Annotated in this window: 56 protein-coding genes and 2 pseudogenes (2 of these 58 only partly in view); 32 read left to right on the forward strand and 26 right to left on the reverse strand. The window is 61.1% G+C overall.

Annotated features, from left to right (window positions below; all coding sequences use genetic code 11):
• The 8 genes and pseudogenes from HZ994_16060 to HZ994_16095 form a co-directional block, all read right to left on the reverse strand.
• A protein-coding gene (locus HZ994_16060) for a DUF1592 domain-containing protein (GenBank protein ID QTN33762.1) crosses the window boundary here: on the reverse strand, positions 1-1,346 show its 5' portion. Its footprint begins 1,057 nt before the window's first position; only the first 1,346 of its 2,403 coding nucleotides appear in the window; its start codon is at positions 1,344-1,346; its stop codon lies off the left edge, out of view.
• 7 nt (positions 1,347-1,353) lie between these two features.
• Positions 1,354-2,043: an isoprenyl transferase gene (locus HZ994_16065; GenBank protein QTN33763.1), complete on the reverse strand. Its 690-nt coding sequence runs from the start codon at positions 2,041-2,043 to the stop codon at positions 1,354-1,356.
• A gap of 26 nt (positions 2,044-2,069) precedes the next feature.
• Positions 2,070-2,495, reverse strand: a complete 426-nt coding sequence (locus HZ994_16070; protein ID QTN33764.1) for a PIN domain-containing protein — start codon at positions 2,493-2,495, stop codon at positions 2,070-2,072.
• A 7-nt stretch (positions 2,496-2,502) separates the two neighbouring features.
• The gene (locus HZ994_16075; protein ID QTN33765.1) at positions 2,503-2,733 is read right to left on the reverse strand and encodes a type II toxin-antitoxin system VapB family antitoxin; all 231 of its coding nucleotides are present in this window, start codon (positions 2,731-2,733) and stop codon (positions 2,503-2,505) included.
• Positions 2,734-2,800: 67 nt separating this feature from the next.
• Positions 2,801-4,072 carry an adenylosuccinate synthase gene (locus HZ994_16080; GenBank protein ID QTN33766.1) on the reverse strand — a complete coding sequence of 424 codons (1,272 nt, stop codon included), beginning with the start codon at positions 4,070-4,072 and terminating at the stop codon, positions 2,801-2,803.
• Between the two features lie 60 nt (positions 4,073-4,132).
• Positions 4,133-4,512 (reverse strand): annotated as a pseudogene (locus HZ994_16085) (GxxExxY protein).
• A gap of 5 nt (positions 4,513-4,517) precedes the next feature.
• Positions 4,518-5,681 carry a glutamine-hydrolyzing carbamoyl-phosphate synthase small subunit gene (carA, locus tag HZ994_16090; protein QTN33767.1) on the reverse strand — a complete coding sequence of 388 codons (1,164 nt, stop codon included), beginning with the start codon at positions 5,679-5,681 and terminating at the stop codon, positions 4,518-4,520.
• A gap of 98 nt (positions 5,682-5,779) precedes the next feature.
• Positions 5,780-6,373 (reverse strand): AAA family ATPase, encoded by a 594-nt coding sequence (locus HZ994_16095; protein QTN33768.1) that lies wholly within the window; start codon positions 6,371-6,373, stop codon positions 5,780-5,782.
• A gap of 418 nt (positions 6,374-6,791) precedes the next feature.
• On the opposite strand from HZ994_16095, the gene HZ994_16100 reads away from it, so the two are divergent.
• Together HZ994_16100 and HZ994_16105 are read left to right on the forward strand one after the other, a co-directional pair.
• A complete protein-coding gene (locus tag HZ994_16100) occupies positions 6,792-7,448 on the forward strand; it encodes a translation initiation factor IF-3 (GenBank protein ID QTN33769.1) in 657 nt (218 codons plus the stop codon).
• Positions 7,448-8,164 (forward strand): HAD hydrolase-like protein, encoded by a 717-nt coding sequence (locus HZ994_16105; protein QTN33770.1) that lies wholly within the window; start codon positions 7,448-7,450, stop codon positions 8,162-8,164. Before HZ994_16100 ends, HZ994_16105 begins: the two co-directional genes overlap by 1 nt.
• On the opposite strand, the gene hprK is transcribed toward HZ994_16105, so the two are convergent.
• Entirely contained in the window at positions 8,161-9,123 is a 963-nt protein-coding gene (hprK, locus tag HZ994_16110; GenBank protein QTN33771.1) for an HPr(Ser) kinase/phosphatase, read from the reverse strand. The genes HZ994_16105 and hprK overlap by 4 nt on opposite strands.
• A 99-nt stretch (positions 9,124-9,222) precedes the next feature.
• Between hprK and HZ994_16115 the strand changes: the two genes are divergently transcribed.
• Positions 9,223-9,618 carry a DUF1232 domain-containing protein gene (locus HZ994_16115; GenBank protein ID QTN33772.1) on the forward strand — a complete coding sequence of 132 codons (396 nt, stop codon included), beginning with the start codon at positions 9,223-9,225 and terminating at the stop codon, positions 9,616-9,618.
• A gap of 49 nt (positions 9,619-9,667) precedes the next feature.
• On the forward strand, positions 9,668-10,330 hold the full coding sequence (locus HZ994_16120; protein QTN33773.1) for a hypothetical protein: 663 nt from the start codon (positions 9,668-9,670) through the stop codon (positions 10,328-10,330).
• An 11-nt stretch (positions 10,331-10,341) separates the two neighbouring features.
• On the opposite strand, the gene HZ994_16125 is transcribed toward HZ994_16120, so the two are convergent.
• Positions 10,342-11,226, reverse strand: coding sequence for a tyrosine recombinase (locus HZ994_16125; GenBank protein ID QTN33774.1), 885 nt, complete (start codon positions 11,224-11,226; stop codon positions 10,342-10,344).
• Positions 11,227-11,447: 221 nt separating this feature from the next.
• On the opposite strand from HZ994_16125, the gene HZ994_16130 reads away from it, so the two are divergent.
• From HZ994_16130 to HZ994_16200, 15 genes and pseudogenes are all read left to right on the forward strand, one after another.
• A complete protein-coding gene (locus HZ994_16130) occupies positions 11,448-12,098 on the forward strand; it encodes an ATP-binding cassette domain-containing protein (protein ID QTN33775.1) in 651 nt (216 codons plus the stop codon).
• A 27-nt stretch (positions 12,099-12,125) separates the two neighbouring features.
• Entirely contained in the window at positions 12,126-12,893 is a 768-nt protein-coding gene (locus tag HZ994_16135) for a hypothetical protein (GenBank protein ID QTN33776.1), read from the forward strand.
• A gap of 21 nt (positions 12,894-12,914) precedes the next feature.
• Positions 12,915-13,829 carry a hypothetical protein gene (locus HZ994_16140; GenBank protein ID QTN33777.1) on the forward strand — a complete coding sequence of 305 codons (915 nt, stop codon included), beginning with the start codon at positions 12,915-12,917 and terminating at the stop codon, positions 13,827-13,829.
• A 13-nt stretch (positions 13,830-13,842) separates the two neighbouring features.
• Positions 13,843-15,114, forward strand: a complete 1,272-nt coding sequence (gene tadA / locus HZ994_16145) for a Flp pilus assembly complex ATPase component TadA (protein ID QTN33778.1) — start codon at positions 13,843-13,845, stop codon at positions 15,112-15,114.
• 81 nt (positions 15,115-15,195) lie between these two features.
• On the forward strand, positions 15,196-15,654 hold the full coding sequence (locus HZ994_16150; protein ID QTN33779.1) for a hypothetical protein: 459 nt from the start codon (positions 15,196-15,198) through the stop codon (positions 15,652-15,654).
• A gap of 135 nt (positions 15,655-15,789) precedes the next feature.
• Entirely contained in the window at positions 15,790-17,559 is a 1,770-nt protein-coding gene (locus HZ994_16155; GenBank protein ID QTN33780.1) for a hypothetical protein, read from the forward strand.
• A 5-nt stretch (positions 17,560-17,564) separates the two neighbouring features.
• Positions 17,565-18,098 carry a hypothetical protein gene (locus HZ994_16160; protein ID QTN33781.1) on the forward strand — a complete coding sequence of 178 codons (534 nt, stop codon included), beginning with the start codon at positions 17,565-17,567 and terminating at the stop codon, positions 18,096-18,098.
• Between the two features lie 20 nt (positions 18,099-18,118).
• Entirely contained in the window at positions 18,119-18,826 is a 708-nt protein-coding gene (locus HZ994_16165) for a hypothetical protein (GenBank protein ID QTN33782.1), read from the forward strand.
• Positions 18,827-18,849: 23 nt separating this feature from the next.
• A complete protein-coding gene (locus tag HZ994_16170) occupies positions 18,850-20,640 on the forward strand; it encodes a hypothetical protein (protein ID QTN33783.1) in 1,791 nt (596 codons plus the stop codon).
• A 27-nt stretch (positions 20,641-20,667) separates the two neighbouring features.
• Positions 20,668-21,246 carry a hypothetical protein gene (locus tag HZ994_16175; protein QTN33784.1) on the forward strand — a complete coding sequence of 193 codons (579 nt, stop codon included), beginning with the start codon at positions 20,668-20,670 and terminating at the stop codon, positions 21,244-21,246.
• 18 nt (positions 21,247-21,264) lie between these two features.
• Positions 21,265-22,962, forward strand: a complete 1,698-nt coding sequence (gene tadA / locus HZ994_16180) for a Flp pilus assembly complex ATPase component TadA (GenBank protein QTN33785.1) — start codon at positions 21,265-21,267, stop codon at positions 22,960-22,962.
• On the forward strand, positions 22,955-24,139 hold the full coding sequence (locus HZ994_16185) for a type II secretion system F family protein (GenBank protein QTN33786.1): 1,185 nt from the start codon (positions 22,955-22,957) through the stop codon (positions 24,137-24,139). The genes tadA (HZ994_16180) and HZ994_16185 overlap by 8 nt, the downstream gene beginning before the upstream one ends.
• 24 nt (positions 24,140-24,163) lie before the next feature.
• Complete coding sequence (locus HZ994_16190; GenBank protein ID QTN33787.1) at positions 24,164-24,577, forward strand: hypothetical protein; 414 nt, start codon at positions 24,164-24,166, stop codon at positions 24,575-24,577.
• A gap of 273 nt (positions 24,578-24,850) precedes the next feature.
• A pseudogene (locus HZ994_16195) lies at positions 24,851-26,102 on the forward strand (hypothetical protein).
• Positions 26,103-26,295: 193 nt separating this feature from the next.
• The gene (locus HZ994_16200) at positions 26,296-26,778 is read left to right on the forward strand and encodes a low molecular weight protein arginine phosphatase (GenBank protein ID QTN33788.1); all 483 of its coding nucleotides are present in this window, start codon (positions 26,296-26,298) and stop codon (positions 26,776-26,778) included.
• A 4-nt stretch (positions 26,779-26,782) separates the two neighbouring features.
• Here the strand turns inward: HZ994_16200 and sufT are convergent, their stop codons facing one another.
• The gene (gene sufT, locus HZ994_16205; protein ID QTN33789.1) at positions 26,783-27,328 is read right to left on the reverse strand and encodes a putative Fe-S cluster assembly protein SufT; all 546 of its coding nucleotides are present in this window, start codon (positions 27,326-27,328) and stop codon (positions 26,783-26,785) included.
• 83 nt (positions 27,329-27,411) lie between these two features.
• Between sufT and HZ994_16210 the strand changes: the two genes are divergently transcribed.
• Positions 27,412-27,813, forward strand: a complete 402-nt coding sequence (locus HZ994_16210; protein QTN33790.1) for a DUF393 domain-containing protein — start codon at positions 27,412-27,414, stop codon at positions 27,811-27,813.
• Positions 27,814-27,897: 84 nt separating this feature from the next.
• Entirely contained in the window at positions 27,898-28,971 is a 1,074-nt protein-coding gene (locus HZ994_16215; GenBank protein ID QTN33791.1) for an Ldh family oxidoreductase, read from the forward strand.
• Positions 28,972-29,046: 75 nt separating this feature from the next.
• Here the strand turns inward: HZ994_16215 and HZ994_16220 are convergent, their stop codons facing one another.
• The 9 genes from HZ994_16220 to HZ994_16260 all read right to left on the reverse strand — a co-directional run bounded on the left by HZ994_16220 (position 29,047) and on the right by HZ994_16260 (position 38,002).
• Positions 29,047-29,616 carry an elongation factor P gene (locus HZ994_16220; protein QTN33792.1) on the reverse strand — a complete coding sequence of 190 codons (570 nt, stop codon included), beginning with the start codon at positions 29,614-29,616 and terminating at the stop codon, positions 29,047-29,049.
• 107 nt (positions 29,617-29,723) lie between these two features.
• Entirely contained in the window at positions 29,724-30,155 is a 432-nt protein-coding gene (locus tag HZ994_16225; protein QTN33793.1) for a hypothetical protein, read from the reverse strand.
• A gap of 17 nt (positions 30,156-30,172) precedes the next feature.
• Entirely contained in the window at positions 30,173-31,372 is a 1,200-nt protein-coding gene (locus HZ994_16230; protein ID QTN33794.1) for a bifunctional 3,4-dihydroxy-2-butanone-4-phosphate synthase/GTP cyclohydrolase II, read from the reverse strand.
• Positions 31,373-31,447: 75 nt separating this feature from the next.
• Positions 31,448-32,014, reverse strand: a complete 567-nt coding sequence (locus HZ994_16235) for a YqgE/AlgH family protein (protein QTN33795.1) — start codon at positions 32,012-32,014, stop codon at positions 31,448-31,450.
• A gap of 45 nt (positions 32,015-32,059) precedes the next feature.
• A complete protein-coding gene (locus HZ994_16240; GenBank protein ID QTN33796.1) occupies positions 32,060-32,593 on the reverse strand; it encodes a hypothetical protein in 534 nt (177 codons plus the stop codon).
• Positions 32,594-32,669: 76 nt separating this feature from the next.
• Entirely contained in the window at positions 32,670-33,626 is a 957-nt protein-coding gene (locus tag HZ994_16245) for a hypothetical protein (protein ID QTN34426.1), read from the reverse strand.
• 98 nt (positions 33,627-33,724) lie between these two features.
• Complete coding sequence (locus HZ994_16250; protein ID QTN33797.1) at positions 33,725-36,121, reverse strand: VacB/RNase II family 3'-5' exoribonuclease; 2,397 nt, start codon at positions 36,119-36,121, stop codon at positions 33,725-33,727.
• A 126-nt stretch (positions 36,122-36,247) separates the two neighbouring features.
• Positions 36,248-37,045, reverse strand: a complete 798-nt coding sequence (locus tag HZ994_16255; GenBank protein ID QTN33798.1) for a chlorite dismutase family protein — start codon at positions 37,043-37,045, stop codon at positions 36,248-36,250.
• 33 nt (positions 37,046-37,078) lie between these two features.
• Entirely contained in the window at positions 37,079-38,002 is a 924-nt protein-coding gene (locus tag HZ994_16260; GenBank protein ID QTN33799.1) for a hypothetical protein, read from the reverse strand.
• Positions 38,003-38,142: 140 nt separating this feature from the next.
• Between HZ994_16260 and glmM the strand changes: the two genes are divergently transcribed.
• The 3 genes from glmM to glmS are packed head-to-tail and all read left to right on the forward strand — an operon-like array spanning position 38,143 to position 42,018.
• Entirely contained in the window at positions 38,143-39,474 is a 1,332-nt protein-coding gene (gene glmM / locus HZ994_16265) for a phosphoglucosamine mutase (protein QTN33800.1), read from the forward strand.
• Entirely contained in the window at positions 39,471-40,169 is a 699-nt protein-coding gene (locus HZ994_16270; protein QTN33801.1) for a hypothetical protein, read from the forward strand. The genes glmM and HZ994_16270 overlap by 4 nt, the downstream gene beginning before the upstream one ends.
• A 7-nt stretch (positions 40,170-40,176) precedes the next feature.
• Entirely contained in the window at positions 40,177-42,018 is a 1,842-nt protein-coding gene (gene glmS / locus HZ994_16275) for a glutamine--fructose-6-phosphate transaminase (isomerizing) (GenBank protein ID QTN33802.1), read from the forward strand.
• Positions 42,019-42,024: 6 nt separating this feature from the next.
• Here glmS and HZ994_16280 read toward each other — a convergent pair whose 3' ends face one another.
• Positions 42,025-43,104, reverse strand: coding sequence for a M42 family metallopeptidase (locus HZ994_16280; protein QTN33803.1), 1,080 nt, complete (start codon positions 43,102-43,104; stop codon positions 42,025-42,027).
• 90 nt (positions 43,105-43,194) lie between these two features.
• Between HZ994_16280 and HZ994_16285 the strand changes: the two genes are divergently transcribed.
• From HZ994_16285 to HZ994_16315, 7 genes are all read left to right on the forward strand, one after another.
• A complete protein-coding gene (locus HZ994_16285) occupies positions 43,195-44,637 on the forward strand; it encodes a hypothetical protein (protein QTN33804.1) in 1,443 nt (480 codons plus the stop codon).
• Positions 44,638-44,686: 49 nt separating this feature from the next.
• Positions 44,687-45,412: a L,D-transpeptidase family protein gene (locus HZ994_16290; GenBank protein ID QTN33805.1), complete on the forward strand. Its 726-nt coding sequence runs from the start codon at positions 44,687-44,689 to the stop codon at positions 45,410-45,412.
• Positions 45,409-46,617: a tryptophan synthase subunit beta gene (gene trpB, locus HZ994_16295; GenBank protein QTN33806.1), complete on the forward strand. Its 1,209-nt coding sequence runs from the start codon at positions 45,409-45,411 to the stop codon at positions 46,615-46,617. Before HZ994_16290 ends, trpB begins: the two co-directional genes overlap by 4 nt.
• A 209-nt stretch (positions 46,618-46,826) precedes the next feature.
• Positions 46,827-47,267: a hypothetical protein gene (locus HZ994_16300; GenBank protein ID QTN33807.1), complete on the forward strand. Its 441-nt coding sequence runs from the start codon at positions 46,827-46,829 to the stop codon at positions 47,265-47,267.
• Between the two features lie 246 nt (positions 47,268-47,513).
• On the forward strand, positions 47,514-48,194 hold the full coding sequence (msrA, locus tag HZ994_16305) for a peptide-methionine (S)-S-oxide reductase MsrA (protein ID QTN33808.1): 681 nt from the start codon (positions 47,514-47,516) through the stop codon (positions 48,192-48,194).
• 37 nt (positions 48,195-48,231) lie between these two features.
• Positions 48,232-48,906, forward strand: a complete 675-nt coding sequence (locus tag HZ994_16310) for a ubiquinone/menaquinone biosynthesis methyltransferase (GenBank protein QTN33809.1) — start codon at positions 48,232-48,234, stop codon at positions 48,904-48,906.
• Positions 48,907-48,917: 11 nt separating this feature from the next.
• Positions 48,918-50,372 carry a sulfatase-like hydrolase/transferase gene (locus HZ994_16315; protein ID QTN33810.1) on the forward strand — a complete coding sequence of 485 codons (1,455 nt, stop codon included), beginning with the start codon at positions 48,918-48,920 and terminating at the stop codon, positions 50,370-50,372.
• Positions 50,373-50,383: 11 nt separating this feature from the next.
• Here the strand turns inward: HZ994_16315 and HZ994_16320 are convergent, their stop codons facing one another.
• Complete coding sequence (locus HZ994_16320) at positions 50,384-50,830, reverse strand: hypothetical protein (protein ID QTN33811.1); 447 nt, start codon at positions 50,828-50,830, stop codon at positions 50,384-50,386.
• Positions 50,831-50,928: 98 nt separating this feature from the next.
• On the opposite strand from HZ994_16320, the gene polX reads away from it, so the two are divergent.
• Positions 50,929-52,662, forward strand: a complete 1,734-nt coding sequence (polX, locus tag HZ994_16325) for a DNA polymerase/3'-5' exonuclease PolX (GenBank protein QTN33812.1) — start codon at positions 50,929-50,931, stop codon at positions 52,660-52,662.
• Between the two features lie 6 nt (positions 52,663-52,668).
• Here the strand turns inward: polX and HZ994_16330 are convergent, their stop codons facing one another.
• The 4 genes from HZ994_16330 to HZ994_16345 form a co-directional block, all read right to left on the reverse strand.
• Positions 52,669-54,324: a cbb3-type cytochrome c oxidase subunit II gene (locus HZ994_16330; GenBank protein ID QTN33813.1), complete on the reverse strand. Its 1,656-nt coding sequence runs from the start codon at positions 54,322-54,324 to the stop codon at positions 52,669-52,671.
• Between the two features lie 137 nt (positions 54,325-54,461).
• Positions 54,462-54,860, reverse strand: coding sequence for a hypothetical protein (locus HZ994_16335; GenBank protein ID QTN33814.1), 399 nt, complete (start codon positions 54,858-54,860; stop codon positions 54,462-54,464).
• Positions 54,857-56,122 carry a hypothetical protein gene (locus HZ994_16340; GenBank protein QTN33815.1) on the reverse strand — a complete coding sequence of 422 codons (1,266 nt, stop codon included), beginning with the start codon at positions 56,120-56,122 and terminating at the stop codon, positions 54,857-54,859. Before HZ994_16340 ends, HZ994_16335 begins: the two co-directional genes overlap by 4 nt.
• A 331-nt stretch (positions 56,123-56,453) precedes the next feature.
• Positions 56,454-56,622, reverse strand: partial view of an ABC transporter ATP-binding protein gene (locus tag HZ994_16345; protein ID QTN33816.1) — the end only. Its footprint extends 506 nt past the window's final position; only the last 169 of its 675 coding nucleotides appear in the window; its start codon lies beyond the right edge, outside the window; it ends in the stop codon at positions 56,454-56,456.

The raw sequence follows: 56,622 nt of genomic DNA on the forward strand, positions 1-56,622 counted from the left end.
GAGCAGAGCATCGCATGGTAGCCCTGGCGCATGGCCTGTGCGAAGCCGTCGCCGGATTTCAGCGCGCCGGAAACCAGCTCCACGTAAGGTGCGAGTGTGGCCCCATCCACCGGCCTGCGGAAGGCGCGTCGCGCGAAATCCCCCAGCAGGCGCTTCGCCGCCCCCGCGTCACCCGGGCCGTTCCGTATCCCGTTTTCATCCAGACCGGGGAAGAGTTTTGCCATCACCTCCGCGCGGCTGCCGTTGGGGTGCACTCGCTTCACCGTGATCGCCGTGAAACTCAGTCCGTCGTATCCCTCTTTTTCGAGATTCCTTCCTTTGAAAATCACCGTCCCGCCGTCCCCTCCCACGACATTCGACCGGGCGGACTTTTTCCCGCCCTCGGATGGCTTGAGAATCAGGCAGTGACCCTTCCTGATCCAGGCGCGGAAAGTCTGGTCGGAGGGGTTTTCCGCACCCTCCACAAGGCCGATGGGAAATTGCAAGGGCTCGTTCGACTGGCCGGCTCCGGAGTTCAACGTAGCCCAGACGGCTCCGTCATCGCCCCGGTTGATGCCGCTGGCGGAGTGGATGGTGACATCATACCAACCGTCCTCGGGGACATCCGTTTCGGGCAGGCGGCCGTAGAACTGGACGCCCATGTTCCATGAAACCACATGCTTTCCGAACTTCTCGGGCCCGCGGTAGTTGCCTTTCTCATAACGGTGGGTCAGTTCGCCGATCCCGTGGCGCTCAAGATAGGAGGGATCGCTGCCGAGGATGCGGGAGAAGGCCTCTTCAAGGGCGATGTCGGAGGCGTTGAGATAGTTTTCCAGATGGAAATGGCTGAGCTGCTGATGGGCTGCGGTGTTGGTGAAGCCTTCGTCAGAGTCCGCCGTCAGGGAATCCTGGAGCCTCACTCCGACACCGAGCAGATCGTGAACGCTGTTCTCATACTCCTCCCGGGTCAGGCGGCGCGCCTGCACGCGACCCTCCCGCACGATGATGGACCGGTCGGTCTCGTGCAACGGCCCTGCGACAGAGGAAAGGAAGGCCTCGAGATCCGCTCCGGGGGGGCGCTTGTTTTCCTTTGGCGGCATCTCGCCTTCGTGGACTTTCCGGAAGACCCTTTCCCATGTGGCGAAGTTCGCGGGGTCGGCGGGATCGAATTTCAGGCCGAGAAGGTTCAGTTCCGCCTCCGCCCCGATGTCGTCGTGGCATTCGTAGCAGTGGGTTTCGAGAAACGGCTCGAGCAGGGCACGGGTATCCTGCTGCGCAGGCGACAGATGGGCGGCAAGCCATGTGAGGAGAAAATAACGCATCGGAACTTCCGGGAAATTACGGCGTATCCCCCGGGATGCTATCACGCGGCGGCTACAGCGCGCCGAACCTGCGGTGCCTGTTCCTGAATTCCTCGACAGCTGCGAAGAGGTCGCCCTGGCGGAAGTCCGGCCACATTTTCTTCACAATGACGATTTCCGAATAGGAGATCTGCCAGAGGAGGAAATTGGAGATCCGCATCTCCCCGGAGGTGCGGATGAGCAGTTCGGGATCCGGGATGCCGGCGGTGTAGAGGTGTTGGGAAAACAGCTCGGGGGTGATCTCCTCCGGGGAAAGCTTGCCGGCAAGGGCGGCCTCGGCGATGGAGCGGGCGGCGGCGGTGATTTCCTCGCGCGCTCCGTAGGAGAGGGCGAGCACGAGGGTCATGGAATCGTTGTCCTTCGTATGCTCCTGGATGCGGTCGAGGCGATCGCGTGTGGATTGCGGCAGGCGGGCTATCTGGCCGATGGCGCGCAGGCGCACGTTCTGCTTGTCGAGTTCCTCCGCCTTTTCATCAAGGAATCGGTCGAGCAAGGTCATCAGCGCCTCGATCTCCGCCTCGGGGCGGTTCCAGTTCTCGGAGGAGAACGCATAGAGCGTGAGGTATCTGACGCCGAGTTCCTTGCAGGCATCCATCACCTCGCGGACGGATTCCGCACCGGCGCGATGCCCCTCTGCGCGGGGCAGCCCCCGCTCCTTTGCCCAACGGCCGTTGCCGTCCATGATGATCGCGATGTGCTGCATTGAAATTTTGGATTAAGCGGTCGGGGCTACAAACTCTGCTCCTCCCGATAGGAGCCACCGTAGCCCGGAGTGTAGAGGTGAAGGGGGACGAAATGTGCGATTTGTTCGAAGTGTTTGTCCAAGGTGAAAATGCGGAGACGGTCATGGATGGCGATGGAAGCGATGAGAATGTCCATCCACGGCAGATTGAGGCCTTCGCCACGGAGTTTCCAGGAAAGCGCAACGGAGCGATCCCAATCCTCCTCGGTGCATCTGCGGTAGGGAAGGCTTTGGAAATGCCCGGCGAGCTTTTGCCTTTCCGTTTTCCGGGCGCCGCCGAGCACTTCAAGTCGAACCGGTGAACACCAAAGTGCTTTTTGCTCCCCGAGCAGACCTTCCAGCGCAGATTTGACTTCGATCCTGCCTTTTTGGCGGAACCCTTCGATCCAAGCGGAGGAGTCAACAAGAACCACGGTGAGGTCAGTTGTATAGGTCAGGAACGGGATTGGCTACGTCCTGCCCGTTTTCATCCAGAACCGTATCAGGGTAGTCGAAGGCGTTTTCGCGAATCATGCGTCCGAATTCCTTCGATTTCTGCCGATTGACGTAGTCTTTGACTGCCCTGGCGATCGCAGCGCTCTTGGATTTGTCCCCTGTGATTTTCAGAAGATCCGTCAGGATCACTTCATCGATGTCGGCTGTGATTCTCATGCGACCGATATAATCCTCAATTTGCATCAAATTCAACATGGAAATGATGAAATCTGAGGATTTGTTGTCAAATTGCAGTAAGCGTCTGCCTCCGGTCCGGTCCCACACCCACGAAGGCGATTGGCGCGTCGCAGAGCTCGGAAAGGCGGGTGAGGTAGGCTTTCGCGTTTTCCGGGAGCTGGTCGTAGCTGGTGCAGGCGGTGGTGTCCGCTTTCCAGCCGGGGAGGGTCTCGTAGATCGGTTGCGCGCGATCCCAGAATGAGCGGTCGGCGGGCGGGAGTTCGTGGCGGTCGCCATCAATGTCGTAGGCGACGCAGATTTTCAGTTCCTCATATTCGTCGAGGCCATCGACGTTGGTTACGGCAAGGCCGGTGACCCCGTTGACCATGCAGGCGAAGCGGAGCAGCACCGTGTCCAGCCAGCCGCAACCGCGCGGGCGGCCGGTGGTCGCGCCGAACTCACGGCCGAGGTCGTGGAGGTATTTGGAAAGCCCTTCGTCTCCGGTGGGGAAGGGGCCGGAGCCGACCCGGGTGGTGTATGCCTTGCAGACGCCGATGACGGATTGGATCGCGGTCGGCGGGAGGCCGGTGCCGGTGGTGGAGCCGCCGGCTGTGGTGTTCGAGGAGGTGACGAAGGGGTAGGTGCCGAAATCGATGTCCAGAAGGGTTCCCTGGGCGCCTTCGAAAAGGAGGTTTTTCTTCGCTTTCCACGCCTTGTGGAGGACGGGGATCGTGTTGGTGACGTGCGGGCGCAGGCGTTCGAAGGCCTCATAGGTTTCCTCGATCACGGATTCCGCCGTGAAAGTGGGGAGATCGTATTTCACGAGGATCTCGTTCACCTCCGCGACGCGGCGGGTGATCTGCGCCTCGGCAAAAGGCCTGTCCAACAGATCCGCCATGCGCAGTCCGCAGCGGTTGATCTTGTCCGCATACGCCGGGCCGATGCCGCGCTTCGTGGTGCCTATCGCCTGGTCACCGAGCGAAATCTCGCGGGCGGCATCCAGTTCCTTGTGGAAAGGCAGCACCACATGGGCGCGGTCGGAGATGAGCAGCTTGCCGGCTCCGATGGTGATGCCCTGTCCCTCGATGCGTTCGATCTCGACGCAGAGGCCGATGGGATCGACGACAACGCCGTTCCCGATGACGTTGACCTTGTCATCCCAGAGGATGCCGGAGGGGAGGAGGTGGAGGACGTATTTCGTGCCCTTGGCGATGACCGTGTGGCCAGCGTTGTTGCCGCCCTGGCCGCGGATGACGACGTCGGCGCTTTCGGTTAGGTAATCGACGATCTTGCCTTTTCCTTCGTCGCCCCATTGGAGGCCGGTGATGACTGTGTTCATGATTTTTTTAACCGCGAATGAACGCGAATTTTCGCTAATTTTTAAGAGGAATGAAGATCGTTACCTTGTGAGGACGATGCGTTCCCATTCCAGTGTTGTTTTTTTGAAGTTGATGATGAGACCGAGCTGGAGACCGGTGATGCGGAGGTAGTTGAGCATTTGGCCTCGCTCGTGATCGGTGATTTTGCCGATGGTCTTCGTGTCGATGATGATGCACCGAACGCGATCAGATCGGGAATGAACTCGCCGACCAGCGTTTCTCTCCAGAGGACGGGAAAACGCTTTTGCTGGTCGAAGGGGATTCCGCAATGCGTGAATTCGACGGCGAGGGCGTTTTCATAAGGTTTCTCATTCAAACAATGACCAATTCCATTCAGGATAGCCATGGAGCACCCGATGATCTGATAGACCTCATCATGAAAAATCAGATTCGCGGACATTCGCGTCAATTCGCGGTTGAAGTCTTTTTCCCCGTCTCGATTAGGGCTGCGAATTCCTCGAAGAAGTAGGCGGCGTCGTTGGGTCCCGGGGCTGCTTCTGGGTGGTATTGGACGGAGAAGACCGGGAGGGTCTTGTGGCGCATGCCTTCGACGGTGTTGTCGTTGAGGTTGATGTGGGTGACCTCGATGTCGTCGGGGAGCGATGCGGGATCGACGGCGAAACCGTGGTTCTGGGAGGTGATGGAGATTTTCCCGGTGCGCAGATCCTTGACCGGTTGGTTGCCGCCGCGGTGGCCGAACTTGAGCTTGAAGGTCGTGCCGCCGTAGGCGTGGGCGAGGAGCTGGTTGCCGAGGCAGATGCCGAAGGTGGGGAGCTTGGTGATGAGCTCGCGGATCTCCGCATGGATGTATCCGAGGGCGGCCGGATCGCCGGGGCCGTTGGTGAGGAACAGGCCGTCGGGATCCTTCGCGAGGATCTCGGCGGCGGAGGTGGTGGCGGGAACGACCTCAACCTCAAAGCCCGCCTGGCGGAGCATGCGGAGCTGGTTGTATTTCAGGCCGAGATCGATGGCGACGACCTTGTATTTCGCCTCGGGGAGTTCCTGGTAGGTTTCGGTTTCGCCGATGGAGGCGTTGGCAAGACCCCATTTCCGGGATTCCTCGGTCCAGATGTAGGCTTCCTTGGTGGTGACCTCTTTCACGAAATCCGATCCCTCCATGGGGGCGGAGTTTTTCGCGGCGGCGATGGCTTCCTCTTCGGAAAGCTCGGTGGAAACGCAGGCACGCATGGCTCCGAGCGAGCGGAGGTGGATGGTGAGCGCGCGGGTATCGATGCCCTCGATGCCGAGAATGTCGTGGCGCTCAAGATAGGCGGAAAGGCTTTCGGTGGAGCGGTAGTTCGATGGGATCTCGCAGAGCTCGCCGATGACGAAGGCGCGGATGTGCGGGCCGGCGGATTCGTTGTCCTCCGGATTGACCCCGTAGTTTCCGATCATCGGGTAGGTCATCGCGACGATCTGGCCGCGGTAGGAGGGATCGGTGATCACCTCCTGGTAGCCTGTCATGGAGGTGTTGAAGCAGATTTCCCCGGTGGTGGTTCCGGTGGCTCCGTAGGAAACGCCGGAAAAGCAGCGTCCGTCTTCGAGGGCAAGGATGGCGGTGGTGGGCACGGAGCGGGAGGGTATGTACGCCCGGCGGCGGATGGAACACTAAATTTTCATGTTCTCCCCGGAAATCGGCGTTCGGCCCATCCGGCAACGGCGCTGCCTCACGTTGAAAGCTTCCGTATCGTTTCCGAAAGGGCATTCAGCCCCCGTTCGATCTTGCGGAAGAACGAGGCATCGTGCTCCACCACGGTGAAATGAGGGTGCTGCGCCCAGATCGACCTGAGACGTGTGTTCAGATCGACGGCCTGTGCCATGGTCTCGCTGCGTACCGGGTTCCCGCCCTCGATGCCCATCCCTCCGACAGCGGCACTCTCAAAGAAAATCACCGCATCGTAGCGGCCCAGCTCCGCCTCAACGCTGGTGGCCAGCGATTCGAAAAAGCCTTCCGGTTCGCCCGGCCAATAGACCGCACCATCCACCGTGCCGCGGTCGCACAGCAGCACGCGATCCGGATAGAGCGCCGCCTGCACATCCTCTAGGTTCCTCTGCACATGATATATCGCTCGCTGCGCCGCCATCCGGGCATGCGATTCGCTCTCACGGGGGAAACCGCCGGAAAAGATCATCGTCGCGGCCTCCGGCACGATCACCACCTGCTCGCCGATCTCCCTCCGGAAAAAATCCACCGCCGTGGTCTTGCCCCCGCCCGGCCCGCCGGTGACGACGATGCGCCGCCTGTTTCCGTTTTCGTTCATCGCATGATGATCGGACGGCTTTGTCACGGATGGCAAGCCCGCTGATGATGTCATCAGCGGCAAGGCCACAAGAGCCCGATTTGTCTTCTGCTGAAAATTTCATCCTTGCGCATGCGCACGGTTACCGATTAGATAACCCCGTAAAGCAGCACGCGCCGCCCTGGGTGGCCGCAGCGAAAGCCTATGATTTCCCCGGAGCGCATTCCCGCCATTCTCAACATCGGTCTCCCTGGCCGGTGCGGGTCTCCTGTCATTTTCCCATGACGTGCCGTTCCAGTCAGTGCTGCAAACCTTTTGCGCAACGCTCATCCGTGACGGGCATCCCGTCTCGCGGAGGCACTGCGCCCATTGAATACATCCGGAGGACAAGACCATAGCCAAGCCACAGAAAAACACCAACAGGGGCCGTTTCCGCGACATGACGCGGATCAACGACCGCATCCGCGCACCGAAAGTCCGCGTCGTGAACTCAAACGGGGAGCAGCTCGGCGTGATGTCATCGCGCGAAGCCCTTGAAAAGGCCAAGTCCGTCGGCCTGGATCTCGTGGAAATCGCCGGACAGGCGGACCCTCCGGTCTGCAAGATCATCGACTACGGAAAATACAAATACACCCAGGCGAAGCTCAAGAAGGGCAAGTCGAAGTCCTCGACGAGGATGAAGGAGGTGAAATTCCGCGTCGGCACCGGCGAGCACGACTACAACATCAAGCTCGGCCGTGCGGAGACGTTCCTTGAGGGCAATCACAAGGTGCGCTTCGTGCTCCAGTTCCGCGGACGCGAGAACGCCCACAAGGATCTCGGCTTCGTGGTGCTGAACCGCATTATCGCGGACCTGAAAACAATGGCCGCCGTCGATCAGCAGCCGCGCCTCAACGGGCGTGCGGTGGCGATGATCCTCTCCCCTTTGCCCGCCCATCAGCGCAAGCGCCATTTCCATCTCTTCCACGGGGAGCTCATGGAAGAGGACGATCATGAGGACGACGAGGATTTTGACGACGATGTGGACGAATCCTCCGAAATCCCCACCGATGACGCAGAGGACATTGAAGTGAAATCCTCCGCGGCAGGGGACTGATGCCTGGCGATATCGGGCAGCTCACCGGCATCCTGCGCAGCGTGGGTGAACCGTGGCTGCTGCTCTTCGATATCGACGGCACCCTGGTGGACACAGGCGGTAAAGGTCTCGAGGCCTTGCGGAGAACCGCCGTGGAAATCTTCGGCGGCGACGGGCCGCCGCTGGATCTCGCGGGCTCGACGGATCTCGGTATCCTCGGGAGCCTGTGCGTGTACTTCGGGGTCGATCACAGCGAGGAGCTGGCCCATGCGTTTTTCGAAGCCTACCACCGCCACCTCGAGGCCAGCCTTGAGACAGAGCCCACCGACGGGCGGGTGCTCGACGGGGTGATCGCCCTTCTGGAGCATCTGGCCACAGTCGGGCACGCCCAGCTCGCCCTGCTTACCGGGAATACGGCGCTGGGCGCACAGATCAAGCTCCGTCATTACGGGCTGGATCATCATTTCCCATTCGGTGCCTATGGCTCCGACAGGGCGGACAGGAACCAGCTCGGCACCATTGCGCTGGAGCGCGCGCTCGCATTCACCGGCAGGGCATACCTCGCGGAGCGCACCCTTGTCATCGGAGACACCCCCAAGGACATCGCTTGCGCCCATGCCATCGGTGCGCGTTGCCTCGCCGTTGCCACCGGGCGCTTCTCCGCCGACGAACTCGCGGCGGCGGGCGCCGACTGGGTGCTCGGCTCCCTGCTTGAGCTCGGGATGAAAATCCCCTAGATCCTGCCTTTCCCAGCCGACATGTGGTGGAGCAGCTTCTGGTTGAACTCATCCGCCATGTTGTAACCGAGGCGCCGCAGCTGCTGATCCAGCGCCGCTATGGCAACCATACGCGCGGTGTCCCGCCCCGGGCCGACGGGGACTTCCACATGGACGACCTGCTGGCCGAGGATCTCGTAGGTCTTGGACTCCAGTCCGAGGCGATCCACCTCGTTGAGATCGGTGGCGGGCTTGAGGGTGACGACGAGATCCAGCCGCTTGTCCGGGCGGATGGAAGCCAGTCCGTAGAGGTTCGCCACGTTGATGATGCCGATGCCGCGGATTTCCATATATCCCCGCGAGAGATCCGGCGCGGTGGCGATGAGTTCCCCGCCGACGTGCTTGATGCGCACCATGTCATCGGCGACCAGCGAGCCCCCCCGCTCCAGCAGGCCGATGGCGGTCTCCGATTTCCCCGATCCGCTTTTCCCGACGATGAGCACCCCGATCCCGCGCATATCCACCATGCAGCCATGGATGGTGAGGGTCGGCGCGAACTCGTGCTCGAGGCTGATCGTCGCCGCATTGAGGAATTTCATCGTGATCTGGGAGGTGCCGAAAACGGGGATCGAATGCTCCTTTGCGACGGCCATCAGCTCCGGTCCCAGGCTTGCGCCACGCGAGACAATGATGCAGGGAATGTCCCGCTCGCACATGCGGCGGAAGCGGTCGATGCGCATCTGCTCGGGGAGTTTCCTCAGGTACGCCATCTCCAGGTTGCCGAGGACTTGCACGCGCTTCTTGGCGAAGTAGGAGAAGAAGCCCGCGAGCGCCAGCCCCGGCCTGTTCACCGCCGGCTCACTGATCATGCGGTCGAAGCCAACCCGCTCGCCAAGCAAGCTCAGCTTCAGCGGCTCGGAATACATCTCGAAAAATTTCTCCACCGTGATCGAAGCCACGGTCTTCACTCGCTGTGCCATGGGTCATCACTAGCAAGCACGGCGGGAAACGGCACGATAAATCGGCGCGGCGGTGTTGGTTGATTTTGTCCAAGCAAGCTGGTAGGGTGTCCCACGCAAATGCAAATCCCCAGGTTCAAGATACCATCGCCAGCGCGCCATCTGCCGGAAGCCTTCACGCTTTCCGGCTTCCGCGCTGTCGGCGGAAAGCTGGCGAGGCAGGGTGCGCGCAAGATCCTCGTCTCCGCGCTGACGCTGTACCACTGCATGAGGGATGCCGAGACCCCCGCTTGGGCCAAGAGCGTGATCCTCGGCGCGCTCGGCTACCTCGTTTTCCCGATGGACGTCATCCCGGATGCGATACTCGGCGCAGGCTTCACCGATGACTGGAGCGTGATCCTCGGCGCGATCGCCACCGTTGCCGCCCATATCAAGGGCGGGCACATGCTGGCCGCAGAGGAGCAGGCCGCCCGCCTGCTCGGTCCGGGATCGCCGGTTGAAACCGGGTCTGCCTGAATGAAACAGTCTTCGTTCCCGTATCAAGAGAACCATCATCCCAAACAGCATGAAACGCACTTCACTTGCCGCCGTCCTTCTCCTCGCCTTCACGTTTCTGTCCCAGGCCGGTGTTTCCATCGATGAGGCGGCGCTCGGAAAAAGCCTGGGCGGCTGGAACAAGCAGGGCGGCAAGGTGGCCGAGTATCCGCTTTCCGGAGCGGACTACCGCACATACCGCCCCGAGGTGTCGCCGACTCCCGATGGCGGGATCTTCATTTCCATCCGCATCGATCACGTGCGCGGCTGGCTCTCCTCAAACGACCATGCCATGCTTGAGATCACCGTGGATCGCGCGGGCAAGGTTGCTTCCGCCCAATCCAGCATCGCGATCCAGGGGCGTTCCGTCAGCAGCGACCTGATCCGCGGCGGGAACGCCGCAGGCCAGCAGGTCGCGGGAGTGGACCGTGCCGTCCAGATCGGCACGGATCTCATCGCCGATGTGTCCGCGAAGATGCTCCGCGAAAAAATCGTGGAGGCCGGGCGCGTTTCTTTCCCTGCGGCGCTGCGCCACAATTACAACCTGCTCTACCAGGCCATAGTGGTGAAAGAAGGGGAGTCCACAAGCCCCCCGCCCAACCCGCTCGATACGCCTGAGGCGGCTCCCGCCATACAGCCAGCCATCCCCAAGGCCAAGCCCCTCGATATCAAACCCTATGGCACCGGTGGATGAGGGGGCGGGCTTCAGCCCCTCGGGTGAAATTTCCGGTGCGCGTCCTTCAGCCCTTTGCTGCTGACGTGGGTATAGATCTGCGTGGTGGAAATGTCCGCATGGCCGAGGAGTTCCTGGATCACCCGCAGGTCGGCGCCACCTTCCAGCAGGTGGGTCGCGAAGGAGTGCCTCAGCATGTGGGGATGGACGTTCACGGAGACCCCTGCCATCGCGGCCCGTGCTTTCACGATCTGCCTCACGCGCTCCGGTGTCAGCGCTGCGCCGCGGATCCCGATGAAAATGTGGGATGAGGTCTTCGCTTTCACCAGGCTCGGCCTGCCGCTGGCAAGATAGCTGGAAATGGCTGCCTGCGCCCTTCCACCTATCCTCACCAGGCGCGTTTTCCGGCCTTTCCCGGTGACACGCAGGAAGCCATCCTCCGCATCCATCCACTCCAGCTTGGCGGCGCAAAGCTCGGCCAGCCGCAGGCCGGAGGAATAGAAAAGCTCCAAAATCGCCAGATCGCGCAGCCCCAACGGGTCTGTGGCGGGGATGCTTTCCAGCAGCGTTTCCACTTCTCCGGCCGATAGGGTGGGGGGCAGCTTCCGTTCCGCCTTCGATGCTGAGAGCGGCTCCGCAGGATCCATCGCCGACTGGCCCGTAGCCGCGAGCCAGCGGTGGAAAATTTTCAAGTGCACGGTCGTCAGCCTTATCGATGAGGCGCAAAGGCCGTCGTCCCTGCGCTCGTCCAGGAATCCGGAGAGTTCCTCCGTGCCGACCTCTTCAAGCGCAAGGCGTTTCCGCGCCAGCCACCCCGTGAGGCTTGCGAGGGTTTGTGAAACCGATAGCTGGTAAGCCTCGGACAATCCTTTCTCTGTCGCCAGAAAGCGCAGGAACCGATCAACCCGCGTTTCCAAAAGCCTCCCTTCCCAGACATTTTCCCAACGCCAAATCTCGGTAAATCCTCATTTTTTTAGATTAACGACCATCAAGTCTTAAAATTGTTCAAAAAAAGATTGCCAGGCCATCCGAAATGTATAGTATCGCAGACATCGAAGGTATTCGGATATTTAATCTTTCTTGACTAAATCTCCTTTTTCCCTAGAAACGCAACGAATCCGACAAGCTATTGACTTCCATGAAAGCCACCAAACCAAGCATAAAACTCGGCTCCGGCCTTGCGATTGGCTACACGGCTCCCTTGGCGACCTTCGGCGAAACCGTCGAGCTAAACGGGGGGACGCATTTTTTGCTAGCCCGCAATGGTAGGGGGAAATCGACGCTGCTCCGCACGATCGCGGGCAGCCTGAAGAAACTCTCCGGCGATTTTTCCGCCGAGGGGTTCATGCAATACCTCCCCGAGGACATGCGATTCGACCAGGAAATCACGCCCAAAACCATTTTCAAAACCCTGCTTAGCAGAGACAGGCACGAGGCGGCACTCTCCCTTGCGGAATGCATCGAACTCGATGTGAACAAGATCTATGGGAGGCTCTCCACGGGCAACCGCCGCAAGACCGCCCTCATCATGGCGGAGTTTTCGGTGAAGCCGGATTGCGGAAACATCCTCCTGCTCGACGAGCCCTTCAGCGGTCTCGATGCCTTCGCCCGCGAGACTTTCGAGGAAATGTGGAACAAGACCTCGGACAACGTGCTCCGCCTAGTTTCCTGCCACCCGGATTACGATTCGATGACGATGCCCAGCGTCCTCCTCATCGAGGGGAACAGGGTCAGCCATCACGCCGCAGACGGTCAGAAATGGTCATCGCTCAAGGCACTCCTCAACTGATTTCGGGAAAAAAATCTTTTTGGAAAAATGAGACTCTTCAAACTGACATTTGCAACCATCTTCCGCAGGAAGGCATGGGCGTTCTGTCTCTTTGCCGTCCTTGTCCTGCCCTTCGCCCTGCCGGTCATCTCAAGCGCAAGCGAAAAACCGGTGCTCGTCCAGCCGGCGCGCATCCAGGCGGCATGGGGGACGCTCTACATCTGCACCATGTTCTGGGGCTTCTTCGCCGCGGCGCGGCTGGGTGAATCCAACACCCGCTCCGGCACCGGCGAGTATTTCCGCACCTCCGGACTCTCAGCCACCCGCCAGCTCTTCGAGATCTGGCTCGCTCTGTTCTGCTTCATCGTGCCGCTCGCCTTGGTCGCCACATTCATCTGCCTCTTCGCGGCCATGCCCAGCGAGGCTTCGGAAAAGGCGATGTGGTGGACGCTCAATTTCCAGTACCTCACCCTCTTCCTGCTGGTCTTCGGCCCGCTGCTGGCGCTCGGCTGCGCTCTGGCGTCGCGCTTCGGCGGGATCACCGGATTCGGCGTCACCTTCCTCATCACCATCTACGGCCTGTATGGCGTCGGCTACCTCGACAACATGCTCAAGCTGGAGGAGAACCCCGCACTCCAGGCGCTTTGGCTCTACTCCCCGCAATACCGCTTCGCCGATCTCACGCAGCGGCTCTACTTCAAGACGGGCGCACTTTCCGGGGAGGTTTTCACAAACATGATCCTCTACTTCTCCGCGATCCTCGCAGTCAACACGGGCATCTCCCGCCTCTGTTTCCGCACCAGCGCGACCGCCTGAATTTTTCCATCCGCCATAGCCATGAAATCCCTTCCGAACATCATCTCCATCGCCCTCATCGGGGCCGGTGCCGCTGGGTTTGCGATCGTTTCACGGCCGCTCCTTGCAGACAAGGAGTCCGACGTCCCGCTCAACGCCCTGGGCATCAACCGCAGCCCCTACGGCGAGGTGTTCGCCATGGCCATGCAGGGTTCCATCGGCACCTATTTCCATGCCGCCCAAGGCACCGGCCATACCTGCGGAGCCTCCGGTGACTGCGGGCACGACCATGCGCCGGAGCTTGCGGAAACCTCACCTGGCAACAGCGGGAAGGTCATGCGCCTGGTCGAATCGTTGGCTGCAGGCCACGCCGAAAGGACGAATCCCCGCCCTGCGAGCCCCGCCCACAAATTCCAGATCCGCAGGGGCATCGAGGACAAGCTCCGCTTCGCCTACAACCTCGATCCCTCCCACTACGGGAACTACAACGCCTACCACTTCTTCCTCACGGAGCCGCAGCTGGGCACCCGCCCTGAGCTCACCCCCATGGCCGCAAAGCTTGCGGACCAAACCATCGCATACTGCCTGAACCAGCGCAGCGATCCGCGCATGGCCCTCACCGCCGCCGCCGCCGCCGGCAACGTCATCGAGCTCATGCTCAACGACCGTTTCATCAACCCGGACAAGCCGAACTACACCACCACACAGATGCGTTCCGTCCTTGGCGTCATGGATCGTTCCATCGGCCTCTACTCCCACCTTGCCGACGAGTGGGCGGAAAAAGGGCTCTGGGAAAACCTGTCCGCCCTGCGCGTCGCCGAGACCGAGGAACGCCTCTCCTTCGTGCTCAGGATTCGTGATGGCCACGAAAAATCCATCCTCCGCCTCGAAGGCCTGCCCGGCGATTCCCGCACCGCCAGCCAATCCGTGAACCGGGAGGGATCCTCGCTCCGCTAACCGGCCCCGCACCATGTCTGTCATAGCACCTCCACCACCCTTGCCAAACGTCGCACCGGCTTCCGCCGGGAAGCGCTTCGCGCCCGGAATGAGCGGCCGCGAGCTGCTTGGCACCATCTTCACCGTCTGCCGCGAACTCCGCGTCTCGGACATCCAGATGCGCTCACAGCGCCCGGTTTACATCCACACCAACAAAGGGATGGAGAAACTCGATTTCCTCGGGCCGCTCAGCGCGGCCAACATGGATGAGATCCTCAAGGAACTCATCCGCAACCGCGAGTCCGCCTCCCATGGCTTCGGCACCGGCGATTCCCTTGAGATGCGCGTGGATGACAAGATCGAGCAGGCCATCGCCGAGTTCTCGCAGAAAATGGTCTCCGATTTCTCCTGCGACGGCATCCCGATGGGCGACAACGGCGAGAAATCCGGCCGCCTCCGCATCCAGGCGCACCTTTCCTCCTCCGGACTCGGCGTCACCTGCCGTATCCTCAACGATTTCATACCCGCCCTCGATTCCCTTGGGATCGATCCGGATACCGCCGCAACTCTCCGCCACGGCGTCCTGAAGCGCGCCGGGCTGTGCCTCGTAACCGGCCCAACCGGCTCCGGGAAATCGACCACCCTTGCCTCTCTCATCGACTGGCTCCGCCAGAACCACCCCAAGCATATCGTCACCGTCGAGGATCCCATCGAATACCAGTATCCGGACGACATGGAAGATCCCGTGTATCCCGGCCACCGCATCCCCTCGCCGTCCATCGTGACGCAGCAGGAAGTCGGCCGCGACGTCCTCAACTACAAGCAGGGGCTCAAGGATGTCCTGCGGAAAGCCCCGCACGTCATCCTCCTGGGCGAAATCCGCGACCGCGAGGCGATGGAGACCTGCATGGAGGCCGCCCAGACAGGTCACCTCGTCCTCTCCACCCTCCACACCACCGGAGCGGTGAAAACCATAGGCCGTATCCTCGAACTCTATCCCCGCGAGAGCCACGAGTCCGTCCTCTCCCGCCTTTCGGAAATCCTCATCTTCATCCACTCGCAGGGTCTGCTCAACGGCATCGAGCGCCGCGTGCTCACCTACGAGTTCCTCCAGAACAACGACGACTCGGTCTCCTCCGCCATCAGCAACTACGACGGCGGCGCCCGCTCCCTTGAGGATGTCATCCGCCGCGCCGGCAACATCCAGTGGGACGCCAACCTCGAGCGCCTGCTCCGCAACGGCATCATCACCCGCGACACTTTCGAATCCGCGAAAATGAACCGCTCCGAGGACGAATCCTTCTGAGCCTTCACCGAAAAAATTTCCTGGAGAAGCCACAAGGCCGCTCCTTGAAAACAAAACAAAAACAACAAAACAAAACACACCATGAAACTGACAAACACCCAGAACATGAAAGCATCCAAGTCCGGCATGACGCTCCTCGAGCTCACCGTCGTCATCCTTGTCCTGCTTTCCCTCATCTCGATCCTCTTCATCGGCGCACGCGCCTGGAAGAGGGGATCGGACCGTGCCGCATCGATCCTGACGATCCGCAACAGCCAGCAGGCCGTTCGCTCGTTCTCGAACATGAACGGCTACAACCCAGGCCAATCCCCGACCGGCGGCGTTGCAGCCCTCGTCTTCGGTCCAGGCCTGTTCATCGAGAACAACCCGACCACACCTGCCCCGGGCCAGTCCGCACACCCTGCCGGAGGCAACAACGCATACGATTATGGTGCTGGCGGCGCTGACCAGATCCCTAACATCGGTGTCCTGTACATCGTGGCTACCGGTGACGACGCACTGGACATGAATCCAAAGGCCGGCACCTTCGGCGACTGGTAAACACACCAGACGGTGCGTGAACCGCACCGTTTGAAAAAATCTTCGGACTGCCCCGCTTGGGGGCAGTCCGATCCTCATTTCCCAAACCCCGGATGCCCCCGAATCCGCCATGAAAAGTCCCGCACCCTTTTTCCCTTGGCCACACTCGAACATCCGGCATCCCTCAATGCCTACCAGCAGTTCAGGCAAGCTAACGCAATCCTGAAGGAGACCAGCCGCGCAGTCCTGCCAGCATGGTACCAGGAGGCGCTGGAACTGGATTTCCAGATCCACATCCGCATCGACGGCACTTCCGTCCGCACGTTTTTTTTCAACCGCCCTGCCAATGAATGGGGCGAGGCTCCTCCGCTCTCCGAGGCGGCGCTCAAGGATCCCGAGCAGGCGCTCGCCTTCGGCAACCAGATCCTCAGGAACACAAGGGCGCTCAAGGGGAATTCCCTCGGTGTAGTCCTGCACATCGCCGATGAGTTCGCCACCGCGGAGCTAAAGCCCGAGTTGGACAATCCGGCGGCCCTTTCCGATCTCCGGGAGACCGCCTTCCAGACCCCAGGAGAAATTCTCGACGATTCCTCGGTGCCCCCGGAACAAGCCTCATGGAGGGTCATGCCCTACCCCGCCAGCGGCAGCGAGGTGATCGGCACCACCATCACCCTTTCCAGAAGCCTTGCCGATTTCCTTTCCGTCCTGCGCGTCCTCGGCGAGGAGCAAAATTTCCCCATCATCACCCATGCCCTCAGCGCCCCGCTCGTGGCCATCTCCGGCATGCCGACGTTGATCCAGCCATCCGGCGAGAAGCCTTTCGTTTGCCTGCTGCAATACCCCTGGTTCACGGTGCTGGCGTTTTTCAGCGAACACTCCGAGCTGCGACTGATCCGTACCCTCCAGCACAGGGGGATGCGGCGCCCGTCCAATTTCCGCAACGCCCTGGCTACCACCAGCGCATCCTTGGAGTTCGTTGATCCCGATATCTACCTGATGCCCCTCTCGCTGGACGCGGACCAGAGGTTTGCCGAGGATCTCGCCAGGAATTTTCCGGAATCCTCCGTAGTCACCGTATCCCATGAAGCGGTCGGGACCCTTCCTCCGGAAATACCGGAACCTGCATTCTCCATACTGCCACCGCCGCCGGAAGATTCCCCCGCCAGCCACACCTTCGGCATCCTTGTGCGGGAAAGGTGGTTCCATCAGGATTTCCTCCCTTGCCAGAAGGAGATCGTGGAACTCCATCCGACCCGCAACGAGATGCGGTTGCTACGTTACCTGAGGTTGGCCCGGATCGGGGTTGCGGCCGTGGCGGTACTTGGCCTCGCATGGCTTGCATTCGGCGTTTTTTCGGTGATCCGCCGCCCCGAGTGGGCGTTCAACGAATCGGAGGCCAAGGCCGTCCAGCAGCGCCTCGTGAACCTCACTCAGGAGCGGCAACGCATCGACCATTGGAACAACCTCCTCGCGGACCGCTCCAAGGCGTGGACCTGCATGGAAGGACTCGCCCGCCTGTTCCCCGCGAATTCAGGGCTGCTCCTGAAAACCTTCAACCACACGGTCCGTCCGGACAGTGCGCCGGGACAGGCGCAGGTTGGTTTCATCAAGGAGTGGCAGATCACCGGCATGGCAAGGGACGAGGCGCTCGGCTACCTGAACACGCTGAACACCCGCGAAGGCATTTCCGCCCATTTTTCCGAGGTGTCAAAGGTCACCGGAAACCTCGCCTACGATCCCGCACCGAACACCCGTACCATCGTCGTCAACGTGAGAACCCAGGAAAACTCCGCGTTCAGGCAGATGCCCGCCGATCAGATCATCGATTCCGATGATAACACCTATCCCTTCACCTTCAGCCTGACGATCACCCAGCGTTTCGAATCCGCGGACACCCTTTCCATCTCTGCGGCCAAAGCCCCCTGACACCCATGTACAAGCAATCCATCATTTTCTTCGGAATCGTCATCCCTGTCATCATCTCGGCTGCCATACTTGGTGCCTGCGCTTTCATCCGTGGCAAGATCACCGGATCCTTTGATAGCAAGGTGCAATACTACACCGGTTATGAGAAGAGCCGCCTTGGAGCCCTGGGCATCGAGGCTCAGATCAGCAGGCAGAGGGAGGATTACAAGCGCTGGAACGAGCAGTTGGAGAAGGAAACCTTCTCCGTAGTCACGACACACCTCCGCGCCATCGGCGAGAAGCTTCCGCCCAAGGAGTTCCAGCAGACTGCATTCGAGCGACTCGGCCAGTCGGGAGGCCTCGGAAGCGTTTCCGCCCAGAAATCCTCCGGCTTGAAATTCAATTTCAGGGGCACCTACAGGACAGTGCAGAAAGCATTCCTGGAGCTTGAGACGATCATGCCCAACCTCCAGCTCCAGGAACTCAAGATCGATCCGAATTCATCCACGGAATCTTCCCTGCTCAACTTCCAGGTGACATACACAGCCTGGGAAAGCTGATCCGCAAAACCCACATCGCAATGAGTAAGAAACACGACAGGAACAACAGGCAGCATGCCATGCTGGGTGCGGCGCTGCTCATGCTTTCCGTTCCGCTCGCACCGCACCTCCATGCGCAGTCCGCTGATGTTTTCATCCGGGAAAATAACGCGTCGGGATCCGATGGCAGCGATCCCTCCGCGAACAATGTGCCTGCGGAACCGGTGGACGAAAGGCCTTCCCGCTTCGCCGGCGAGGACATCACCAAATACACCGCCTCACGCGCCGCCGTGTTCTCCATGCGGAACCGCACCACCGATCCCTTCGGCTTGAACCAGGACCCCAACGTGAAACCCCCGGAGAGGAAACTCGCCGATAACAAGCCCGTCAAACGGCAGGCAGCACTGCCCCCGACCCCGCTCAAGGAAATCGTCAAGCTGATCCGGGTCACCACCATTATGCCGGGTGAGAAAAAATTCCTGGTCGGAGTCCGCACTTTTTCCGAGTCGGAACAGTTCCCGCTGCTCTTCAACGGCAAGCGAATGAACATGAAGGTCCTGGAGGTCTCCACCCGCAGCATCCTTTTCCAAAATTTGGACAATGGGGACACCGCCTCCCTTGAAACCGCAATGCTGCCTCCCGGAATGATTGCCGGCGGTGGCAGCATCCAGCCTCCCGGTCTCGTCCAATCCCTCGCCAACTCTCCCCTTGAGCTTGGCTTTTCCAATCACCCGGAAGCCGAAAACTGATCAGCCCCAACCCTATGAAACCAATGAAAACACATCCCTCGAAATTTCTCGCGCTGGCCTGTCTGTGCGCATGCACGGCGGCGTCAGTGGCTCAGGATGACCCCCTTGCCGCCTTCAACGATGTCCTGGACAAGGCCGAAAATCGCCCAGCCATCCCCGAACTGCCCGCCATCGGACCGCAGCAGGCGGCCCCCGCGGATCTGCCTGCTGCTCCCGATCTGCCTGCTGCTCCCGATCTGCCCGCCATCGATGCCGGTCTGCCGGAGGATGGGGATGCCCTCGCCCCCCTAGAGGAAAAGAAAAGCGAGATGGAGAAATCCGACGAGGGCTACATCATCAAGGACGCCGGCCTCAACGATATCTTCCAGTTCCTCGCGAAATCCGCCGGCAAGCAGTATTTCCACAACCTCAAGATCAACGGCCCTGACTTCATGGTCACCGGGCATCTCGGCGATGGCAACCCGCTCGACCAGATGGAGGAGCTTGCGTTCATGTACGGACTTTCCCTGCACACCAAGGGCAACACCATCTACGCCCTCACCCAGGCACAGCTCGGCCAGCTCCCGAGCTCGGAATTCCACTACCAGCTCAAATATCTCCGACCCACGGACATGGAGCAGATCAAGGAACTCATCAAACCCATCCTCAGTCCGGGCACAGGCATCGTCAACTTCGAGCCGAAAACCAACACCATCATCATCATCGACACCGCCACACGCATCGAGGCCGCCCAGAACCTCCTCCACGGCATCGACAAGGCCAAGGGCCAGATCGTCGTGGAAACCAAGATCCTCCGCGTCAATTCCAACAACGGCATCCGCAGCGGGATCGACTGGTCCTCCTCCCTCGGCGAGGGCGTCGGCCTGTCCATCGCGCGCGACCTCAATTCCGTCTTCGGCCTCGACAACGGCTCGACTGCCTCGAACCTCGTCCTAAGCCCTCTCAATGTTGCCGGTGTCCTAAAAGCCCTCAACGATGGCAACCTCGCCAACCAGGTCTCCAACCCCACCCTCATCACCGAGGACAACGAGCGGGCTACCATTTCCATCATCGACCGCATCCCCATCATCACCTCCACCACAACACCCGGCAGTTCGGGCGGCCTTCCCACCGTCAGCGAGGAGGTTCGCTACAAGATCGACTCGTCCGACCAGGCGATCACCGAAGCCCCGGAGAGCCACCGCGAGATCGGCATTTCCCTGGTCGTCACCCCGACACTCCTGCCGGACGGCACGATACGCATGCAGATGCGCCCCCGCTCCGCCCAGATCACAGGCTATGTCGTGGGCCAGGGATCCGGCGGCCTTGCGGGCAACAGGTATCCGCAGGTCACCGAATCCATGGTGGAGACGCTCGCCCGGGTTCCGGACGGCTACTCCCTCGTCGTCGGCGGCTTCTACGGTGAGATCAAGTCCGACGAGAAATCCAAGGTGCCAATGCTCGGCGATATCCCGATCCTGAATTTCTTCTTCAAGAGCAAGGAAGCCGCAAGGGAGCAAACTTCCCTGGTGTTCATCGTCACCCCCAAGTCCTACAACCCTGTCAGCGGCGCCGCAAACAACCGCGCCAGCAACGCGATACGCGTGAACTCGGAACTGCCCTGCGACTTCGATTGGGTGGATCCTTACAACCCCGGCCCGGCCCATGAGCCGAACATGCGCCGCACCTTACGCGGCATGGAACCCACGCAGGCGCCTTACTACCCCAAGACCGGCGAGATTCCGGTCGTGAAATCGCCCAGCTCTTTCTTGGGTTCCGGTGATCCCGTGAAAACCAGGCACAAGCCGAAGACCGGACATGCCGGCCGCAGGTGATTCATCCAGCCCACCCCCCGACAAACAGTGGACACCATTTTCAAGTCACCCCCAGGGACAGTCACCCTCCAGCCGGCGCAGGGGGTGGGGGACATCCTCGAGACATGCTACCGCCTTACGGGCGAAGCCCTGAAATCATCCGGTGCCGCAACCGACCAGGAAATCCTCAAGGCGCTGGCCAGCGTCCGCGAAGGCGAAGCCAGGGGCGAACCCCTTGAATACCTCGAAACACTGGCCCGCATCCAGGGCCATGACGAGGAGCGCATCGGCCCCGCCATACTCGCCCTGGGCGATGCCGTCGCCTCAACGATGAACCCTACCCCACCCAGCATCCCCTTCGCGGGCAAGCTCATCGCCCCATCCGCCTTCTACGATTCCTTCGAGGCCATGCACAAACTCGCGAAAGCCCTCCTGGCACCCGTCGTCTTCGCCGAGGACACCGATGCGATCGGCACCGCATCGGTCAACCCCATCGCAGCCCAGCTGCTCGGCGAGGAGATCCTCCAGGCTGTCTCCAGGCGTTTCGGCATACATCCATTCATCACCGTAGCCCGCCTGGATTACGAGGCATGGGCTTTCCTCTGCCGCAAGCATTTTGAACTCTAACATCCCACAGCAAACCCGGTGATCGATTTCGACGGCATATCCTTCAATGACCTGATCAGCCGCCGCATCATGGCGGAGCTGGCCGGGCACGACCCCGGCTTCGCGGAACTGGACCAGGACCAGGTGCCGAACCGCGTCACCCGCTACAGCTTCATGGCCGCCGTGGCCAAGATCAACGGCCTCCCGTTTTTCCCCAAGGTCGCGGAGTTCTGCGATGCATCGCTCCACGCATATTGCGATGCCACGGTGATGACCCGGGGCTTCTTCGCCCCGCTCTGCCTCTCCGGGGACAACAAGATCATCGTGGCAACCGCGAACCCATGGAGCCCCCTGGCCGAGGAATACCTCGCGCCCCGCTTCCCGGACCTCGAGATCGTGAAAATCGTCACGCTCGCCTCCGAGATCGCCAGGGCCATCGAGTCCGTGGCAACCAACAACGGGCCCAGCCGCTCCGAACTGGAGGCAATCGATGTCGAGGATCTCGACGATGGCATCCACGATTTCGACGTCACCACCGACTACACCGAGCCGATGGCGCAACTCGTCGCCACGGTCATGTCGGATGCCGTCCGCACCCGCGCCTCGGACATCCATTTCAAGGTGGAGAAGGAAACCTTCTACTATTGCTTCCGCGTCGACGGCGACATAGGCCGCAAGGTCGAGATCCCGATGAAGCTCAAGGATCGCCTCGACGCCTTCCTGCTCAACCTGATGCGGCTGCCCACGGAAATACGCAACACCGCCCCGGGCATCTCCGGCCGCTTCACCATCTCCTATTTCCACCGCCCCATCGACATCCGCTACGAGCGCCACCGCACCTACCGCGGCTACCACGTCACGATGCGGCTGCTCGACAAGAGCAACATCAACGTGACCCTCGGCAAAGGCACGCTCGCCTTCGATGACGAGACGATGTTCGCGCTCAACAAGGTGATGAAAATCCCCGCCGGCATCATCGTCATGTCCGGCCCCACCGGCTCCGGGAAATCCACCACGCTCAACGCCATCCTGCGCGAGCTGAACCGCCCGGAGGTCAACATCCTCACCCTTGAGAACCCCGTCGAGGACGAGGTGCCCGGCATCACCCACTGCGACCTGAAGAGCGCCAAGGAGTTCAAGCCCATGATCGCTTCCTTCATGCGCTCGGATCCGGACATCATCCTCATGGGCGAGGTGCGCGACCTCGAGTCCGCGGAGCTAGCCATTGAGGCCGCGGTCACCGGCCACAAGGTTCTCACCACCATCCACACCCCGCGCGCCTCCCAGATCATCGAGCGCTTCGAGCAGCTCGGGATCGAGCGCTGGAAGATCGCCCAGACGCTCAAGGCTGCCTGCGCCCAGCGCCTCGTGAAACTTCTCTGCCCCTACTGCAAGGAGGCCGCCACAGGCATATCGGACTTGGACCGCAAGACGTTCGCGCTCGACGATTCCTGGGCCGAAGTGCCCATTTTCAAGGCGCATGACGAAGGCTGCTCCGAATGCCGCAACACCGGATACTCCGGCCGCACCGCCATCCTTGAGATCATCCCCATCTCACCCAAGGTTTCCGACCAGCTGTCGAAAGGGGAGCTGACCCCCTATGAGCTCGAGGTGAAGGTCGCCGAGGAAGGTATCCTGCCAAACCTTCGCCGCAGCGGCCTCAGGCTGCTTCGCGAGGGCAAAACCGACATCGCCGCTGTCAGCAAGGTGATCGACATGACTTACACAGATGACTAGCGCAGCAATCACCCAGAAAACCGCGCCCCCGGCGTCATCCCCCGCATCGCCCAATGGCAAGGCGGCCGACGCGAAGGCTGGTGGCAAAGAGAAAAAACCTGGCATCAGCTTTTTCAACGGGCCGAAGAAGGTAAAGGAGTTCTCGAAAAAGGAGCAGGTGGACATGTTCCGCGGCATCGGCTCCATGCTACGCGCCCAGATCAACACGGCTGACGCTCTCAAATATTACGCACAGGGACTCCAGAACAAGGCGATGTCGGATTGCCTCGCCGCCATCCGCACGGACATCAACTCCGGCATGAACGTCCACGAGGCCTTCCGCCGGACGAACCGCTTCAACGAAACCATCATCGGCCTCATCCAGGCCGGCTCCGATGCGGGGCAGCTCCACGAGGCTTTCCGCTCCCTCGCAGGCCGCATCACCAGCGAACTGCGCTTCACCAAGGCCATCAAGAAGGCCACTGTGATGCCCGGAATCATCATCTGCGTCCTGAAATCCGCATTCATCATCTCGCAGGTGAAGATCGTCCCACAGGTAGAGGAAATGCTGACGGGTGTCGGCCAGAAGCCCGACGGACTTACGGCGATCTCCTTCAAGGTCAGCCATTTCACCCAGTCCGTCTGGCACATCTATGTGCTCGCCGTCATCGGCATCGCGGTCGCCATCGTCCGCTCTTCCAAGCTGCGCGGCCTGCTCATGGGCATCGCCATGTCCAAGTGGCGCCTCTTCCGCCTGCTCATCATGTCCCTGCGCCAGATGACGTTCATTTCAACCATACGCCTCCTCCACTCGAACGGGATCAACCTCGCGAAATCCATCCGAGTCTCTGCGAACAGCGTTATGGGAACCCCCTTCTACAAGGAACTCAGGGAGGCCGCAGACAAGTATGAGAACTCCGGTGTGCCGCTCTCCACGGCCTTCGCGAAATACACGTCGGTCGACTCCCAGGTCACCCACATGCTCTCCATCGGAGAGAAATCCGCCTCTCTCGACGCACAGCTGGAGATGCTTTCCGTGATGTACGAGGAGGATGCGGAGAACTACATGGCCATGTTCGCCGCCACCATCAGCTTCGTAGTCCTGCTTGCTGCCGTGGCTATCATCGCCGCCGTTTTCATTGGCACCTTCCTCCCCATATTCCTCATGGGGCCGAAGATGATGCAGAGCGGTATCTGAGGAAAAAACAAACCCCGGGATGACATGCAACTCACAAGGATCGACCGCTGGCTGAAGGAAAAATTCGTCTATGAGATCCAGATCCTCACGCTACGGCAGTGCGAGGATGTTCCTCCCGGCGTGAAGGAGACGGAGTTGCCGGAAAAGCCCGGGCGCCGCTTCAAGTATCTCTACACAACCGGCAGCAACTCCGCCGCCGAAAAGCTCCTAACCGGCCTGAAGGAGGGCAACCAGATGTTCAGCACCAAGGTTGCCGACAAGGATGCCTGGTGGGTGCAGTTCATCGCACCCGAGGGGAAATCGCCGACCTGGTATTTGGTTTCCGTTTTCGCAACCATGGGTCTCCTCACCCCCGTCGTCATCTGGGTGCGCGGCCTGCTCCAGAGCCCCGAGTTCATGAAAAACCTCGAGGAAGCGAAGAGGATTTTCCAGGGCTGAACGATCCTGGCTCCGGTGGGCGCGAGGATCTTCGTCTTGCGACCGCGCATGTGCTTCGTCGCAGCAGTCGCAGGCCTCGGTTCTAGGCTGCGACTTCACCCCGGCACAAGCCCGGCAGCAGCATAACCGCATCCACACCCCGGTTTCCGACCCACTCGGTTCCGGGGTTGTTCTATTGAAAGAATTTGGGCATTCAGGCCAAGATTTTTCCTGTGCTCAAGGTATCCTCTGCGCTGCCGTCCAGTCGGACCTGGGCGAATCTCCCCTGCCAACATGAAACACCTCACTGCGTTCCTAACATCCCTGCTTCTCGCCATCACCAGTGCCGAAGCCAAGCCTCTCAAGGTCTTCATCCTTGCCGGTCAATCGAACATGGAGGGGCCGGCCAACATCAGCACCTTCGACCATATCGGCGATGACCCGGCCACCGCACCCTTGCTCAAGATGATGCGCGGGGCGGATGGAAAAACCGCGACATGCGAGGGCGTTTGGATTTCCTATCTCACGGGTGCGGGAGAGAACAATTTCACCCTCAGCGGCAATCTCAGCGCAGGCTACGGATCGATGTGGGGGCTGGATCCCTCCAAGCCGGGAGACAAGATCGGGCCAGAGTTCGCCTTCGGGCTGTTGATGGATGCGGCGTTCGATGAACCGGTTCTCATCATCAAGGCGGCTTGGGGGGGGCAAAAGCCTGCACACCGATTTCCGTCCGCCGAGCGCCGGGCCTTATGTGATGCCAAAGGAAACCCGTGAGCTTTGGGAAACACATCCAGAGGGGGCGCACGGAATTCCCAAGGCAGAGGACAGGCCGAAGTGGGATGCCGAAAAGGCCGCAGCCACCGGGGTTTACTACCGCCTGATGATGGAGCATGTGAAGCAGGTGCTGGCGGATCCCAAAAAGGTCGTGCCGGATTGCGATGCCGCCCATGGATATGAGATCGCCGGATTCACCTGGTTCCAGGGCTTCAATGACATGGTCGATGGCCAGGCCTATCCGAATCACGACCAGCCGGACCGCTACGCCGCTTATTCCGAACTGCTCGCCCAATTCATCCGCGATGTCCGCAAGGATCTTGATGCCCCGGAGATGCCTTTCGTGATCGGAGTGATGGGCGTGGGCGGGCTCAAGGATCAATCCACCAGCATGGTGACATTCCGAAAGGCGATGGCGGCGCCTGCGGATATGCCGGAGTTCAGGGGCAACGTCGTCTCCGTGGAAACCGCTCCATTCTGGTCGGATGAACTGGGAGCCATTGATGCGAAGCGCTCGCAGATCGGTCAGATGCGCTGGTTCCTCGATACGAAGCACAAAGACCATGCGAACGCCGAAGGCAAGATGACCGACGAACAGAAGAGGGAGCATCTGGCGAAATTCGAAGCCGATCTCATCACCCCCGCCGAACTGGCCTTGTGGAAGCGCGGCGCGTCAAACGCCGGCTACCACTATCTCGGCTGCGCCAAGACTTTCGCGCTGATGGGCAAACATTTCGCCGAGGCTAACCTCCGTATGATGAAGAAGCCCTGATGCATCGGATCTGAAATTTGCTTCCCTGTCGCGCCGCAGGCATTCGCGAGGCCAAAGCGATCGCCATGCGGGAGGATACGGCGGATTCCCGCTGGAGCAGCTACTGGGAGGCGGTCGGTGGGGGTTCGCTGAAGGGACGCGCGAAGGCTTTGGTTTGACGATGGGTATGCGGTCAGTCACCCTTCGCCCGGATATGTCAGCTACAAAACGGGTTCTATTTGTATGCACCGGCAATACTTGCCGCAGCCCCATGGCGGAGGCTCTTTTCCGCAAGGCGGTGGAAGGGCGCCCGGATTACTCGGTGAAATCCGCTGGCGTCGCCGCCTCCAAGGGCAGCTGTTGCAGCCGTGAGACGGGGGCGATCTGCAACTCGCTCAACGCCCCTTTGGAAGATTTCCGCAGCCAACCTGTCTCTGCGGATCTGCTGGCGGAGGCGACCCACGTTTTCACCATGACGCGCGGCCACATGCATGTCCTGGAAGACCACTTCCCGGAGTTTTCCGGAAAGTACTACCTTGCCTGCGAGTTTGCGGACATCCCCGGGAAAGGCCTCGGAGCGGATGTGCCGGATCCCATTGGCATGGGCAATAAGGCCTATGAGAATGTCGCCAAGGTGCTCGGCGCGGCCATCCCGGCGATCATTGCCTACATCGACCAAACCACGCCGCGAGCGTAGCCGATCAGATCATCCCGAGCTTCATTTTCCCTTCCTCGGTGATCATGTCCTGATTCCACGCGGGATCCCAGACCAGCTCGACGTTCGCCTCGTCGATGCCATCTATGGTCATGATCTTCGCCTGGGCATCCGCCGCGATGACGGGACCCATGCCGCAGCCGGGGGCGGTGAGTGTCATCTTCACCTGCACGACTTTCCTATCCCCCACCTTGTCGATGACGCAATCATAGACTAGGCCGAGATTGACGATGTCCACGGGGATTTCCGGGTCATAGACGCCCTTGAGCTGCGCCCAGACCTGTTCCTCCAGCGGGGCATCCTTGAGCCGGACGGCCTCCGCATTCTTCTTGATCTCCTCCTGCGCATCCACGCCGAGCGCATCCGCATCCTGCGAGGAAATGCGCGCCAGGCCCTGCGAGGTGGCGACGGTGTATGTGCCGCCAAGCCTCTGGGTGATGAACACCGCCGTGCCTGCGGGAAGTGTCATCGAATCGCCGCTCGGGATCTGGACCGCGGAGACTTCGCGGGAAAGTTTGATTTCTTCGTGCATGCGGTCACTAGAAACCAGCACGCCCCCGGCGGCAAGCCGCATTCGGGCTTTGCCACATTGCCGGGGCGCGGTATCATGCCAGCATGGCTCTGGTGCTGTTTTTCGATGGCGATTGTGGCTTTTGCAGCAAATCGGTCAGGCGCGTCCACCACCTCGACACGAAAGGGGTTCTGGAGTTCGCCCCCTTGCAGGGCAAGTTGTCCAAGCAGTTGGGGCTCGAACGATTCGCGGACAAGGAAGGTGGAACCATGGTTATCATCCGCGAGTCCGATGGAAAACGCTTTTTCAAGGGCGACGCGTGGATCGTGCTGGGGCAAACGCTGGGCGGGATCTGGGCGCTGCTGGCGGGGGTTTACGGCATGTTCCCGAAAACGGCGCGTGACTGGGGGTATGATCTCGTCGCCCGCAAACGCTACTTCCTCGCCGGCAAGGGCGATGCCTGCGCCATCCCCGACGAGTCGCTGCGCAAACGCATGCGGGATTGAAACGCCTGAGTTTTCCATGCTTGTCCTTGCCCAAACCAAGCGGGGGACTTAGATGGGTGCCTCCCACCGAACCCACCAAACACCATGTCCGATTTCCTTACCGTATCCCGCGAAGCCCACGACTCGCTTGTCATCGCCGCCTATAAATCCCGTGGATTCACCGAAGAGGAGGCCGTGCTCGGCACGAAGCTCGCAGGCGAGGCCGCCCGCCACGGCATCCGCACCCACCACGCTCTCAAAGCCCTCCACCTTGATCATCTTTTCGGCTCGGCAATCGGCGGCTGCGTCCCAGGCGCCGAGATCGAAGTACTGCCCTCCCGCTTTCCCGCCTCCGAGATCTGGAACGCGAACAAGAAGCTCGGCCAGGCGGTCGCCTACCGCGCCATCGACCGCGCCATCGAACTTGCGGACCAATACGGCATCGCCCAGATCGCCGTGGACAATTCCTTCCACTACCTCTGGGGCGGCGGCTACGTGATGGAGGCCGCCGAGCGCGGCTACTTCGCCTACACGAATTGCACCTCCACCCTCGCCGAGGTGGTTCCTTTCGGCGGGAAATTCCCTACCCTCGGCACCAACCCCCACTCATGGGGCATCCCTTCGCAGGAGGCGAACGGCTTCCCCATCGTCATGGACTGGGCCACCTCCACCGTTGCCATGGGGCGCGTGCAGGCGCTCAAGCGCGAGGGAAAACAACTCCCTCCCGGCGCCGCCGTGGATAAGAACGGCCAGCCCACGCTGGATCCGAACCAGGTCTCCGCTCTGCTTCCATTCGGCGGCCACAAGGGCTACGGAATGTCCCTTCTCAACGAGATTTTCGGCGGCCTGATTGGCGGCTCCATCCCCACCATCCGCGGCCGCGAGATCGCGGACAAGGAGGAGAAAACCACCACCGTGTTCTATTTCCACGTCATCCATCCAGAAGCGCTCTCGGGCAGGAACTTTGCGAAAGGCCGCACCCAGATCGAGAATCTCAAAGCGGTGCTCGACGATATCCTCGGCCACGGCAACGACAACGCCATGCTCCCCGGCCAGATCGAGGCGAACGCCCGCAAGGCATCGGATGAGGCCGGCGGCCTCCATTTCACCCCTGCGGAAATCGCGGAATTCAACGAGCTCGCGCGGGAGATGGGTGTGGCGGAGTTGGTTGGGCGTTAATATGGAGAAGGGGTTTTCAACCCCTTTGCCCTAATATCCTAATGGAAGAAAGGGGTTGAAAACCCCTTCTCCATATCAGTCGTTCGAGCGGCCCTGGTAGGTGCCGTCCTCGGTTTTCACGAGGATGCGCTCGCCCTGGTTGATGAAGAGCGGGACGTTCACGTTCAGGCCGGTCTCCATGGTGGCTGGCTTGTAGACGTTGTTGGCGGAATCGCCTTTCACGCCTTCCGAGGACTCGGCAACGGTCATCACCATGGTCAGCGGAAGCTCGATGCTGACGACAAGGCCGTCAGCAATCATGAGGGTGTAGAGCTGGCCTTCGATGAGGTAATCCTTCACCCCTTCGATGAGATCCTCGTAAACGACCATGTCGTCGTAGGTCTCAGGGTGGAGAAAGTGGTAGCCCTCGGTGTCCTTGTAGGAATACTCGTGACCGATCTTCTCAAGGTGGACGCCTTCCAGCGAGTCGTTTGAGGTCAGGCGGAGGTTGGAGACCTTCTTGCTGGCCACGCTGCGGATCGACATCTGCACGTAGGAAGCCATGCGCGGAGGGGTCTTGAGCTCATGCTCGATGACGAGGCAGACCTCGTTGTTGTGGCGGACTGCATGTCCCTTGCGGAGGTTGATTACGTTGACGCTGGCCATAATTGTGTGCGGATGGCGTAAGGGGTCGGAAGGGGCTTGGCAAGGGATTTCAAGCAGAGTGGCGGGTGATCAGTGAGCGGTGATCAGTGGGAAGAAAGACCTGCCAATCAGATCGGAAGGTCGTGTTTTGGGAGTGAGACCCACTTTCGCCGCATCCAGAAAAGCGCTCCCACGATCAGCCAAGTTTGCAGAAATCCCAGTAGGAAAGCAATCCAGTGAATTTCCCAGCGGATGGGATCGAGCTTGATCTTGCCTGTCTCGATTTGTTCCAAAATCTCGTTTGAATTTATAATGCCTGTGCGCGTTATCCTGAAGTCTGCCGTACCCTCGATAAATGGCATGGAGCGTCCGAAGTAGGAAATGTCACCTCCCACATTGTAGATCACGTTTCCACATACTTCCGATTCCAGTCCGCGCCCGGTTGACCTCGACCCAAAACGTCCAAATCCGACGCCCCGAATAAAAATCAGTCCGATAAGAATACCTACCAAGTAAACAACCACCGAGATCAGCGAAATGCGCCTGATAGTCTTTTTCATCGTCGCTGATACGGGCTTCACAGCGTGTGTCCCATCCGCAGGCGTTTCGTGTCCAGGTATTTCTGGTTGTGGACGTTGGCGGGGAGGGAGAGGGGGAGTTGCTCGGTGATCTCCAGGCCGTAGCCTTCCAGCCCGACGACCTTTTTCGGGTTGTTGGTGAGGAGCTTGATGCGGCGGACGCCGAGGTCGTAGAGGATCTGGGCACCCATGCCGTAATCGCGGAGGTCGGAGGCGAAGCCGAGTTTCTCGTTTGCCTCGATGGTGTCCAGCCCCTGCTCCTGGAGCTTGTAGGCGTGGATTTTCGCGGGCAGGCCGATGCCGCGCCCCTCCTGGCGGAGGTATAGAAGGACGCCACCATCCTCGGAAATGCGCTTCATCGCCGCGGCGAGCTGCGGGCCGCAATCGCAGCGCTGGGAGTGGAAAACATCGCCTGTGAGGCATTCGGAATGAACCCGGACGAGAGCCGGCTTTTCCGGGTCGATTTCGCCCTTCGTCAGAGCGAGATGGTGGGAATCGTCCAGGGAAACGGTGAAGAGGTGGCAGTCGAAATCGCCGAACTCCGTGGGCATGAGGATGGTCTGGTCGCGCTTGACGAATTTCTCCGAGCGGCGGCGGTATTCGATGAGCTGCGCGATGGTGCAGGCTTTCAACCCGTGCTTTTCCTGATATTCCCCGAGATCGCCGACACGGGCCATGTTGCCATGCTCGTCCATGATCTCGCAGATCACGCCTGCGGGCGGTAGGCCGGCGAGTTTCACGAGGTCGATGGCTGCCTCGGTGTGGCCGGCACGGCGAAGGACGCCGCCCGCCATCGACTGGAGCGGGAAGATGTGCCCCGGTTTCACGAAGGCATCGGCATGGGCGGCGGAGTCGGCGAGCAGGCGTATGGTCAGCGCCCTGTCGGCGGCGGAAATCCCGGTGGTGATGCCTTGCGCGGCATCCACGGAAATGGTGAACGCGGTTTTCATGCCCTCCAGGTTGCGGCGGGTCATCTGCGGGAGATCGAGCTCCTCGGCGCGCTCGTGGGTGATGGGCGCGCAGATCAGGCCGCGTCCGTGGACGGCCATGAAATTGACCATTTCCTTGGTGCAGAGCGAGGCGGCGCCCACGAGATCCGCCTCGTTTTCGCGGGACGGATCGTCGGCGACGATCACAAGTTTCCCTGCGTGGATTTCCGCAATGATCTCGTCGATGGGATGGAAGGTGAGGGAAGGCATGGAAGAAGTGATAAGTGAGCGGTGATGAGTGATCAGTGGAAGAGGCGTGAAAGGGAAGCCCGTAGGGTTTGAAATTCAGTTGAGGAATGGGTTTTGCGGGGCTTGGGAGAGGAGGTGGTGGTAGGGGGAGATCCCTTTGAGCAGGTTTGTCCAGAGGGTGAGATCGTGCTCCATGGCGAGGATCTCTCCGGAGGGGCGGAGGGTGATCCAGGTGTTGCGCTGCAGTTCGTTCTCAAGCTGGCCGGGCGACCAGGCGGAGTGGCCGATCGTGGCGCGGATGATGTGATCGCCTTTTGCCACAAGTTTGGCCGCCGCTTCCAGGGAGATGTGGGTGCGGTGGCGGATGCCGGTTTCCCCGGCGAGCGAGAATGCGGAGAAGGAAAGCTCACCGGACGAGAGCGGGCCGCCGTGATGCACGGGCAGGTGGGCCAGGGATTTGAACTCCGGGCCTTTGAGCAGGTCTCCGACCGTGTTGCCGGTGGGATGGTTGATGATGATGCCGTGTGCGCCGGTCGTGGAGCTATGCTCGATGAGCAGGATCACCGAGCGATCGAAGGTGCCGTCCGCCAGCGCCGGAGAGGCGAGCAGCAGCCGCCCGCCCAGCGAGATGGGTTGTTCGGAGGTTGATGGCTCGTCGGGCACGCCGGGAGCTTCGCGCCGGATGGGGGAAACATCAAGGACGATGGATCAGCCTTGGAGGTATGCGATGGCCACGGCTTTGGACGGGTGGTTCGCTAGATCCGCACGGAGGTCGGCGAGCCGTTGGTGGAGTTCTCCGCCGAGCTTTTCCCTCAACATCGATTCGTAGGAATGTTCACGGCTTTCATCCCGGATCGCCTTTTGCCAAGGGCTCGTGAAAACCAGATGCAGTTCCTGATGGAGGTTTCCTGCGGTGAGTGCCTCCCATTCGCCGGGATCAAGCCAGATGCCGCCGGTGACGGATCGCTCGATACGGAAATCCAGGCCGTGGCCGACCTTGTATCGGCTCATGATGGTGCCGCTTTCCGGACAGAACTTGGCTGTGTCGTCAAACTCGCTGCGCGGCAGCTCATGTGTCTCATGGTGGCCGTGATCCGCCTCGGGCGGCAGGCTGCGCTGCCAGAGCCAATAGCATTCCGCCGGGATCCAGAGGCCTCCGGTTTCCGGGCAGCGGTAGGCATTCAGTCCTTCCGGAAGGGTGACCGACTCAAGGGGTGTGTGGTTTCCCAGCGGGCTGTTCATCTTGTGAATTGAGTTGCGATGTTTGGAGTGTTGCAATCCCGGATGCCGGAGAAACAACGATTCTGGAGGATGAAACCTACCCTCGGAAGTCACCCCGGCACCTTTCCTCTGGGGGGACCTGTTTTCCGGTATCTTCCACGGGATGGGTGTAGAGGTATCGCCAGACATCCTCGTAGAGATACTTCCCGTCCTTCCCTTTCGGGGAAGCGGCACCGGGGCTTGAGGCGCTGTGGGCGCGATCGGCATTGCCGCCGACATCGACCGAGGAAATCAGGCGGCGGGAGTTTCCGTAAGGCGGCTTGGCATCGTCAACGCTGACGATGGGGCCGAACTCATGAAGGCCGAGCATCAGCCAGGAGCGGCAGTAGTGGTGGGCGCCCCAGCCTGCGTCCCCGGTGTGGGTGAAACCGAAGAACCGCTCGGGCGGCGTGGCGGACTTCATGCCCTGCCATTTCTCCGTCTGGTCGCGCGGGCCGGAGAGCATCACCACCCGGGCGACGCGCACTTCCTTCGCCAAGCGCGCGGAGGTGGTGGAGCCGTGGGAGGCGCCTGTCAGGATGACCTTTTCCCAATCAAGCCCCTTGCCGTCGCGCGAGAGGAACTGCTTCCAGTTTCCGTCGGGGTGTTTCCTATCGAGAAATTTCACGAACTGGTAGGAGCGCTCCATCAGTCCATCGGGCTTGGGGATGTCGATGAGTTTCGAATGGTCCTCGCCGGTCGCGGCCTCGAGGCGGATGCCGGAGAAATGGTCGTCGTCACCCTCCTTGCGGAGCTTGTCCATTTTCCCGAACCATTCGCGCGGGTAGGTGACCTGAATCGCGTGGTGGCCATAGGAGCTGAGGCGGTCGAATAGTTCCTTTGGCGGTGCCATCAGCCAGATGACCAGATAGCCGCTGGCCTTCACGCGGGTATCGACCATGGCGAGCTGGATGTCGGCGGGCTTGCCCTTGCGGGTGAAAACGTAGTCGATCTCCGGGTGCTCCTTGGTCCGCGGATCGATCTCCGATGCGCGGGCGGTGATGGAGAACTTCATGCCCTCGGCCAGGAGCGGGGAGGCCAGGGCGATGAGGAGGATGAGGGTTTTCATGGGTGAATCCTTTTGAGTGCGGCGAGTATCGCCGCAATTGGAAGCTATCTCCGCCTCCGCGAGGAGCTGCCGCGCTTTTTCTGCGGGCCGGTTTTTGCGGCGGGTTTCGGGGTGGGCTTTTTGCCGTGGTGTTTGGCTCCACCGCGCGGGGCGGGGGACTTGCCGGACATTTTCACCCCTTCGGTGGTCGGTGCGCCGGCGACGGCGAAATCGACGAAGCGCTTGATCTTGTCGATGGCGATGATGCGGAGGGGCAGCTTCATGCCGAGGGCGAGGCGTTTCCCGTCGAAGGAAGTCCATGCCATGTTGTGTTGCTCGAAGCGCCAGTTCGAGGAGCGTGGGAGATCCTCGCGCTTGACAACGCCGCGCACACCCATGTCGGGGATCTCGACCATCAGTCCCATCGGCCTTACGTCGGTGATGACTCCGTCAAAGGTGGTTTCCTCACCTTCGTTTTTGGATTGGTCTGTGGAGGCGATGAGTTCCAGGTATTCGAGGAGCTTGATCTGCTTGGTCTCGGATTCCGCCTCGGAGGAGGTGCGTTCGGTATCGGAAATGTGGCGGGCGATATCGCGGAGATCCGCCTGCGAGGGAGTGCGGTCCGGGTGCTTCGGCGGGTTCTCGAGAAAGGGCTGGAGCGAGCGGTGGACGATGAGATCCGCGTAGCGGCGGATCGGCGAGGTGAAATGGGTGTAGTCGGTTTTCGCAAGGCCGTAGTGGCCGATGGGATCGGCGGCGTAGGCGGCGCGTTTCAGCGATTTGAGCAGGCCCAGCTTGATCTGGTGCTCCTCGGCGGTGCCTTTGGAGGAATCCAGCAAGGCCTGGATGTGGGAGCGGTTCGTGAGGTCGCCGGGGGTGTAGCCATACTGCTTCGCAGTCTCAGTGTAGTCCATGAGGCGGGACGGATCGGGATCCTCGTGGATGCGGAAAATGGAGGGCTTGGAGCGCTCGCGCAGGATTTTCGCGACCGATTGGTTGGCGATGAGCATGCATTCCTCGACGAGTTGGTGGGACTCCGTGTGGACGACGGTGTGCGCCTCGCAGGCGCGGCCGTTCTCATCGAGCTTGATCTTGATCTCGGTCATCTCGAGGTCGAGGGCACCATTCGCGAAGCGGTTTTTCCGGAGCAGGGAAGCCATTTTCCATGCCTCCTTGACCGATCCGACAAGGTGCTGATCGGAGCCTTCCGGCGCGCCTTTCCCATCGAGGATGGCCTGTGCCTGCTCGTAGGAAAGCTTGGCGCGGGAGTGGATGACCGCATCGACGAACTTCGTGTTGATCACGTGGCCGTCCTTGGAAATTTCCATGATCGCGCACTTCGTCAGGCGATCGACATCCGGCTTGAGCGAGCAGATCCCGTTGGAAAGCTCGACGGGCAGCATTGGCAGCACGCGATCCACGAGGTAGGTGGAGTTGCCGCGCTCGACGGCTTCCTTGTCCATCGGGGAACCGGGCTTGATGTAATGGGAAACGTCCGCGATGTGCACTTCCAGGAGCCAGCCGCCCGCCTTGGTCTTGGCGATGTAGATCGCGTCGTCGTGATCCTTCGCGTCGGCGGGGTCGATGGTGATGACGAGCTTGCTGCGGTGGTCGCGGCGGCGGGCGATCTCCGTCTCGTCGGGTTGTTCGGGGACGGCGCGCGCCTCGCGCAGGACTTCCTCGGGAAAGGAGGTGCGCAGTCCGTAGCGGGCGATGGTGGAGAGGATATCCACGCCCGCATCGCCCGGCCAACCGAGCACCTCGATCACGCGACCGATCGGCTCTGTCTTCGCATTCGCCCAGCTTTCCAGATCGACGACAACCGTCTGCCCCGGCTCGGCGGTGGTGTCGCCGGTGATGTTGATGCGTCCGTCGAGCGCTTTGTCATCGGTCTCCACCCAAGAGAATTTGTTCTTTTTCCGGAACACCCCGACGATGCGCCCGGAGCGGCGGGAAAGGATCTCGATGACCGCGCCGCGCATCTCCTGGTCATCCGGAGCCGGGCCGCGCTGGCGGGGTTTCGAGGATGGGCCTGAGGGGGAAATGCGGACGCTATCGCCATCGAGGGCGGTGCCTGTCTTGTCGCGGGGGATGAAGATGCGGGAGTGGACGGTGAAGTCGATGCCGGAGCCGGCGTTTTCCTCGTCGCCGATGATGGGGTAGAAAAAGGCGTGGCCGTTGGGCAGGAACTTGATCGAGCCGGTGAGGGAGCCTTTCGGGGCGGGCTTCGCGGAGGCGGGTTTTGCCGCTGCGGGGGCGGCTTTCTTTTCCTCCTTGGGCTGTGGGATGGAATAGAGTCGTTTTCCGCCGCAGACGATGAGCTTGCCCTCGGTGAGGTCGCTCAGCACGCCGCCGAGCTCGCCCTTGCGGTCGCCGGGGATTTCGAGCTGCTTGGCGATCTGGGTTTTGGAAAATGTTTGCCCCGGGTTCTGCCTGAGGAGTTCGAGTATGGATTCGCGCATGGGGAAGGATTCTGGATGGGGTAGGGGGCGGAGACTCCGTTCCCCTTTGCCGGATGCGGCAAGGCTAGTTGGATTTCCCGCCCATGCAAGGGTGGGTTGGGGGATCATCCGTTCGTGGCAGGTGGCTCACAGGCAATTCCGCTCGAACAACTCCGCGAGCGGCAGCTGGAGGCAGATGTAGAAATCCCCGAACTCCGCATAGCGCGCGGAGACCTCGTCGAAGCGCATTTCATAGACGATGGCCTTGATGTCCTCGGTGGTCTTGGAGAGGAGGGTGACGCCCCATTCGTGCTCGTCGAGCCCGGTCGAGCCGGTGATGAGCTGGAGGATGCGGCCGGAGTAGGTGCGGCCGACGCGGGCATGGCCGGACATGAGCTCGCGGCGGGCGTCGTAGCCGAGCGAATACCAGTTGTCGTTCCCGCTGCGGCGCTTCGACATCGGGTAGAAACAGACGACCGGCCAATCGGGCAGCTGAGGATAGACGCGGTAGGAGCGGTAGTGCGCCATGCGCTTGTCGAACTCCGCGAGCTTTTCGTCGGACTCCGGCGTGCCGGGGGTCAGTTTTTCCTCGGCGATGTATTGCTCGCGTGTGGTGGTGTATTCGGATGGCTCGGTCAGGGAAAAGTAGGAGTAGGAGGGCGTGAGGATTTCGGGGCCGAGGGAGAGGGTGAGCTGTTTCTCGAAGGAATTCGCCACGTGCAGGTCCGGGGTTAGGAGCATGAACCCGATGTCCGCTTTCGGGGAGACGACGGAAAATGTGAGCAGCTGGGTGTCCGGGGTGGCGCGGATTTCCTGAACGAGCTCGGTGAAACGGACTTTTGCGGAACGCTGCTCCTCATCGCTGAAAAGGGACCACTGGGAGTGGTCGATGTGGTAGAAGAGGTGGAGGACGTGCCAGCCTTCGGCGGGTATGAGAGGGGTCATGGTGATGGTGTTGGGGAAATAGGGTTGGGGGGATCAGCGGATATCGGTGGAGACCTGCATCTCGAGGATCTTGCGGAAGTCCTCGCGGTCTGCGCTGCGGCTCGGCCCTTCGAAGACCTGGACGGTCCATGGCTCCTGCTCACCGGTGCGGTAGGCGGCATGCATGCCGATGTCCTCGAATCCTGCCGTTGCAGGTATGACGAAATCCTGGTCGCCGGTGACGTCGCGGTTGATCGCGTCCCCGATCACGATGCCATCGGCATCGCGGAAGAAGATGCGTATCGTGCCGGATTTGGCGCTGGTTGAGATCTTGATGACGGGGATGAGTGCGGTGCCGCGCCGGACGGTGTCCGCGTTCCCGCCGGTGGTGATGGGTTTTCTCCAATAGGTGCTGCCGGAGCGGATCTCGACAAGCTTCCCGCTGACGGGGAAATCCGTTTTTTCGGTGATGGGGGAGCGTGTGGGAACGCTGCCGGAGAAATGTATGATGGCGAGCACGGCGGCGAGTGCGAGGGCAGAGGCCAGTGCGATGATGGAAATGCGCTCTGTCTTGGTGAGGGAGGAAAGCGGATTCAACGATGGGACGGCGGCACTTTCCGCATCTCCCTCCGGGCTTTCGGTTTCCCCGGAGTCCGTTTCCACGGGCACTGCCGTTTCTGGCTTGGGCTTGGGCTTGGGCTCGGGCACCGCTTTGGTGGCGGGGGCGGGGGCGGGGGGCTGTGCGTCTGTGAGCTCCGGGATTTCGATGTGGCGCTCGGTCGGGATCTTTGAGCTGATGTTCGATTCGGATTTTCGGCGTGCGGGCAGGCCTTCGGCGGATTCGGCGGCGGTCTTGCGCGGGACGAAGCCGGAATCATCGTCGTCAAGATCCCAGAGATCGGTTTCGGTCGCCTCGGTCGAGTTCTTCGAGGGCTTTTTGTCCCGGGAGGATTCTGGCTTGGTAGGTTCCTTGCTCATGGGCTGCTGGAGGGTTTTTTAGGGGCAGGCGATGGGTTTGGCGAGAGAAGAAAGCCCTGGATTGTCTGAGGATGCGTATTGCGGCTTGCCCATACGGCGGCTGGCGCACAGGCTGGCGGTGCTGTCGGCAGCCGGGAAAAATGAGCAGATTGTTCGGAACAGACGGGATACGGGGGCGCTACGGCGAGCATCCGGTGAATGGTGAGACTGCCTGCCGGCTTGGAGGGGCGGTGGTGGAGGTTTGCCGAGGGCTTGCCCCGAAGGTGCTCATCGGCAGGGATACCCGCGCATCTGGGGTGGAGCTGGAGCGGTGCCTTGTGGATGGCTTGGTTGGGGCCGGCGCCCAAGCGGTGAGGCTAGGTGTGGTGCCCAGCCCGGCGCTTGCCTACCTCGTGCAGGAAATGCAGGCGGATGCTGCGGTGATGCTGACCGCCTCCCACAACCCTTTTGAGGACAACGGCATGAAGGTCTTCGGTGCCGACGGATTCAAGCTGCCCGATGCCATGGAATCCGCCCTCGAGGCTCTTTTGCTTTCCGGCGGCCCCCGCAAGACATCCCCGTCCCCGGGCAAAGCAGTGCATTTCCCGGAAGCAATGACACGCTATGCGGAAAGCCTCATGGCTGCGGTGCGCGGCCTTGATCTCACCGGAATGAAGGTGGTGGTGGATGCCGGAAACGGAGCGGGTTTTGCCGTCGGGCCCAGGGTTTTCCGGGAACTCGGGGCGGAGGTGATTGAGATCGGTTGCGACCCGGACGGCAGGAATATCAATGAGGGCTGCGGCTCGCTTTATGGCGAGGCTGCGGCGAGGGCGGTGCGGGAGCACGGCGCGGATCTCGGCATCTCCCTCGATGGCGATGCCGACCGCCTGACCCTGAGCGCGGCGGACGGCCAGGTGGTGAGCGGCGACCGCGTGATGGCGATCTGCGCCCTCGGCCTGAAGGCGGAGGGAAAACTGCGCCGCGATGCGATGGTGGCAACCGTCATGAGCAACCTCGGTCTCGACGAGGCGATGCGGAAGCAGGGGATTTCCGTTCTGCGCGCGGCTGTCGGCGACAGGCACGTACTTGAGATGATGCGGGCGGAGGGGCTTTGCTTCGGCGGCGAAAATTCCGGACACCTGATTTTTTCGGATCACTCGACGACAGGCGATGGCATCATGAGCGCCCTGCAGATCTGCCGGATGATGAAGCGCAGCGGAAAAACCCTTGCGCAGCTCGCCGGTGTGATGGGCGAGTATCCAAGCAAGCTGCTCAACCTCCCGGTGCGCGAAAAGCCGGGCATGGATAGCCTGGAGAAGCTGCAGGCGATGATCGCGGAGGCGGATGTGAGTTTCGGGAAAGCCGGCCGCCAGCTCATCCGCTATTCCGGCACGGAGAATAAGATCCGCATCCTGGTGGAGCACAAGGACGCGGCGGAGGTCGATTCTTGGATCGGGAAATTCAAACAGGTGATCGCGGAGGAAATCGGATGAGAGGATCGGGGCAGGATGCGTGGCCGCTCACCCTGACGCGGGAAATGGGGGATTTCCCGGTGGCGAATGTCCCGCTGAGGCATCTGGCTCCGGAGCATTCGGAAAAAGCCTCGGCCTGCCGCTTCCCGTGGGACCTGCTTTCGCTCAACGAGCACATCGTCGGCGCCATGGCGGATGATGAGATCGCAGGCGATGTCCATCCATCCGCGGTGATCGAAGGGCACATCAGGCTCGGCACAGGATCGCGCATCCTGCCGGGCGTTTTCATAGAGGGAAATGCCGTGATCGGCGAGAACTGCCGCATCGGCCCGAACTGCTACATCCGGGGCAATACAAGCATCGGCGATGGCTGCCACATCGGCCAGTCGGTGGAGATCAAGAACTGCATCATACTCGCCGGAACGAACGTCGGCCATCTCTCCTATGTCGGTGACTCCATCCTCGGGGAAAATGTCAACTTCGGGGCGGGCACCATCGTCTCGAACTTCCGCCACGACGGCGGCAACCACCGCTCGATGGTGGGCGGGGCGCTGGTAGATACGGGGCGGCGGAAATTCGGCGCCATCGTCGGTGATGGCGTCCACACCGGCATCGGGACATTGATATATCCGGGCAGGAAAATCTGGCCCGGGATGAGCACCCGCCCCGGCGAGGTGGTGTCCAGGGACTTGCTGCCGGAGGAACATTCAAAATAACGGAAACATGTGCGGAATCGTTGGATACATAGGAAAGGCGAATGCGGCCTCGGTGCTGATCGGCGGGTTGAAACGGCTCGAATACCGTGGTTACGACTCGGCGGGGCTTGCCATTCTCGATAACGGCGGAATCACCGTCGCGAAGGCGGCCGGAAAGGTGGCGAACCTCAGCGAACGGACGCGGACAAGCTGGGCTCCCGAGCTCCTGAAGTGTGCGTCGACAGGCATCGCCCACACCCGCTGGGCCACCCACGGCCCGCCGACGGAGGTGAACGCCCACCCCCACCTCGACGGCTCGGGCGGCATCGCCCTCGTCCATAACGGGATCATCGAGAACTACCGCGGCCTCCGCTCCAGGATGGAATCCAAAGGCCACGTGTTCCTCTCCGAAACGGACACCGAAGTCCTCTCCCACCTGATCGGCGATTGCGACAAGGGCGATCTTTTCCAGGCTGTCTGCGACGCGCTGCATCAGGTGGAGGGCACCTTTGGGATAGCCGTGATCTCCGCGCGCGAGCCTGGCTGCATCATCACCGCACGGCGCGGCAGCCCCATCGTGATCGGGGTTGGCGATGGGGAGACAATCATCGCATCGGACGCCTCGGCCATCCTCGCCCACACCCAGCGGGTGATCTATCTGGATGACAATGACATCGCCATCGTCACGGCGGATGCCGTCGATATCCGGGACCTGGACAACATCCCCGTCACCCGCGAGATCGCGGAGCTGGGGCTGGATGCCGCAGCTGCGGAAAAGGGCGGCTACGAGCACTTCATGCTCAAGGAAATCCACGAGCAGCCCGATGCGCTGGCCAACGCGATCCGCGGCCGGCTCGACATGCAGCTCGGTTCCTCCGTGCTCTCCGGGATGGGCACCTCGCAGCGCGAACTGGCGGAGCTTTCTCGGGTGGTGATGGTCGGCTGCGGCACCTCCCTCCACGCGGCGATGGTCGGCGAATACGCCTTCGAGGATCTCGCTGACATCAACGCGGAGGTGCAGCAGGCGGCGGAATTCCGCTACCGCAATCCCATCCTCGGCAACCGCGATTTCCTCGTCGCCATCTCCCAATCCGGCGAGACGGCGGACACCCTCGCGGCGGTGAAGGAGGCGAAGCAGAAAGGCGCATTCGTCATGAGCCTGGTGAACGTCGTCGGCTCCACCATAGCCCGCGAGACCGGTCGCGGCGTCTATCTCCACGCCGGGCCGGAGATTTCCGTGGCCTCCACGAAAGCCTTCACCTGCCAGGTCAGCGTGCTGCTGATGATGGCGCTCAAACTCGGGCGCGGCAGGCGCTTCTCGCGCGATGAGGGGCTGGAACTCGCCAGGGAAATCGAATCCATCCCCTCGCTGGTGAAGCAGGTCATCGACAAGGCCGATGCCATCGCCGCGATCGCCGCGAGGTATCTGGAAAACGAGCACGCATTCTTCATAGGCCGCGGCCCGATGTATCCGGTGGCGCTGGAAGGTGCGCTGAAGCTGAAGGAAATCTCCTACATCCACGCCGAGGGATATCACGCCGCCGAGCTGAAACACGGGCCCATCGCCCTGCTGCAGCCGGGCACCCCGGTCATCGCCGTCGCCTGCGAGGGGCCGGCGAAAGACAAGACGCTAGGCAACGTGGAGGAATGCCGGGCGAGGGGAGCGAGGATACTCGGCATCGTCACCGAGGGCGACCATGGGGCGGCTGAGGTGATGGATGATTGCATCGCCGTGCCGAAGGCACATCCGCTGGTCGCGACGATCCCCGCCGTCGTCGCCCTGCAGATCTTCTCCTACCACGTGGCAAGGCTGCGCGGCTGCGAGATCGACCAACCTAGGAACCTTGCGAAAAGCGTCACCGTGGAGTGATTTCCCTCAAATGTAGCGGGTCAGGGACTCGACCGTGGCCTCATCCAGTTTCCCCGCGAGGGCGATGGTGAGGCTCACCATGGCGAGGTAGTCCTCGATGTCGATGATCGCGTTGTGCGAGTGGATGTAGCGGGCGGGGGTGCCGAGCACCAAGCTGGGGATCCCCTGGTTGGCGATGTGGAAGGAGCCGGCATCCGTCCCGCCGCTGCGCCGCACCGTCACCTGATAGGGGATGTTCGCCTTTCTCGCTGTCTCGATCGCCAGCTCGGCGAGGCGCGGGTTTCCGATCGCGCTGGGATCGTAGAGACGGATCTGGACGCCGCCGCCGAGTTTCCCCTGGCTGTCGAGTATGTTGAAACCCGGCGTATCATCGGCGGGCGGGCCCTCAAGGACGATGGCGACATCCGGTTTCACGAAGCTCGCAAGCGTCTTCGCCCCGCGCAGCCCCACCTCTTCCTGGACGCTTCCGGCGAAGACCAGCTCGTTGGGGTGGTCCGCGTCCGCCAGGGCAAGTGCGGACTGGATCACCGCTGCCATGCCCACGCGGTTGTCGAAGGCCTTGGCCATGAAGAGATCCATCTTGTGGAGGGGTGTGAACGGCGAGATCGGCGCGATCGGATCGCCCAGCGAGATGCCGAAATCATCCGTCGCCTCGCGCCGCGAGGATGCGCCGACATCGATGAACATCGCCTCGACGGGCACCGGGTTGTCGCGCTGGGAGGGCGGGAGGAAATGGACAGGCTTGCTGCCGATCACGCCGGTGATTTTCTCCCCGCTGCGGGTGAGCACCTGCACCCGCTGCCCCAGCAGCACCTGGTTCCACCAGCCACCTATCGCCACGAACTGGAGAAAGCCGTCGAGCGAGATGTTTTGCACCATGAAGCCCACCTCATCCATGTGCCCCGCCACAAGCACCCGCGGGCCGTCGTTGTTGAGGGCGCAGATCACCGAGCCGTTCCTGTCCGTAGCCAGCGGGCCGACATCGGAAAGCTCGTCGATGAAGATCGCCCGCACCTCGTCCTCGTGGCCTGAAACGGAATGGGCTTCGGTGAGTTCCTGGAGCAGTGAGAGGGCCTTGGAGCGCATGGGGGGAGCATGGGTGAGATCCCCCGCCGTGAAAATCCCTATTTCCACCCCTTGTAAGAAACTCTCCGCTGCTGGGCGTAGGGTTTGGCGATGTTGAAAAAAATCACGATCCTCCTGTCGCTTGCAGCCACATCCCTCCATGCCATCGAGGAGAACAACCGCGGACGTTGGAACGAGCCGGTCAGCAACGGCCCGGACAAGGAGGTGCCGGGCTACCTCATCAACCTTGGTCCCACCGGGGCGCGGGCGACGCTGGAGAGCAAGTCCTTCACGGTGAAATACATTTTCGCGGGCTCCCCGGCGGACGGGAAACTGGAGATCGGTGATGTGATCACCGGGGTGAACGGGAGGCCTTTCGAGGTGGCTCACAAGTTCGGCCACCACATGACGCGGATGAAGGAGTTTCCGGAAACCGGATACGAGGGGCCGCTGATGGATTTCGGGAACGCGATCGAGGACTCCGAGGGCAAGGACGGGAAGCTTCTGCTCTCCGTGGCGCGTGGCGGGAAGGATGCCGAGGTGGCGATCGAGCTGGAGGCAATCGGCCGCTTTTCCGACACCTTCCCCTATGGCTGCGAAAAGTCCGCCCGTCTCGCCAAGGGGGCGATGGATTACCTTTCCGAAAGCGATTTCATCAAGCGCGAGCAGTGCCATGCGAAGTGCATGAGCGGCCTCGCGCTGATTGCGGCGGGGAAAATGGAGCAGGCGCGGGAGCTGGTGTATTCGTGGAACACGATCCCGGAGTTCGGCATCTGGGTCTGGCCGGCCTCATACCAGTGCATCCTGCTTTCCGAATACTACCTCGCAACCAAGGACGAGCGGGTGCTGCCGACCATTCAGGGCATCGTCGATGTTTTGGAAAAAGGCCAGGTGGCGGACATGGCGGACTACAAGGAGCGCACCCACGGAAAGATGGGAAATGTCGGCCACAAGTTCCGCACAGGCGGCTTTGGCCACAACACGAATGTCGGCGGATACGGCACGATGACGATCACCACGGCGCTTGCGGTCACCGCATTCGAGCTGGCGAAGGATTGCGGGGCGGAGGTGGATCAGGGGAAAATCGATCTCGCGCTGGCCTATGTGCGGAAGAGCACGACCAAGGACGGCTACATCGGCTACCACACCCACCAGTGCGCCTATGCGCCATCGGGCAGGCAGGGGCTTGCGCTCATAGCGCACCGTCTCGCGGGGGATACGGAGGTGAACAACGATTACATCAAGGTCGTTTCCCACGGTCTGAGCGATTCCAGGAAATATCTCAACGATGCCCACGCCGACAGCGTGCTCTCCGTTTGCTGGGGGCTCCTGGGTGCGAACGTTTCCGGGGACGCAAAAGCCCTGCGAGACATGATGGATTACAACAAGGCCTGGCTGAACATGGCCCGCTGCCACGATGGCTCTTTCGTGGCCCTGCCGGGGAGGGACATGTATGACAAAGGCTACTACATGTCCTCCCGCCTGCACCTGACCGCAACCATGGCCCTGGTTTTCTCCATGGACGAGCCGAAGCTGAGGATGCTGGGGAGGTAGGTGTGCGGATCGTGTTGCGTTTCGCCCGCAGCGGCGGCAGGTTTCCCCCATGAGATTCGCCACCCTTTGCCTTTGTCTGGCGCTGCCATCCATGGCGCCTGCCTTCGAGCTTCCCGCCGCTTCCTCGCAGTGTGTCGTAGGTGTCGCGGATGGTTGGGACAGCTCGCATGTCACGCTTTCCTATTTCGAGAAAAAGGCCGGGGCGTGGCAAAAGGTGGGCGGCGATTGGAAGGGGCGGCTTGGATCGAAGGGCTTGGTGTGGGGCAGGGGGCTTCACCCGAATCCCGCTGGAGCGGCGTTGAAAAAGGAGGGTGATGGCCGGGCTCCCGCCGGTGTCTTCGATCTCGGCGGCGTGTGGGGCATCCATAAGTCCGTGAAAAAACACCCGAAGACCTTCTACCATCAGGTCACATCCCGCGACCTGTGGGTGGAGGATGCCTCCTCGAAATTCTACAACCGGTTCCTGACCCTCGACCATGAGCCCAAAACCGTCTGGGAAAAAAAGGCGCAGATGAAGCAGGACGATTACCCGCATTCGCTGAAAATGTTCATCGCCCACAACGCCCATCCGAACGTCGTGGCAGGCGGCGGCTCCTCGATTTTCTTCCACATCTGGCGGCGGGGCGGGGCGGCGGCCACCGCCGGATGCACCACCATGGAGGAGGCAAAGCTCCGCTGGCTCATCGCAACAGTTGACCCGGGCCGCCGCCCGCTTTACGTCCTTCTGCCACGGACGGAGCACCAGAAGCTCAAGCCCGTATGGAAACTGCCATGAGTAACACCGCCACACTACCCGATTCGAAGGGACACTTCGGACAATTCGGAGGGATGTTCGTCCCCGAGACCCTGATGACGCCCTTGCAGGATCTCGCCAAAGCCTATGCGGAGGCGAAGGCGGATCCGGCGTTCCAGGCGGAACTCGACGACCTGCTGAAAAACTACGTCGGCCGCCCGACCCCGCTGTATTACGCCGACCGCTGGTCGGAGAAGCTGGGCGGTGCGAAAATCTACCTCAAGCGCGAGGACTTGCTCCATACCGGCGCGCACAAGATCAACAACGCCCTCGGCCAGATCCTGCTGGCGAAGCGGCTCGGGAAAACCCGCATCATCGCGGAAACCGGTGCCGGCCAGCACGGGGTTGCGACAGCCACCGTGTGTGCGCGCTTCGGGATGGAGTGCGTCGTTTACATGGGCAAGGTGGACATGGAGCGCCAGGCGCTCAACGTCGCGCGCATGAGGTTGATGGGTGCGGAAGTCCGCGCCGTGACCGCCGGGCAGGCAACGCTCAAGGAAGCCGTCAACGAGGCGATGCGCGACTGGGTGGCCAGCGTGGAAACAACCCACTACATCATCGGCTCCGCGCTGGGATCCCACCCGTTCCCGATGATCGTCCGCGATTTCCACCGGGTGATCGGGGTTGAGGCGCGCGAGCAGATCATGGAGCGCGAAGGGCGCTTGCCCGACATGCTCGTCGCCTGCGTCGGCGGTGGATCGAACGCCATCGGCCTGTTCCATCCCTTTCTCGGGGATGAAAATGTCCGCATGGTCGGGGTCGAGGCCGGGGGCGACGGGATCATCCCTGAGCGCCATGCCGCCCGTTTCCAGGGCGGCAAGCTCGGCGTCCTCCAGGGGACCAAGACCTGGCTCTTGGCCAACGAAGACGGCCAGATCGAGCTGACCCATTCCGTTTCCGCAGGGCTCGATTATGCAGCCATCGGTCCCGAGCACGCATTCCTCCAGGAGGCGGGGCGGGTGGAATACACCTACGCCACCGATGGGGAGGCGCTGGCCGCCTTCAAGGAACTCGCGCACACAGAGGGGATCATCCCGGCGCTGGAGAGCGCCCATGCCATCGCTTATGTTTCGAAGGTCGCCGGTTCGCTACCGAAGTCCTGCATCATCGTCGTGAACCTTTCCGGGCGCGGAGACAAGGATGTGGAGCAAGCGGCCAGGTTTCTGCTGGATGCCCCATCGGAATGAAGGATGAGCCCTCTCCATTAGCCTCATCTTAGAGGGATCGGTTGTTTGCAGGATCTGGCGGTGAAGGGGAGTGATGCCTGTTCCGCTGTCATGGAGGCCTTCGCCCGCTGGGTGATGGAGCGCACCCATGGTTCCTTTTGGATTGCGGCGGCCACGCATATGATTAGCATGGGACGGATCCGCTTGGAGCCGTTGAACTTTTTATCCGAATGAAGAATCCACTAGCCGCACGATTCCCCGTAGCCTTTGCCATCGCGCTGATTTCTTCCAATTGCACCAACTCCAACGAGCCTTTCTTCCGCTTCAACAGTCCCTTCGAAAAGGGGGGGCTCAAGGGCTACGATCACTTTGAAGACAGTGGCATCGACGGAGATCCCGAAGATATCGATGCGAGCGGTTACTTTGGAAGCCGGCATATCCCGCTCCCCGCTGCTGGGGACAGCAGCGAAGCCTTGCTACCCGAACGTTCTTCCGCACCAGGCGCCGGAGTCATCAATCAGCCCGCACCGGAAATCCAAGTCCTCAAGCGCGGGGCCGCCGGTACGATGTGTTACACCTGCAGGGGGAAAGGCTATGTTTTCCAGCCCACCACCCTTTCGGCCGGTAACAACCATACCTGCCCGGCCTGCGGCGGTGATGGGCGCAACTAATTTCCGGGCAGGGCCGTCCGCCAGGTATCAATCGGGAAGGCCAAACGCAGCCAGCTCAATATCATCCAGCGCAGCGGGGAGATGAAAGCCCGCATTCCGCCGCATGTTCCACCTGATTGGATCGGGTTGGCTGTTGCTGGCCGATACATTCCGTGGAAACGCGCTGACGCCTCAAGAGATGGCGCGCCATCAAGAGAATGCGGATTTTCCACTGGAATAATGGGCGGGAGGGTGTCTCCTAGTTGCATGAACGGCCACATCCTTTTCCTCGCCGCATCCGTCATGCTTGCGTTCACAACATCCTGCACCGCCCAGAAGACGGACAGGGCCGCCCAGAACGAAGCCCAGAAAAAGGAACCGGTGCAGGTGCCGGTGGAAAACGGCCTGGCAAAAGCCTACTTCGCGAGCGGCTGCTTCTGGTGCGTGGAGGCGGTGTATGAGAGCGTGAAAGGCGTCAAGGAATCCCACTCTGGCTATGCCGGCGGACATACGGAAAACCCCACCTACGAGAGCAGCAACACCGGAACGACAGGCCACGCGGAGGCGGTGGAGGTCATCTACGACCCAAAGGCTGTGAGCTTCGCGACCTTGGTGGACGTCTACTTTGGCTCACAGGATGTCACCCAGGTCAACGGCCAGGGCCCGGATCATGGCTCACAATACCGCTCCATCATTTTCTATCAGAATGCGGAGCAGAAAAAGGTCATCGACGAAAAGATCGCCGCACTGAACAAGGAACTCGCGCCAAAGGAGGTGGCGGCAGAGGTGCTGCCCTTCGAGAAGTTCTGGATGGGCGAGGACTACCACCAGGACTATGAGCGGAACAATCCCAACAACCCGTATGTCCGAAATGTTTCCATCCCGCGCCTGAGGAAATTCCAAGCGAAGTTCCCGGAGCTCTTGAAGGATGGCGCAAGGCACGAATAGAGATTGGAGATCGGAGATTGGACGTTAGGGTTCCGCCATGCCAGACCCCACCTATGTCAGGAATGCCTTCGCGCGCATCGCGGATCGCTATGTGTTGACCAACCATGTCCTGTCCCTCGGAATGGATTTCTGGTGGCGGCATGTGGTCACCAAACGGATCAAGCTGCTGAGGCCGGGGACGCTGATGGATGTTGCCAGCGGGACGGGGGATCTTGCCCTGAAAATCCAGGACGAGATCCCGGGCTGCGAGGTGACCGCCACGGATTTCTGCAAGGAAATGCTCGACCACGCATCCTCCCGTGGGGTTCGCAAGACCTTGGTGGCGGATGCGCTGGCTCTGCCGTTTCCGGATGATGGCTTCGATGTGGTGACGGTAGCCTTCGGGCTGAGGAACATGGGCGATTATCCGCTGGCGCTCCGCGAAATGCGGCGTGTGCTGAAGCCCGGGGGCAGCCTTTTCATCCTGGATTTCTCGCTGCCCCCGAAGCCGCTCTGCACGCCCTACCGGCTCTATCTCCACCATGTCCTGCCGAAGCTCGCCGGGCTCCTGACCGGCCAGAAGGATGCCTACGAATATCTTGGGGGATCCATCGAGCAATTTCCCTCCGGGGATGCGATGATCTCGCTTCTAACGGAAACCGGGTTTTCCGAAACCACGGCCACGCCGCTGACTTTCGGGGTCGTCAGCGTCTATGAGGCGATGAAATCCTGACAAGAGCCGAAATGGGCAAGCCGATCACATGCGCCGTCCTCGCCCTCGTTTCCTTCTGCTCCCTTTTGGCGGCAGCGCAAAGGCCCAATGTCCTTTTCATCATCACGGACGATCAGAACCACGACACCATCGGAGCGCTCGGCAACGATCGGATTCGCACGCCGCACACTGACCGGCTCGTCGCGGAAGGCGTTGCTTTCACCAACGCCTACATCATGGGCGGCTCTTCGCCCGCCGTCTGCTCGCCATCGCGCGCCTGCCTGATGACAGGCCGCACGCTTTGGAACATCGAGTGCCAGAGCCTCTGGGGATTTGAGATTTCCGGAAAATTCAGGACGCTGCCGCAGGTGTTCCGGGAGGACGGCTTCGAGACTTTCGCCACCGGCAAGAATGAGCCGGGACGTAGCGGTGCCTTCGCCCGCTCGTTCAGCGCCGGGGACAAAATCCTGTTCCGGGGCATGACGCGCAGCCAATACAACATGCCCCTATGCCCGTTCTCGCCTGAAGGCGACTACTCGCCGAAAACGGAAGCCGCCCACGAGGGCAAGCACTCCGCGGAAATCTATGCGGATGCCTTCATTGACTTTCTGGGGAAGCAGAAAGGCGATGAGAAGCCATATTTTGCCTACGTTTCCTTCCAGACACCCCACGATCCCCGCCAGTGCCCCGAGGAATTCCGCGCGATGTACAAAGATGGGGGAATGCAGCTTCCCGCCTCTTTCATGCCGGAGCATCCCTTCGACAACGGGATGCTCAAAATCCGCGATGAGCAGCTCGCCCCTTTTCCTCGCACCGAAGCGGTTGTCAGGAAGCACACCGCCGATTACTACGCCACCATCACCCACACCGATGAGCAGATCGGGCGAATGCTGGATGCCCTCGATGAATCCGGTGAGCGGGACAATACGATCATCGTTTTTACCTCGGACAATGGCCTCGCCCTTGGCAGGCATGGGTTGATGGGAAAACAGAATATCTATGACCACTCCGTTCATGTGCCTTTCATCGTCGCCGGTCCCGGCATTCCGAAAGGCGAGCGGCGCGCGCAGCTCTGCTATATGTATGACATTTACCCGACTCTTTGTGAGATCGCAGGGATCGCCGTTCCGGATACCGTCCAGTTCAGGAGCATGGTAGAGGTGATCAAGGAGCCTACTGCAAAATTCCGGGACAGCCTGTATTTCGCATTCATGTCCTGGCAGCGCGCCGTCCGGGACGAACGTTTCAAGCTGATCGAGTATTGCGTGGGCGAGGAAAGGCACACCCAGCTCTTTGATCTGGTGGCGGATCCAAATGAGACCAAGAATCTCGCCGCTGACCCCGCCCATATGGAAACTCGTGAAAGGTTGCGGGCTTTGCTAAAGGAAGAGCGCCTTCTGCTCAACGATGGCAACACCCCGTATGAGTTCAGCGACCTTCAGGGAAAGGAATTCTGGAGTAGGTATGAGGCGGAGGAGTTGCGATAGGGCGGCTGAACTCAGGGTTGCCCTTTGGGGGGCGGGATCGGGGTCGTTTTCCCCACTTGATAATCCCGGTTCCACCCACATTGCTTGCATTCCAAAGTCCGTCTGATCGGCGTGAGCAAAGAGGCGAATCCGAGAAGGGCGGGAATGGATATCATCACAAGGAAATACTGCCCGCCGTATTCTGAGAGCCAGTCACCGATGAACCGATCGAACAATATGGGCACAACAAATGCACCTAACATGCATGGCAGGAAAGCCCATTTCGCCGCATTCCTCAGGACACGCCCTATCCTGTTCGGCCCGACTTTGATGTTCCATCCGGTGCTGACGAATTCCGCCCCGCAGATCGGGCAGCTTTTGGGCAGGTCTTCCGGCCACTTGCGCCGGTAGAAAGGCCGCATCGAGGGTTCGATGGTCGATACCCCCCTGAATTTCCGATGCGGGGAAAGGTTTTTCACGGACACAGGCTAGAAAATGGCACGAGGGCATGGGAAGGGGATTCGGATCCGTGGTGGGACTTGCGTGTTCGCAGGACGGCGAACATATTGCCGTTGTGATGAATCGGGAGGAAATGGCGGAGATGCTGGAGAAAATTGCCCTGCTGCTGGAGCTGAAAGGGGAGAACCCGTTCAAGGTGCGTGCCTACCGGCAGGGTGCCGAGGTGGTGCTTGCGCTGGAGGAGGATGTCGTGGAGCTCGCGAAAAACGACGGGCTGAAAGGCATCAAGGGCATCGGCGAAGCGTTGCGCGACAAGCTCGGGGAGATGGCGAAGACCGGTGGACTGGATTTTTACGAAAATCTCAAACGGGAGTTTCCGGAAACGGTGTTCGACCTCTTTGAGATCCAGGGACTCGGCCCGAAGAAGATCAAGGCGATGTATGACGCGCTGGGCGTCGATTCCCTGGAGAAACTGAAAGCCGCATGTGAAGAGGGCAAGGTGGCGGCTCTGCCGGGCTTCGGAGCGAAGACGCAGGCGAAGATCTTGGAGGGGATGGCGGCGAATGAGAAATTCGCCGACCGCTATCTCTACGGCAGTATCGGCAATTTGGTTGAGGGGATTTTGGAAACCCTGCGGCTGCATCCCGAGGTTTCACGGGTGGCGGTGGCGGGTTCCTACCGCCGGGCGAAGGAGACTCTCGGCGATCTGGATTTCCTCGTGGCCACCAAGGAGGGCGCGCTGGTGTGCGAGGATTTCACAACACTGCCGCAAGTGGATGCGGTGATCGCCTGCGGGGATACGAAGGCTTCGGTGCGTTTGAAAAACGGAATGCACTGCGACCTACGGGCTGTCAGGAACGAGGAGTTCCCCTTCGCGCTCCAGTATTTCACCGGCTCCAAGGAGCACAATGTGGCCCTGCGTTCGCTGGCGCTCAAGAAAGGTTGGTCGCTGAACGAATACGGGCTCAATCCGGTCGATGACTCGACGGAGAGGCCGGAGGTGTTTGAGGAAAAGGACATTTACCGGGTGCTCGGGCTGCAATTCATCGAGCCGGAGCTGCGCGAGAATCGCGGCGAGATCGAGGCGGCGGCGGAGAACAAGCTGCCGCGCCTGGTGGAGCTGATGAACCTGCGCGGCACATTCCACAACCACACCACGGAATCCGATGGCCACGATACGCTGGAAGGCATGGTCGAGGAGGCGATGGATCTTGGCCTGCAATATCTCGGCATTTCCGATCACTCGAAATCAACCGCCTTCGCGGGCGGCCTCGATGAGGAAAGGCTGCTCAAACAGCTGGCGGCGATACGGGAGCTGGAAAAGACCCTCGGAGGCTTCCGGATCTTCGCGGGCAACGAGGTGGATATCCTGATGGATGGCTCGCTGGATTTCGCCGACGGGATTTTGGCGCAGCTCGATTTCGTGGTGGCATCCGTGCACAACTTCGGACGCATGGATGAGGACGCGATGACAGCCCGCATCTGCCGCGCGATGGAGAACGAACATGTGACGATGCTCGGACACCTGACAGGCAGGCTGCTTCTCAAACGCGACGGCTACGCGGTGGATCACGCGCGGGTCATCGACTGCGCGGCGGCGACGCGGACAGTGATCGAGCTGAATTGCAGCCCGATGCGCTTCGACATGGATTGGCGCTGGTGGAAACGGGCGCGGGACAAGGGCGTATTGTGTTCCATCAATCCCGACGCCCACTCGCGGGCGCGGCTTCACCACATCAAACAAGGTGTGGCGGTGGCGAGAAAGGGCTGGCTGCGGCGGGAGGACGTTCTGAACACGCGCAGCGCGGCGGAGATCGAGGCTTTCCTGAAAACCCCGAAGGCGAAGAGGTGAAAGGTTTCACTTCGTCCGAAGCTCGCGGACATAGTCGGTGAGCGCGATCATTTCCCCATCGCCCAAAGTCTCATGCCCGGGCATCTGCGATCCGATCACGCCGAACTTGATGATTCGCGCGATCGTTTCCTCCTTCCCATCCTGCGTGCGGATGAACGGGCCGTCGCGCAGATTGATCGGAGGCACCGGAAGCTGTCCGGCTAACATACCCTGCCCTGCGCCATCATCCCCGTGACATACGGCGCAATGCCGGGCGAAGAGCCTCTTGCCGTCCGCTGGCATGGAATTTTTCCTGTCAGGCAACCAGGCCGCCTGGCGTGCGAGCAAATCAGGAATGCTTTCGATGCCGCATTGGCGCAGATAGCTGACCAGATCATCGCCGCGACTGTCTTGGAAAAGATGAGCGTAGGACGGCATCGCGCTATCGGGTGAGAGGGCGCGCGGATCGATGAAATGCGCTTTGAGCCACGCATCGGATCGGCGCGCGCCGATGTTGGTGAGATCGGGGCCTTGGCGGCGGTTTCCGATCAGGACGGGTTGTTGTTTCAAAGTCATCTCAGCCTGCGCGGCGGTTCCCCAGATCGTTTCATCGACCGATCCGGGGCGGCTGTATTGCGAGTGGCAATGGATGCAGCCCTCCGAGATGTAAACCTGCCGTCCGCGCTCGACGGCGGATTCAGCCGATTTCCCCGCAGGTTTCCCCATGATCCATCCGCATATAATAACGATGCCTGCAACCATCGCGGGGCGGAAGAACCGTCGTCCGCTACCCAGAGAAAGAACCATCATCACGACGAGCGCCGAAACTACGATGAATGACGTAGGAACGTAGCGCAAGGTTTGCGCCATGCCGATGCCGTTGGCCGATCCAAACCAACCGGCCACCGCGAACAGCCACGCCGCCTTCCACGATGCGGATTTGGAATCCACCGCACCACAAAACCAACCCGGCCACACCACCAGCGCCACGGAATAGAGCGAAACAGCGGACGGATAAAGCCAACCCGCCGCCCACCGCGTCGAGGCATCGTTCACCCACAGCGCAGCCACCGCCAGCATCACCCACGCCGCTATGGGAACGCCCCGCGTCTTGCCACGGCTCAGCAACAGCCCGGCCAGCAGCGCGAAGCCGAGATGCAACGCGGCGTTGCGCCATAGCAGTGAGCTTCCCCACGTCGCCGATTTCAAATCCCCCTCATGCTGGATGATGAAAAACGCCGCCGAGTCCATCCACACCAAGGCCGTGAACAGAAGCAGAACCAATGGGAACGCCAACGGTCGCTTGCTCGTTGCCACTCTCCAGTCACCCGCCGGTGGCACAGCGAGCGCACCGATCCCCGCGATGGCCGCCGCGATCCATGCCTGATGCGCCGGTGATTGGGGAAACACCCAAGGCAGATTGCAAACCGCGTATCCCATCCCGGTTCCCAACGCCACCGCGCCTATCCCGCACCACCCCGGCAACAAGGCTGCGAGCGAAACCGTGGCCACGCCCAACGCCGCGCCCGTAGCCAGAGCTATCACTAGCAGAATTGTAAGCATTCCATTGAAAGCAGCGACCAGCGCCGCGACTCCCGCAACTACCAGCGCGGCGCGGATCATCTCCGGGCGCACGCCACGCCATGCCGCGAGAAATCCCGCCGCCACACCCGCCACCGCCATCGCACCTAACAGAATTTTTTCCACCACCACCCCATGCCCGGCTCCACGGATCAGCTCGACGAAAGCGAACTGCGCGAACAGCAGGAAAAACCCATACACGGCGGCGACGGTGATCGCCGCGCGAATCGCGACCCTGTTCATTCCGGCACCTCCTTCCACCAACCCGCCAGCAAGATCGCCCCCTGCCCCGCCGCCACCAACCCGTCGCTTGCCGCCACTAATAGCCACGCGGGTTCCATCGTGCCGGTGATGACCCGGACGGACAGGAAAACCGCCACCAAGATCCGCACCAATCCCGTGAACATCCACACCGCCTCCCCGTGCGCCCGTCCCGTCAAAGCCAGCCCATAGCTCAGCCCCACGGCCAGCACGAACACCCCCACCCAATTCAGGAAAATCAGCGCGTCAGCCGACAACGGCGCGATCCCTAACAGACGCAGAACCAGGAGCGGAGCCACGATCAGCAACAAGCCCGTGACGGCATCCATGCCACCCGCACCCACGCTCCACCATTTGATGATTTCCCGCTTGTTCATGATTTTTGAAATTGGATGAGCCATCGCAAGGAAACCCCCAACATTACCGCGCCACACAAAGCGCGTATCGCGAAAGCCGACGTCCGCCATAGCGGTGTTTCCACCATCCAGCGGTAATTCGCACCCTCCAGCCAACCCGCCGCAGCCAGCGCGAGGATCATCACCAGCGCGGCCGCTTGCCACAGCATCACCGAAACCCGACCGCCCAGCGCGCGCTTCGTGACAAGCACACACAGCAAGGCGCAGAACGCCGTGGTGAATCCCGCCATCGCCAGATGGGAATGCGCTACCAGCGCTTGCGTGAACTTGATGCGATCAAGGACACCGTCGTGATACATCAGGACTCCGGAAATCACCAATACACCCCACCACAGAAACATCGCCCGCAGCCAGAAGGCCGACCCACTCGGCCAGATGAATCCACGCCAATCGCGCGGCAACAACCACACCCAAGGCAGCAGCATGAGCATGGAAAAAATCTGGATCACGTCGCGGTGCGTTCCGCCGATCGCTTCCGTGATTCCGAAAACCACCCACGACACTACAAAGAACACCCATACCGGGGCATTGCTTTCCCGCGACGATTCCCCCGCCACCACTCGCGGCAAAAGCAGCATCAGCCCGACCACGAACAGCGCCGACCCCAACAGGCTCGATCCCGTCGGCCCACCCGTGGTGCGGTCGATGGGCGGATACAAGCCGGGTGAGGCAGCAAGAACCATCGACACCGGCACGACCGCCAACGCGATCAGGCCGATGAGCGTTCCGCCTTTCTTCGCGGTGCTCCACACATCCCTCCGATCCATCCATGCCGCCGCCAGCACCAGCCAGAGAACAACCTGCGCGGCCACGAACGACCACAACGCCGCGCCTTTCCAATCGAGAAAAATTTTACCGGACGTATCCCCGCCCAACCAATGCATCACCCCCACGGCAAGCGCGGCCGTCCACGCCCACACCGCCGCCGCCCCCCACGCCGCGTGAGGTGATTTATCGACCTCGTAGATGGAAAGCAGCCACGCCACCAACGGCAGCGCCGTCCAGCCGTAGAGCTGCACATTGAGATGCACCGGCACCCAGCGGCCATAAGACCAGATGCCCGCCTGAAGTCCCGGCCACATCAGCAACAGAGCCAGGTAAAGCCCCACCGCGTTTCCGAACACCAGCCAGCCCAGCGCGTGGAAAACCGATGTCGTCACCGCGTTGCGATCCCTAACAGGCTCGTCGGCGGAAAAATCCTTCTTGGAAAAGCATTCGCTCATGTGCTCGAATCCTTTCCATGAAAAGGCGACGGACGTTGGATGTATTTGATAACGTGCCTGATGATTCTATGGATGATCGAATGGATCTCAGGTTGCGCCAAACGGCCGAGGAATATGCCTCTGGAAATCATGGCACCCCCGCGAAGATCGCGATGAGCCGCATCAGAGAACGCGCTCTGAAAAGACGTTTTGAGGCACGATGAAATATGAATAGCGAGTCCGCGAAGCGGATTCTGCGGGGAGCTCACGCGCCATCGCATGTTGGCTTTGGCGCCCTCGCCGAAGCCCTGCCTGTCCCATCCCCTGCTTGCCCGCATCCTCATAGACGCCATCATGTTAAGTCCTCCATCCTGCCGTCACGCATCCGCACCGTGCGGTCGCAGCGGCTTGCGAGTTCCGCGTCGTGCGTCGCCAGCACCAGCGTCCTGCCGCGCGAACGGACAAGATCTAACAGAAGATCAAAAACCTTCCCGCGGTTGCTCTCGTCGAGTGCTCCGGTG

The sequence above is a fragment of the Akkermansiaceae bacterium genome, from assembly GCA_017798145.1.
Taxonomy (GTDB): Bacteria; Verrucomicrobiota; Verrucomicrobiia; order Verrucomicrobiales; family Akkermansiaceae; genus Luteolibacter.

Bases quoted from the DNA above. Each gene is read 5' to 3' on its own strand.
- HZ994_16135 (QTN33776.1), top strand. From the start codon at position 12,126: ATGAGACTCTTCAAACTGACATTTGCAACCATCTTCCGCAGGAAGGCA.
- HZ994_16255 (QTN33798.1), bottom strand. From the start codon at position 37,045: ATGACCCCTCTCATACCCGCCGAAGGCTGGCACGTCCTCCACCTCTTC.
- HZ994_16215 (QTN33791.1), top strand. From the start codon at position 27,898: ATGTCCGATTTCCTTACCGTATCCCGCGAAGCCCACGACTCGCTTGTC.
- HZ994_16335 (QTN33814.1), bottom strand. From the start codon at position 54,860: ATGAACAAGCGGGAAATCATCAAATGGTGGAGCGTGGGTGCGGGTGGC.
- HZ994_16130 (QTN33775.1), top strand. From the start codon at position 11,448: ATGAAAGCCACCAAACCAAGCATAAAACTCGGCTCCGGCCTTGCGATT.
- HZ994_16115 (QTN33772.1), top strand. From the start codon at position 9,223: ATGCAAATCCCCAGGTTCAAGATACCATCGCCAGCGCGCCATCTGCCG.
- msrA (QTN33808.1), top strand. From the start codon at position 47,514: ATGAACGGCCACATCCTTTTCCTCGCCGCATCCGTCATGCTTGCGTTC.
- HZ994_16100 (QTN33769.1), top strand. From the start codon at position 6,792: ATGACGCGGATCAACGACCGCATCCGCGCACCGAAAGTCCGCGTCGTG.
- HZ994_16185 (QTN33786.1), top strand. From the start codon at position 22,955: ATGACTAGCGCAGCAATCACCCAGAAAACCGCGCCCCCGGCGTCATCC.
- HZ994_16315 (QTN33810.1), top strand. From the start codon at position 48,918: ATGGGCAAGCCGATCACATGCGCCGTCCTCGCCCTCGTTTCCTTCTGC.
- HZ994_16285 (QTN33804.1), top strand. From the start codon at position 43,195: ATGTTGAAAAAAATCACGATCCTCCTGTCGCTTGCAGCCACATCCCTC.
- HZ994_16270 (QTN33801.1), top strand. From the start codon at position 39,471: ATGAGAGGATCGGGGCAGGATGCGTGGCCGCTCACCCTGACGCGGGAA.
- HZ994_16140 (QTN33777.1), top strand. From the start codon at position 12,915: ATGAAATCCCTTCCGAACATCATCTCCATCGCCCTCATCGGGGCCGGT.
- HZ994_16160 (QTN33781.1), top strand. From the start codon at position 17,565: ATGTACAAGCAATCCATCATTTTCTTCGGAATCGTCATCCCTGTCATC.
- HZ994_16290 (QTN33805.1), top strand. From the start codon at position 44,687: ATGAGATTCGCCACCCTTTGCCTTTGTCTGGCGCTGCCATCCATGGCG.
- HZ994_16095 (QTN33768.1), bottom strand. From the start codon at position 6,373: ATGAACGAAAACGGAAACAGGCGGCGCATCGTCGTCACCGGCGGGCCG.
- sufT (QTN33789.1), bottom strand. From the start codon at position 27,328: ATGCACGAAGAAATCAAACTTTCCCGCGAAGTCTCCGCGGTCCAGATC.
- HZ994_16080 (QTN33766.1), bottom strand. From the start codon at position 4,072: ATGAACACAGTCATCACCGGCCTCCAATGGGGCGACGAAGGAAAAGGC.
- HZ994_16240 (QTN33796.1), bottom strand. From the start codon at position 32,593: ATGAACAGCCCGCTGGGAAACCACACACCCCTTGAGTCGGTCACCCTT.
- HZ994_16105 (QTN33770.1), top strand. From the start codon at position 7,448: ATGCCTGGCGATATCGGGCAGCTCACCGGCATCCTGCGCAGCGTGGGT.
- HZ994_16190 (QTN33787.1), top strand. From the start codon at position 24,164: ATGCAACTCACAAGGATCGACCGCTGGCTGAAGGAAAAATTCGTCTAT.
- HZ994_16065 (QTN33763.1), bottom strand. From the start codon at position 2,043: ATGCAGCACATCGCGATCATCATGGACGGCAACGGCCGTTGGGCAAAG.
- HZ994_16330 (QTN33813.1), bottom strand. From the start codon at position 54,324: ATGGCGGTGGCGGGTGTGGCGGCGGGATTTCTCGCGGCATGGCGTGGC.
- HZ994_16340 (QTN33815.1), bottom strand. From the start codon at position 56,122: ATGAGCGAATGCTTTTCCAAGAAGGATTTTTCCGCCGACGAGCCTGTT.
- HZ994_16260 (QTN33799.1), bottom strand. From the start codon at position 38,002: ATGAGCAAGGAACCTACCAAGCCAGAATCCTCCCGGGACAAAAAGCCC.
- hprK (QTN33771.1), bottom strand. From the start codon at position 9,123: ATGGCACAGCGAGTGAAGACCGTGGCTTCGATCACGGTGGAGAAATTT.
- HZ994_16220 (QTN33792.1), bottom strand. From the start codon at position 29,616: ATGGCCAGCGTCAACGTAATCAACCTCCGCAAGGGACATGCAGTCCGC.
- HZ994_16280 (QTN33803.1), bottom strand. From the start codon at position 43,104: ATGCGCTCCAAGGCCCTCTCACTGCTCCAGGAACTCACCGAAGCCCAT.
- polX (QTN33812.1), top strand. From the start codon at position 50,929: ATGAATCGGGAGGAAATGGCGGAGATGCTGGAGAAAATTGCCCTGCTG.
- HZ994_16165 (QTN33782.1), top strand. From the start codon at position 18,119: ATGAGTAAGAAACACGACAGGAACAACAGGCAGCATGCCATGCTGGGT.
- HZ994_16245 (QTN34426.1), bottom strand. From the start codon at position 33,626: ATGAAGTTCTCCATCACCGCCCGCGCATCGGAGATCGATCCGCGGACC.
- HZ994_16230 (QTN33794.1), bottom strand. From the start codon at position 31,372: ATGCCTTCCCTCACCTTCCATCCCATCGACGAGATCATTGCGGAAATC.
- HZ994_16075 (QTN33765.1), bottom strand. From the start codon at position 2,733: ATGAGAATCACAGCCGACATCGATGAAGTGATCCTGACGGATCTTCTG.
- HZ994_16250 (QTN33797.1), bottom strand. From the start codon at position 36,121: ATGCGCGAATCCATACTCGAACTCCTCAGGCAGAACCCGGGGCAAACA.
- HZ994_16225 (QTN33793.1), bottom strand. From the start codon at position 30,155: ATGAAAAAGACTATCAGGCGCATTTCGCTGATCTCGGTGGTTGTTTAC.
- HZ994_16300 (QTN33807.1), top strand. From the start codon at position 46,827: ATGAAGAATCCACTAGCCGCACGATTCCCCGTAGCCTTTGCCATCGCG.
- HZ994_16150 (QTN33779.1), top strand. From the start codon at position 15,196: ATGAAACTGACAAACACCCAGAACATGAAAGCATCCAAGTCCGGCATG.
- glmS (QTN33802.1), top strand. From the start codon at position 40,177: ATGTGCGGAATCGTTGGATACATAGGAAAGGCGAATGCGGCCTCGGTG.
- HZ994_16200 (QTN33788.1), top strand. From the start codon at position 26,296: ATGTCAGCTACAAAACGGGTTCTATTTGTATGCACCGGCAATACTTGC.
- HZ994_16310 (QTN33809.1), top strand. From the start codon at position 48,232: ATGCCAGACCCCACCTATGTCAGGAATGCCTTCGCGCGCATCGCGGAT.
- HZ994_16170 (QTN33783.1), top strand. From the start codon at position 18,850: ATGAAAACACATCCCTCGAAATTTCTCGCGCTGGCCTGTCTGTGCGCA.
- HZ994_16120 (QTN33773.1), top strand. From the start codon at position 9,668: ATGAAACGCACTTCACTTGCCGCCGTCCTTCTCCTCGCCTTCACGTTT.
- HZ994_16210 (QTN33790.1), top strand. From the start codon at position 27,412: ATGGCTCTGGTGCTGTTTTTCGATGGCGATTGTGGCTTTTGCAGCAAA.
- trpB (QTN33806.1), top strand. From the start codon at position 45,409: ATGAGTAACACCGCCACACTACCCGATTCGAAGGGACACTTCGGACAA.
- glmM (QTN33800.1), top strand. From the start codon at position 38,143: ATGAGCAGATTGTTCGGAACAGACGGGATACGGGGGCGCTACGGCGAG.
- tadA (QTN33778.1), top strand. From the start codon at position 13,843: ATGTCTGTCATAGCACCTCCACCACCCTTGCCAAACGTCGCACCGGCT.